This window comes from Streptomyces sp. C (genome assembly GCF_000158895.1).
GTDB lineage: Bacteria > Actinomycetota > Actinomycetes > Streptomycetales > Streptomycetaceae > Streptomyces > Streptomyces racemochromogenes.
Map to the genome: position 1 here is coordinate 1 of NZ_GG657750.1, position 55,549 is coordinate 55,549.

61 protein-coding genes and 5 pseudogenes (1 of these 66 cut by a window edge) are annotated in these 55,549 nt (G+C 70.0%); 32 read left to right on the top strand and 34 right to left on the bottom strand.

The window, feature by feature from the left end; genetic code table 11:
* Positions 1–1,897, top strand: a 1,897-nt coding sequence (locus SSNG_RS00005; RefSeq protein WP_042800294.1) for a helicase associated domain-containing protein, incomplete at its 5' end; no start/stop codon positions are given.
* A gap of 301 nt (positions 1,898–2,198) precedes the next feature.
* Here SSNG_RS00005 and SSNG_RS00010 read toward each other — a convergent pair.
* From SSNG_RS00010 to SSNG_RS00030, 5 genes are all read right to left on the bottom strand, one after another.
* Positions 2,199–2,789: a hypothetical protein gene (locus SSNG_RS00010; protein WP_007261700.1), complete on the bottom strand. Its 591-nt coding sequence runs from the start codon at positions 2,787–2,789 to the stop codon at positions 2,199–2,201.
* A gap of 87 nt (positions 2,790–2,876) precedes the next feature.
* Positions 2,877–3,920, bottom strand: a complete 1,044-nt coding sequence (locus tag SSNG_RS00015; protein WP_129593260.1) for a hypothetical protein — start codon at positions 3,918–3,920, stop codon at positions 2,877–2,879.
* A gap of 129 nt (positions 3,921–4,049) precedes the next feature.
* A complete protein-coding gene (locus tag SSNG_RS00020) occupies positions 4,050–4,790 on the bottom strand; it encodes an ATP-binding cassette domain-containing protein (protein ID WP_007261702.1) in 741 nt (246 codons plus the stop codon).
* A gap of 121 nt (positions 4,791–4,911) precedes the next feature.
* Positions 4,912–5,262 carry a hypothetical protein gene (locus tag SSNG_RS00025; protein ID WP_206731265.1) on the bottom strand — a complete coding sequence of 117 codons (351 nt, stop codon included), beginning with the start codon at positions 5,260–5,262 and terminating at the stop codon, positions 4,912–4,914.
* 149 nt (positions 5,263–5,411) lie between these two features.
* Positions 5,412–5,828, bottom strand: coding sequence for a hypothetical protein (locus SSNG_RS00030; RefSeq protein ID WP_128636804.1), 417 nt, complete (start codon positions 5,826–5,828; stop codon positions 5,412–5,414).
* A 564-nt stretch (positions 5,829–6,392) separates the two neighbouring features.
* Here SSNG_RS00030 and SSNG_RS43230 point away from each other — a divergent pair.
* The 5 genes from SSNG_RS43230 to SSNG_RS00055 all read left to right on the top strand — a co-directional run bounded on the left by SSNG_RS43230 (position 6,393) and on the right by SSNG_RS00055 (position 8,961).
* Positions 6,393–6,569: a DUF6233 domain-containing protein gene (locus SSNG_RS43230; RefSeq protein ID WP_347232489.1), complete on the top strand. Its 177-nt coding sequence runs from the start codon at positions 6,393–6,395 to the stop codon at positions 6,567–6,569.
* Complete coding sequence (locus SSNG_RS00035; RefSeq protein WP_007261706.1) at positions 6,566–6,787, top strand: hypothetical protein; 222 nt, start codon at positions 6,566–6,568, stop codon at positions 6,785–6,787. Before SSNG_RS43230 ends, SSNG_RS00035 begins: the two co-directional genes overlap by 4 nt.
* Positions 6,788–6,922: 135 nt before the next feature.
* Complete coding sequence (locus SSNG_RS00040; RefSeq protein WP_241694943.1) at positions 6,923–7,276, top strand: ferrous iron transport protein A; 354 nt, start codon at positions 6,923–6,925, stop codon at positions 7,274–7,276.
* 922 nt (positions 7,277–8,198) lie between these two features.
* Positions 8,199–8,582, top strand: coding sequence for a DUF6354 family protein (locus SSNG_RS00045; protein WP_007261709.1), 384 nt, complete (start codon positions 8,199–8,201; stop codon positions 8,580–8,582).
* 187 nt (positions 8,583–8,769) lie between these two features.
* Positions 8,770–8,961 (top strand): hypothetical protein, encoded by a 192-nt coding sequence (locus SSNG_RS00055; protein WP_007261711.1) that lies wholly within the window; start codon positions 8,770–8,772, stop codon positions 8,959–8,961.
* 27 nt (positions 8,962–8,988) lie between these two features.
* Here the strand turns inward: SSNG_RS00055 and SSNG_RS43235 are convergent, their stop codons facing one another.
* A complete protein-coding gene (locus tag SSNG_RS43235; RefSeq protein ID WP_241694944.1) occupies positions 8,989–9,288 on the bottom strand; it encodes a hypothetical protein in 300 nt (99 codons plus the stop codon).
* A gap of 224 nt (positions 9,289–9,512) precedes the next feature.
* Here SSNG_RS43235 and SSNG_RS00065 point away from each other — a divergent pair, with 224 nt between their 5' ends.
* The gene (locus SSNG_RS00065; RefSeq protein ID WP_007261713.1) at positions 9,513–10,232 is read left to right on the top strand and encodes a DUF6585 family protein; all 720 of its coding nucleotides are present in this window, start codon (positions 9,513–9,515) and stop codon (positions 10,230–10,232) included.
* A gap of 288 nt (positions 10,233–10,520) precedes the next feature.
* Here the strand turns inward: SSNG_RS00065 and SSNG_RS42855 are convergent, their stop codons facing one another.
* From SSNG_RS42855 to SSNG_RS00085, 4 genes are all read right to left on the bottom strand, one after another.
* Positions 10,521–11,081, bottom strand: a complete 561-nt coding sequence (locus tag SSNG_RS42855; protein WP_206731266.1) for a hypothetical protein — start codon at positions 11,079–11,081, stop codon at positions 10,521–10,523.
* Positions 11,082–11,700: 619 nt separating this feature from the next.
* Positions 11,701–12,195, bottom strand: coding sequence for a hypothetical protein (locus SSNG_RS00075; RefSeq protein ID WP_007261716.1), 495 nt, complete (start codon positions 12,193–12,195; stop codon positions 11,701–11,703).
* 52 nt (positions 12,196–12,247) lie between these two features.
* Positions 12,248–13,489: an IS110 family transposase gene (locus SSNG_RS00080; protein ID WP_007261717.1), complete on the bottom strand. Its 1,242-nt coding sequence runs from the start codon at positions 13,487–13,489 to the stop codon at positions 12,248–12,250.
* Positions 13,490–14,254: 765 nt separating this feature from the next.
* Entirely contained in the window at positions 14,255–14,782 is a 528-nt protein-coding gene (locus SSNG_RS00085) for a YcxB family protein (protein ID WP_042800302.1), read from the bottom strand.
* Positions 14,783–15,376: 594 nt separating this feature from the next.
* On the opposite strand from SSNG_RS00085, the gene SSNG_RS00090 reads away from it, so the two are divergent.
* Together SSNG_RS00090 and SSNG_RS00100 are read left to right on the top strand one after the other, a co-directional pair.
* Positions 15,377–15,685 carry a hypothetical protein gene (locus tag SSNG_RS00090; protein ID WP_129593261.1) on the top strand — a complete coding sequence of 103 codons (309 nt, stop codon included), beginning with the start codon at positions 15,377–15,379 and terminating at the stop codon, positions 15,683–15,685.
* Positions 15,686–17,429: 1,744 nt separating this feature from the next.
* Positions 17,430–17,873: a hypothetical protein gene (locus SSNG_RS00100; protein ID WP_241694945.1), complete on the top strand. Its 444-nt coding sequence runs from the start codon at positions 17,430–17,432 to the stop codon at positions 17,871–17,873.
* A gap of 80 nt (positions 17,874–17,953) precedes the next feature.
* Here SSNG_RS00100 and SSNG_RS00105 read toward each other — a convergent pair whose 3' ends face one another.
* A complete protein-coding gene (locus SSNG_RS00105; RefSeq protein ID WP_165364949.1) occupies positions 17,954–18,280 on the bottom strand; it encodes a hypothetical protein in 327 nt (108 codons plus the stop codon).
* Positions 18,255–18,551 (bottom strand): hypothetical protein, encoded by a 297-nt coding sequence (locus tag SSNG_RS00110; protein ID WP_007261726.1) that lies wholly within the window; start codon positions 18,549–18,551, stop codon positions 18,255–18,257. The genes SSNG_RS00105 and SSNG_RS00110 overlap by 26 nt, the downstream gene beginning before the upstream one ends.
* A gap of 123 nt (positions 18,552–18,674) precedes the next feature.
* Between SSNG_RS00110 and SSNG_RS41570 the strand changes: the two genes are divergently transcribed.
* The 3 genes from SSNG_RS41570 to SSNG_RS00125 all read left to right on the top strand — a co-directional run bounded on the left by SSNG_RS41570 (position 18,675) and on the right by SSNG_RS00125 (position 22,231).
* Positions 18,675–18,836, top strand: a complete 162-nt coding sequence (locus SSNG_RS41570; RefSeq protein WP_165364950.1) for a hypothetical protein — start codon at positions 18,675–18,677, stop codon at positions 18,834–18,836.
* 833 nt (positions 18,837–19,669) lie between these two features.
* Positions 19,670–20,557, top strand: coding sequence for a LysR family transcriptional regulator (locus tag SSNG_RS00120; protein WP_007261727.1), 888 nt, complete (start codon positions 19,670–19,672; stop codon positions 20,555–20,557).
* Positions 20,558–20,644: 87 nt separating this feature from the next.
* The gene (locus SSNG_RS00125) at positions 20,645–22,231 is read left to right on the top strand and encodes an AMP-binding protein (RefSeq protein ID WP_050779488.1); all 1,587 of its coding nucleotides are present in this window, start codon (positions 20,645–20,647) and stop codon (positions 22,229–22,231) included.
* 311 nt (positions 22,232–22,542) lie between these two features.
* Here SSNG_RS00125 and SSNG_RS00130 read toward each other — a convergent pair whose 3' ends face one another.
* The 11 genes from SSNG_RS00130 to SSNG_RS00175 all read right to left on the bottom strand — a co-directional run bounded on the left by SSNG_RS00130 (position 22,543) and on the right by SSNG_RS00175 (position 30,418).
* Positions 22,543–22,938: a GNAT family N-acetyltransferase gene (locus SSNG_RS00130; RefSeq protein ID WP_042800305.1), complete on the bottom strand. Its 396-nt coding sequence runs from the start codon at positions 22,936–22,938 to the stop codon at positions 22,543–22,545.
* A gap of 147 nt (positions 22,939–23,085) precedes the next feature.
* Entirely contained in the window at positions 23,086–23,547 is a 462-nt protein-coding gene (locus SSNG_RS00135; RefSeq protein ID WP_129593262.1) for an FxLYD domain-containing protein, read from the bottom strand.
* Between the two features lie 741 nt (positions 23,548–24,288).
* Positions 24,289–24,606 carry an SCO5918 family protein gene (locus SSNG_RS00140; protein WP_007261732.1) on the bottom strand — a complete coding sequence of 106 codons (318 nt, stop codon included), beginning with the start codon at positions 24,604–24,606 and terminating at the stop codon, positions 24,289–24,291.
* Between the two features lie 49 nt (positions 24,607–24,655).
* Positions 24,656–25,060 (bottom strand): CBS domain-containing protein, encoded by a 405-nt coding sequence (locus tag SSNG_RS00145; RefSeq protein ID WP_007261733.1) that lies wholly within the window; start codon positions 25,058–25,060, stop codon positions 24,656–24,658.
* A 46-nt stretch (positions 25,061–25,106) separates the two neighbouring features.
* Positions 25,107–26,636 carry a DEAD/DEAH box helicase gene (locus tag SSNG_RS00150; protein ID WP_007261734.1) on the bottom strand — a complete coding sequence of 510 codons (1,530 nt, stop codon included), beginning with the start codon at positions 26,634–26,636 and terminating at the stop codon, positions 25,107–25,109.
* A gap of 317 nt (positions 26,637–26,953) precedes the next feature.
* Entirely contained in the window at positions 26,954–27,157 is a 204-nt protein-coding gene (locus SSNG_RS00155) for a cold-shock protein (protein WP_007261735.1), read from the bottom strand.
* Positions 27,158–27,685: 528 nt separating this feature from the next.
* Positions 27,686–27,913 (bottom strand): hypothetical protein, encoded by a 228-nt coding sequence (locus SSNG_RS00160; RefSeq protein WP_007261736.1) that lies wholly within the window; start codon positions 27,911–27,913, stop codon positions 27,686–27,688.
* Between the two features lie 96 nt (positions 27,914–28,009).
* Positions 28,010–28,402 (bottom strand): hypothetical protein, encoded by a 393-nt coding sequence (locus SSNG_RS00165; protein ID WP_007261737.1) that lies wholly within the window; start codon positions 28,400–28,402, stop codon positions 28,010–28,012.
* 331 nt (positions 28,403–28,733) lie between these two features.
* Positions 28,734–28,973 (bottom strand): hypothetical protein, encoded by a 240-nt coding sequence (locus SSNG_RS37610; RefSeq protein ID WP_050779489.1) that lies wholly within the window; start codon positions 28,971–28,973, stop codon positions 28,734–28,736.
* Complete coding sequence (locus SSNG_RS00170; RefSeq protein ID WP_050779490.1) at positions 28,937–30,043, bottom strand: BTAD domain-containing putative transcriptional regulator; 1,107 nt, start codon at positions 30,041–30,043, stop codon at positions 28,937–28,939. Before SSNG_RS00170 ends, SSNG_RS37610 begins: the two co-directional genes overlap by 37 nt.
* Positions 30,044–30,193: 150 nt before the next feature.
* A complete protein-coding gene (locus SSNG_RS00175) occupies positions 30,194–30,418 on the bottom strand; it encodes an LPXTG cell wall anchor domain-containing protein (RefSeq protein ID WP_007261739.1) in 225 nt (74 codons plus the stop codon).
* A 128-nt stretch (positions 30,419–30,546) separates the two neighbouring features.
* Here SSNG_RS00175 and SSNG_RS44670 point away from each other — a divergent pair, with 128 nt between their 5' ends.
* The 9 genes from SSNG_RS44670 to SSNG_RS00215 all read left to right on the top strand — a co-directional run bounded on the left by SSNG_RS44670 (position 30,547) and on the right by SSNG_RS00215 (position 39,886).
* Complete coding sequence (locus SSNG_RS44670) at positions 30,547–30,681, top strand: hypothetical protein (RefSeq protein WP_277752126.1); 135 nt, start codon at positions 30,547–30,549, stop codon at positions 30,679–30,681.
* Positions 30,682–31,907: 1,226 nt separating this feature from the next.
* Positions 31,908–32,426, top strand: a complete 519-nt coding sequence (locus SSNG_RS00180; protein WP_007261741.1) for a DUF2199 domain-containing protein — start codon at positions 31,908–31,910, stop codon at positions 32,424–32,426.
* Positions 32,423–33,088 carry a hypothetical protein gene (locus SSNG_RS00185; RefSeq protein WP_007261743.1) on the top strand — a complete coding sequence of 222 codons (666 nt, stop codon included), beginning with the start codon at positions 32,423–32,425 and terminating at the stop codon, positions 33,086–33,088. Before SSNG_RS00180 ends, SSNG_RS00185 begins: the two co-directional genes overlap by 4 nt.
* 984 nt (positions 33,089–34,072) lie before the next feature.
* On the top strand, positions 34,073–34,558 hold the full coding sequence (locus tag SSNG_RS43240) for a hypothetical protein (protein ID WP_007261744.1): 486 nt from the start codon (positions 34,073–34,075) through the stop codon (positions 34,556–34,558).
* Between the two features lie 322 nt (positions 34,559–34,880).
* The gene (locus SSNG_RS00195) at positions 34,881–35,975 is read left to right on the top strand and encodes a hypothetical protein (RefSeq protein ID WP_241694946.1); all 1,095 of its coding nucleotides are present in this window, start codon (positions 34,881–34,883) and stop codon (positions 35,973–35,975) included.
* A gap of 232 nt (positions 35,976–36,207) precedes the next feature.
* Complete coding sequence (locus tag SSNG_RS41575; RefSeq protein ID WP_007261746.1) at positions 36,208–36,546, top strand: hypothetical protein; 339 nt, start codon at positions 36,208–36,210, stop codon at positions 36,544–36,546.
* Positions 36,547–37,172: 626 nt separating this feature from the next.
* Complete coding sequence (locus SSNG_RS00205; protein ID WP_007261748.1) at positions 37,173–38,423, top strand: Vps62-related protein; 1,251 nt, start codon at positions 37,173–37,175, stop codon at positions 38,421–38,423.
* A 270-nt stretch (positions 38,424–38,693) separates the two neighbouring features.
* Entirely contained in the window at positions 38,694–39,134 is a 441-nt protein-coding gene (locus tag SSNG_RS00210; protein ID WP_129593263.1) for a hypothetical protein, read from the top strand.
* 143 nt (positions 39,135–39,277) lie between these two features.
* Positions 39,278–39,886: a hypothetical protein gene (locus tag SSNG_RS00215; protein WP_007261750.1), complete on the top strand. Its 609-nt coding sequence runs from the start codon at positions 39,278–39,280 to the stop codon at positions 39,884–39,886.
* Between the two features lie 85 nt (positions 39,887–39,971).
* Here SSNG_RS00215 and SSNG_RS43245 read toward each other — a convergent pair whose 3' ends face one another.
* The 3 genes from SSNG_RS43245 to SSNG_RS43255 form a co-directional block, all read right to left on the bottom strand.
* A complete protein-coding gene (locus SSNG_RS43245; RefSeq protein WP_241694947.1) occupies positions 39,972–40,163 on the bottom strand; it encodes a peptidoglycan-binding domain-containing protein in 192 nt (63 codons plus the stop codon).
* 362 nt (positions 40,164–40,525) lie between these two features.
* Positions 40,526–40,840, bottom strand: a complete 315-nt coding sequence (locus SSNG_RS43250; RefSeq protein ID WP_241694948.1) for a hypothetical protein — start codon at positions 40,838–40,840, stop codon at positions 40,526–40,528.
* 612 nt (positions 40,841–41,452) lie between these two features.
* Positions 41,453–41,884, bottom strand: a complete 432-nt coding sequence (locus SSNG_RS43255; RefSeq protein WP_241694949.1) for a hypothetical protein — start codon at positions 41,882–41,884, stop codon at positions 41,453–41,455.
* Between the two features lie 608 nt (positions 41,885–42,492).
* Between SSNG_RS43255 and SSNG_RS00230 the strand changes: the two are divergent.
* The 5 genes and pseudogenes from SSNG_RS00230 to SSNG_RS00255 all read left to right on the top strand — a co-directional run.
* A pseudogene (locus tag SSNG_RS00230) lies at positions 42,493–42,825 on the top strand (type I-E CRISPR-associated protein Cas7/Cse4/CasC); the annotation flags it as partial.
* A 60-nt stretch (positions 42,826–42,885) separates the two neighbouring features.
* On the top strand, positions 42,886–43,635 hold the full coding sequence (gene cas5e / locus SSNG_RS00235) for a type I-E CRISPR-associated protein Cas5/CasD (RefSeq protein ID WP_007261754.1): 750 nt from the start codon (positions 42,886–42,888) through the stop codon (positions 43,633–43,635).
* Positions 43,635–44,168 (top strand): annotated as a pseudogene (locus SSNG_RS00240) (type I-E CRISPR-associated protein Cas6/Cse3/CasE); the annotation flags it as partial. The gene cas5e and the pseudogene SSNG_RS00240, both read left to right, overlap by 1 nt.
* A 976-nt stretch (positions 44,169–45,144) precedes the next feature.
* The gene (locus SSNG_RS00250) at positions 45,145–45,543 is read left to right on the top strand and encodes a hypothetical protein (protein WP_007261756.1); all 399 of its coding nucleotides are present in this window, start codon (positions 45,145–45,147) and stop codon (positions 45,541–45,543) included.
* 356 nt (positions 45,544–45,899) lie between these two features.
* Positions 45,900–46,238 (top strand): hypothetical protein, encoded by a 339-nt coding sequence (locus SSNG_RS00255; RefSeq protein WP_007261757.1) that lies wholly within the window; start codon positions 45,900–45,902, stop codon positions 46,236–46,238.
* A gap of 3 nt (positions 46,239–46,241) precedes the next feature.
* Here the strand turns inward: SSNG_RS00255 and SSNG_RS45150 are convergent, their stop codons facing one another.
* Together SSNG_RS45150 and lexA are read right to left on the bottom strand one after the other, a co-directional pair.
* Positions 46,242–46,418 carry an ATP-binding protein gene (locus SSNG_RS45150; RefSeq protein ID WP_347232490.1) on the bottom strand — a complete coding sequence of 59 codons (177 nt, stop codon included), beginning with the start codon at positions 46,416–46,418 and terminating at the stop codon, positions 46,242–46,244.
* Positions 46,419–46,427: 9 nt separating this feature from the next.
* Positions 46,428–46,875: pseudogene (lexA, locus tag SSNG_RS44675) on the bottom strand (transcriptional repressor LexA); the annotation flags it as partial.
* A 162-nt stretch (positions 46,876–47,037) separates the two neighbouring features.
* On the opposite strand from lexA, the pseudogene SSNG_RS45155 reads away from it, so the two are divergent.
* Positions 47,038–47,329 (top strand): annotated as a pseudogene (locus SSNG_RS45155) (winged helix-turn-helix domain-containing protein); the annotation flags it as partial.
* Positions 47,329–47,879, top strand: a pseudogene (locus tag SSNG_RS43280) (transposase). The pseudogenes SSNG_RS45155 and SSNG_RS43280, both read left to right, overlap by 1 nt.
* 72 nt (positions 47,880–47,951) lie before the next feature.
* Here the strand turns inward: SSNG_RS43280 and SSNG_RS00270 are convergent.
* Positions 47,952–49,025 carry a winged helix-turn-helix domain-containing protein gene (locus SSNG_RS00270; protein WP_007261760.1) on the bottom strand — a complete coding sequence of 358 codons (1,074 nt, stop codon included), beginning with the start codon at positions 49,023–49,025 and terminating at the stop codon, positions 47,952–47,954.
* 12 nt (positions 49,026–49,037) lie between these two features.
* Positions 49,038–49,217, bottom strand: a complete 180-nt coding sequence (locus SSNG_RS41000; RefSeq protein ID WP_129593264.1) for a hypothetical protein — start codon at positions 49,215–49,217, stop codon at positions 49,038–49,040.
* 326 nt (positions 49,218–49,543) lie between these two features.
* Between SSNG_RS41000 and SSNG_RS00275 the strand changes: the two genes are divergently transcribed.
* A complete protein-coding gene (locus tag SSNG_RS00275; protein ID WP_007261762.1) occupies positions 49,544–49,840 on the top strand; it encodes a hypothetical protein in 297 nt (98 codons plus the stop codon).
* Positions 49,841–50,670: 830 nt separating this feature from the next.
* Here SSNG_RS00275 and SSNG_RS42860 read toward each other — a convergent pair.
* The 3 genes from SSNG_RS42860 to SSNG_RS42865 all read right to left on the bottom strand — a co-directional run bounded on the left by SSNG_RS42860 (position 50,671) and on the right by SSNG_RS42865 (position 52,839).
* Positions 50,671–50,961, bottom strand: coding sequence for a hypothetical protein (locus SSNG_RS42860; RefSeq protein WP_206731267.1), 291 nt, complete (start codon positions 50,959–50,961; stop codon positions 50,671–50,673).
* 399 nt (positions 50,962–51,360) lie between these two features.
* Positions 51,361–52,074, bottom strand: a complete 714-nt coding sequence (locus SSNG_RS00285) for a MarR family transcriptional regulator (protein WP_042800316.1) — start codon at positions 52,072–52,074, stop codon at positions 51,361–51,363.
* A 201-nt stretch (positions 52,075–52,275) separates the two neighbouring features.
* Positions 52,276–52,839 carry a hypothetical protein gene (locus SSNG_RS42865; protein WP_206731268.1) on the bottom strand — a complete coding sequence of 188 codons (564 nt, stop codon included), beginning with the start codon at positions 52,837–52,839 and terminating at the stop codon, positions 52,276–52,278.
* 157 nt (positions 52,840–52,996) lie between these two features.
* On the opposite strand from SSNG_RS42865, the gene SSNG_RS42870 reads away from it, so the two are divergent.
* The 3 genes from SSNG_RS42870 to SSNG_RS00300 all read left to right on the top strand — a co-directional run bounded on the left by SSNG_RS42870 (position 52,997) and on the right by SSNG_RS00300 (position 54,856).
* The gene (locus tag SSNG_RS42870; RefSeq protein WP_206731269.1) at positions 52,997–53,290 is read left to right on the top strand and encodes a hypothetical protein; all 294 of its coding nucleotides are present in this window, start codon (positions 52,997–52,999) and stop codon (positions 53,288–53,290) included.
* A gap of 60 nt (positions 53,291–53,350) precedes the next feature.
* A complete protein-coding gene (locus SSNG_RS00295) occupies positions 53,351–54,442 on the top strand; it encodes a serine hydrolase domain-containing protein (RefSeq protein ID WP_007261766.1) in 1,092 nt (363 codons plus the stop codon).
* Between the two features lie 69 nt (positions 54,443–54,511).
* Positions 54,512–54,856, top strand: a complete 345-nt coding sequence (locus SSNG_RS00300) for a hypothetical protein (RefSeq protein ID WP_007261767.1) — start codon at positions 54,512–54,514, stop codon at positions 54,854–54,856.
* 224 nt (positions 54,857–55,080) lie between these two features.
* Here the strand turns inward: SSNG_RS00300 and SSNG_RS00305 are convergent, their stop codons facing one another.
* Positions 55,081–55,549: the 3' portion of a hypothetical protein gene (locus tag SSNG_RS00305; RefSeq protein ID WP_007261768.1), read on the bottom strand. Its footprint extends 134 nt past the window's final position; only the last 469 of its 603 coding nucleotides appear in the window; the start codon falls outside the window, past its right edge; its stop codon occupies positions 55,081–55,083.

Here is a 55,549-nt window from a genome sequence, read left to right on the forward strand (position 1 = left end):
CCTCGCCGGGTTCGAGATCGACGTACTGGAGATCCGCGACCCCTCCCCCGTCCTCGGGGAGTCCGAACAGGCGCAGCGGGGCCGGCGCCTGGCGCTGCTGCAGGCCGCACTCCTGGAACACGCCACGGCGTACAACCTCCGTACGGTCATGACCTTCCACCAGAAGGTCGAGGAAGCCGCCGCGTTCGCCGAGAAGCTGCCCAAGACGGCGGTCGAGCTCTACGTCACCGACGCCTCCGACGCCGACCTGGCGGCCGCGGCCAAGCTGCCGAAGTCCTCGATCGACGCGGAGTTCTACGAGCTGGAGAGCGGTCGCCACGTGCCGCCGGACCGGGTGTGGTCGGCGTGGCTGTGCGGCGACCACCTCGTCACCGAGCGCCGCGAGGTCCTGCGGCAGTTCGCCAACGGCATCGACGCGAACAACCGGCGCGTACACCGGGCGTTCCTCGCCTCCGTCCGCGTCCTCGGCGAAGGCGTAGACATCACCGGCGAGCGCGGGGTGGACGCGATCTGCTTCGCCGACACCCGCGGCTCCCAGGTCGAGATCGTCCAGAACATCGGCCGCGCGCTCCGCCTCAACAAGGACGGGTCCACCAAGGTGGCCCGGATCATCGTGCCCGTCTTCCTGGAGCCCGGCGAGGACCCCACCGACATGGTGGCCTCCGCCAGCTTCCGCCCTCTTGTAGCCGTCCTCCAGGGCCTCCGCTCTCACGACGAGCGCCTCGTCGAACAGCTCGCCTCCCGCGCCCTCACCAGCGGCAAGCGCAAAACCCACCTCCAACGCGACGAGGACGGACGCATCGTCGGCACCGGCGGGGAGAGAGAGGACCAGGAGGACGGCGCCGACACCGCAACCGAATCGGCGCTGCTCCACTTCTCCAGCCCACGCGACGCCGCCACCATCGCCGCGTTCCTGCGCACCCGCGTCTACCGGCCGGAGTCGCTGGTGTGGCTGGAGGGCTACCAGGCACTGCTGCGGTGGCGGGCCGAGAACGGGATCACCGGCCTGCACGCGGTCCCGTACGACACCGAGACCGAGGTCGGCGTCACCAAGGCGTTCCCGCTCGGCCGGTGGGTGCACCAGCAGCGCAAGGCACTGCGCGCCGGTGAACTCGAGGACCGACGCAAAACCCTGCTGGACGCCCCAGAAGCCGGGATGGTCTGGGAGCCCGGCGAGGAAGCGTGGGAGGCCAAACTCGCCGTGCTCCGGTCCTACCGGCGGGCCACCGGGCACCTCGCGCCCCGGCAGGACGCCATGTGGGGCGAGGACGACGAGATGATGCCCATCGGCCAGCACATGGCCAACCTCCGCCGCAAAGGCGACAAGAACGGGCTCGGGAAGAACGAGGACACCGCCACGACCCGGGCCGCACAGCTCACCGCGATCGACAAAGACTGGAACTGCCCCTGGCCCCTGGACTGGCAGCGCCACTACCGCGTGCTCGCGGACCTGGTCGACGCCGACGGGCAGCTGCCCGACATCGCCCCCGGCGTGCTGATGGACGGCGACGACATCGGCAAGTGGCTCCAGCACCAGAAGCAGCCGGCCACCTGGGCGCGACTCCTGCCCGAACAACAGGCACGGCTGACCAAACTCGGCGTACAACCCGACCAGACACCCTCACCCGCCCCCGTAGCCAGCCGCGCAGAGAAGGGGCCCAGCAAGGCACAACAGGCCTTCCAACGGGGCCTGGCAGCCCTCACCCAGTGGATCGAACGGGAAGGCGCCCACCGACCAGTCCCCCGCGCCCACAGCGAACGGATCTCGGTCGAAGGTGAGGCCGAGCCGGTCGTCGTGAAGCTCGGCGTATGGATCACCAACACCAAGCAGCGACGCCACAAACTCACCGCCGACCAACACGCCGCCCTCGCAAAGCTCGGCATCCACTGGGCCTGAGCCCGACCGGCGCTGAGGTGGCGTGTGTGGGACCCCGGATAGAGGTCGTTCCGGGGTCTCGAGCCATGGCCCATCACAGGCCGCGAAGCCGAGGGAAGAAGCCAGTGAGGCACTGCCACGTCTACAGGGTTACGCCCCTTGGGCCAGGCCAATTCGCTCGTCAAGGACGAAAGAGTGACCTGCGGTGCCTGCTGAACTGGGCGCCGGATCCGCTACGAGATCCGAGCCGACCTCCACCTCGGACTGCTCCACCTCGCCTGCAGCATCCTCTGCTTGCGACGACTCGTTCTGAAATGATCGGTCATAGGGTGACGCGCGGGCGCTTGAGGCTGCTGAATGTCGCCCCGGCGATGAGGACCGCCACGCCCGCCAGGAAGGCGGGCGTACTGGCCGCAGGGTGCAGGACGATGGCCCACGGCTGCGCTCCACGACCGCCGCTCTTCCATCCCCCCACGGCGAGAACCAGGGGGATAGCGGTCAGGACCGGTGGTGTGATCCGGGCGCCGGTAAGGGGGACGAGGAGCAGCGCGAGCCCGAGGTAGAAGGCGGTGTTCCGGCCGATTGCCAGGGCCACGGGGGCGGCTCCTGCGAAATGACCGAGGACGGCCATGGCGAGGGTGAGGACTGCGCATCCGCCGGCAAGGAACGTATCCCGGCGGTGGACTGCCCGCACGGCCACGGTTTCCGTGGCGTTCCGGGCACGGCCCGTGAAGGCGAGCCAGATCACGGCGGGTATGACGGTGATCAGCGCGGCGAGAAGGAAGTTTCCGGCACCGCCGACCATCGCAGGAATGGGGATGCGGCTCTGGCCGAACGCCAGGCCGGCGCCGGCCGTCACAACGGTGACGGCCACGAGCGTAGGGACGTTGCGGGATGCGGCCCACCAGTTCACCGGCCCGCTCCTTCAGGGTTCAGGGCCGGTTTCTTGTCGCATCCGGTGAGCGCGGCCCGGTTCGCCTCGTACCAGGCGTGCTGACGGTCAGAAGGCAGCGTGAGGACCTGCTGTGCGAGTTTCGCGTCGTCGGGGGAGACACGGCCCTGGGCGGGCTGCCGGGGGTGCTTGGGTGGCGATGGCCGTCAGCCATGCGGTGAGCGGTCCCCGGGCGGGGAACGCCGGGTACGTGTGGCTGGTGCGGGCGCATTCGGGGACGGGGGGCAGGAGGGTGTTGGCGAGGTTGGCGGTGATGTCCTGCTCTCGGACCTGGCCTTTGCCGCCGAAGCCGGCCTGTCCGGGCTTGAGGTCGCGGCTTTGGGTGAGGGAGGGGACCACGGGAAGCCCGGCGCCTTTCAGTCGGCTGCTGTAGGCGCGAGTGGTCGCCACTATCCGCGTGCGCCCCGGGGTCTCGGGCCACAGGCACACTTCCGGAACTCCGGCGGTGTCGCAGAACAGCGCGTCGGGGTTTCGGTCTGCGACCGGGTTGTAGCCCATGTTCAGGACCATGAGCACCGAGGCCGCGGACGCGGCGACGAGGGTGGCCAGAGGCTTCCACCGATCGGTCTGGGCGATCGCGAGAAGGCTTGCGGTGATGATCCCGCCGCTGAACAGGAGCGGCGCCCACACGGCCATCGGGTCGATCACCGATCCGACCGAGCAGCAGCTGTCGTAGGCGCCCGCGACCAAGTGTCGGGGCCATGGGGTGTCCCAGGATCCGGGGAACGCGGTCAGGCAGAACCCGGCAACCATTGCCAGCGGTGCGGCCGCAAGGTGCGGGAGGCGGCCGCCCAGGAGGTATCCGGCCAGCGTGGCAGCGGCCATCAGCAGCGCGTACACCACGAACATGCCCAGGTGGGAGAGAGACGGAAGCGTTGCCGCGGCCGAGACCGCGACTCCGACCGCGATGAGCATCCCGGCAACGCCCATCACCCATACCGGGACCAGCAACGGCAGCGCGATGGCGAGCCGGCTGCGGGAAGGGGCTTGTCCGAAGACGTTGCCCCGGCGCAGGCGTGCGCTTTCCCACGCTCCGCTCGCCGCGCACGCGGCGGTAGCGAACGGGATCGTGTAGGAGGCGTTGCCGAGCACCGACGGCCCGTACCCGGGGACGGTGCCCGCGGTGATCGGGTCTGACAGGAGCAGCAGGATGTAGCCCGCCAGGAGAACGAGCATCAATCCGGCGGAGGAGGACCGCAGGAGAGTGGTGATGCGCATCGGTCAGATCTCCCGTCCGACGAGCATCAGGTAGGCGGCTTCGGCCTGGTCGCGTCCGCGTGCGGCGGTCGGCGCCAGGGCGTGGAAGTCGGCGGGGCCGCCCTGGAAGCAGATCTTTCCGTGGGCGAGGACCGCCACCTGGGTGTACAGGTCGGCGAGGTCTTCGGTCTGGTGCGTGGAGACGATCACCTGCACGCTGTCGGCCAGGTCTTCAACGAGTTCACGGAACACCAGGCGCTGCGTGGGGTCGAGGCCGGCGGTCGGCTCGTCCATCAGGATCAGCTTGCTGCGGTGGGTCAGTGCCCCGGCGATTCCCATGCGGCGGAGCTGGCCACCGGACACCTGGTGGCTCTTGCGCCCCGCGAGGCGGGTGAGGTCGACTCGGCGCAGCGCGTCCTCTGAGGCTTTCCAGGCCAGGTCCTTCGGCATGCCCTTGAGCCATCCCGCATAGGCCACCTGTTCGCGTACGGTCAGCCCGGGCATGGGGGTGATCTGCTGGGGGATCCACGCCACGCGTTCACGGTAGGCGGCCAGATGGCGGCCCTTTGCGGCGCTTCCCTCGAAGGTGACCGACCCGGACGAGGGAGACAGGTGGGATGCGGCTATGGCCATCAGCGTGGACTTGCCGGCTCCGTTCGGGCCGAGGAGGACCGTGGCCCGTGCGTCAATCCGGAGACTGAATTCGCTGAAAACGGGCGCATTCCGGCCGTAGCGGAAGGAAACGCGATCAAAAATCAGAGACATGAGGAACGCACAATCCGCCTCCCGCTGCCAGCGGGAAGGCCTTGCTCATGGGAGAGTGGACACCAGAGGGTCCCGGTGCTGAATCCACCGGGACCCTCGTACTACGTGTTCAACGTCGGCACTACCAGCCGACCTTCACGTAGCGGACGGAGATGTACGTGCCGCTGGACACGTCCGTCAGCGCGAAGTAGTAGTTGCCCGCATCGTCGGGGTCGCCGTAGTCGACCCACCCGCAGTAGTTTCTCCGGGTTCCCTTGCTCCGGTCCGGGGCGCTGGGGACGTCCTTCCACAGACGCAGATCGGCGTAGTTGAACCCGCCGCCGCCGTCCGCCGTGCAGCCCTCGAAGTAGATGCCCGTGTAGTCCGAGCTGCTGTTGCTGTCATACCAGCGCCGCGACTCGTTACCTGCCCGCCACGAGCCGATGGACGACTCGAATTGGCCTTCCGTCGCCCCGGCGTGTGCCGGAACCACGGACACCGCACCCACTAACGCGGCCCCCGCCATCGCACCGGCCCACGACCTTAAACCGATCTTCACTCGATCCCTCTCATGTCTGGGGCGCCGCCTTGTCTAAGCGCCGCCTGGGAGCCGGCAGGTCCGACTCCGGATTCGATCTGCGGCTACCAGCCGACCTTGACGTAATCGATCTTGATGAAGTCGCCCTGGCCGACGTCCGCCAGCTGGAAGTAGTAGTTGCCCGCATCGTCGGGGTCGCCGTAGTCGACCCACCCGCAGTAGTTGTTCCTGGTGCCCTTGCTCCGGTCCGGGGCGCTGGGGACGTCCTTCCACAGACGCAGCGACGCGTAGTCGTAGCCCCTGAAGTCGTCCGACTGGCACCCCTGGAAGTAGATGCCGGTGTAGTCCGAGCTGCTGTTGCTGTCATACCAGCGGCGCGACTCGGTCGGGGCCGTCCACCATGAGATGTGGGACTCGAACTGGCCCTCGGTAACGCCGGCGTTCGCTGGCGTGATGCCGCCGATCCCCAGGAGCACGACACCGGCCATCAGACCGGCTGCCTTCTTTCGCCGGGTACTCATCGGATCCCCTTCCCTTCTCGTTGACCCTGTGTGAGGGAATGACGGAGGGAGGAAACATTCGCACAAGCGCCTCCCCCCAAGGCGCCTTGAACCATATCCGCAGAACACCCCATTCCATGGCGGGTGTTCGAGTGTGGCTCAATTGCACACCTGCCCCGTACACCCCCTGCAACACGGGCCAGGTGCAAAAACCACAAGCCAGATAGATTGCAGATAGTCACCACATTGTCTCGATCATGAGCCCGCCCCACACGCGCCCCGCTGGCGATGTCCGCACACTCACACTCTCCAGGAGTACCCCGGGCCGTGGCTCGGACGACGAGGCGGGTGGGAGCAGCGCTTGCTGTCCGCGGCGGGGTTGCGGGGCTTTCCTGCCCAACTCCAAGGTCATCATCTACGGCGACGCCGACCACGGCTTCCTCTGGCCGACTGGATCTGCTGCGCTTCCTGGAGCGGGTCCAGGTTCAGGACCTCCAGCGCACCCGAGACTGGATAGCCACCGAAGAGCAGCTGATCGCCGCCAGTGCCGGGACGCGGCCCGCGCCGCCACCTCGGGAGTGACTGATCGAACATGGGATCGGGACCGGTCGGCCCGCGGTCCGGGTCCACACCGGCGGCTGCTGGGAGACCCGCACCCGCTGCAAGCCCGCCACGGTCGACATCGTCCGACGGGCCCTCACCGAGGGCGTCCCCGCCTGCCCGCAATGCCGCCCCGACACCGCCCTGGGAATCCTCGAATGAGCCCCTGCCACGACCCGGACATACGCCTCGGCCCCCGTGTGACCGTGCACCCGCCCGACGCCCAGGGCCGCCGCCGCGCCCACGGCATCGGCGACCTGATGGAGTTCCTCCGCCGCGCCGGCCTTGACCCCGACAACGTCGACCTGGACGACACGCTGCTGATCGAATGGCGCGGCGGCGGGCCCGACGTCTGGACCCTGGGCCCCGGCAAGAAGTAGGCCCGGCCGGCGGGCCCGGCCATGCGCAGCGCCTCCCCCTCCGCCGCAGACGCCGGTACCGGGCCGCGGTCGACCGTGCTGAGCTTGTTCTTTATCTTCTGGCACTTATGACGTGGTGCGGGCAGGGTGGGCGGAGTGACAGACAGTTCCGACTCTGCTTCTGCGGATGTAGATGACCGCCAGGCGATAGAGCACGTTCTCGGTCGCCCCTTGAGTCAGACATGGCCGACGGGTGCATTGGCACCCGGTAGCCGGGTCACGGTCGTTCGTGCCCCGGACTGGGACGGTCCTTGGCAGGTCGAGTTTCCCGGAACGATCGATGCCATGGGTGCACCCGAACCCAACGAACATGCCAAGGCGCTCCGTGGCAAGCTGCTGTACTGGGTCACCTTTGACACGCCGCAGTACGACAACAACGGGGACGGCCCCTATCGCAAGGCCCAGATCTGGGACCGGTACCAGAGGACCGAACCGGAGCCCGAAGCGTAGGGATGCCGCCGCAGGTCACGTTGCCGCGCTCGAATCGCCCGTCGAACTAGGTAGCTCACTATCTCGACGGCCTGGAGGTGCTGCTCCACCAAGTGCGTCACCTCAGGGGCGCCGTGCAACGCCGGGTACTCGGTCAGTGGTCTGCCACGCCACAGGAGCAATGCAGCGCTGGTCGCCGCTCCGACGGCCTCCCAGTCGGACGCCCGTGACGCCTTTTGGGCACGGGCGAAGTGAGTTCCGAAGACCTCCGCGTCCACTTCGCCGGGGTGGACCTCAAGAACATAGGAGCCGCGGTTCCCCTGCAGCCTGTGGCCTGCCGGACCCAGCGCTGATCGCAGCCGCATGACGTGGTTGTGCAGCGAGGCCAGCGCGGTACGCGGCGGACGGGCCCCAAAGGGCGGCAATGAGGTGATCGACCTGGTGGGGCGTATTGGGCCGGAGCAGGAGGGTCGCCAGCAGTACGCCGCCCTTAGAGCCCGGTATCCGCCGCCGCTCGCCGTCCAGGTGAACAGTCAGTTCACCGAGCAGCTCGAACCTCACGTGCACAGAAGTAGATCCCTCGGTGGGACTGGGCGCTGCCGGACATGCGCCGTCCAGGTACCGGTCCTCCGCCCAGGCGTGCGGAGCTCCGGTGGTGTAGTTGCAGTCTTGACCGGCGTGGAAGGGAAGATCAAGTTGAAAAAACGGAGTGAGGGCGGCACGCCCCTCGTTCCTCTTCCAGTCACACAACGCAGTCACGGTGTCGGCATCAGCAGGCCGGTCCGAAGCCGGGGGCCAATCCACGTTCCGCGGTCGCGATCACGATCGTCTGCTCCTTCACCGCGGCCGCCCGCCGGCCACCGTCGACGGCCACAGGGCCGCAGGCCCGGTACGGCATGGACCGCGCCGACCCGGCGGTGGCTGTTGGAAGACTGGGCATAGGGTGCTGCCTGGCAGGACGTGGGCCCTGCGGGCTGGAAGAGGACACATGGCGGGAACGGTCACCGAAGGACAGCTGTACCGGGATCTGGCACCCGACATGAGGGCGCGGGACAGGCGGCTGCGTGTGGTGGAGGTCGGGAACGCTCGGGCCCGGCTCGTCGTGGAACACGACCTCGGCGGCACTGGCGGGAAGACCACCCACGCCAGCCTGGTCCGGCTCGCCTCCCGCGCCTTCGAACTCGTCGAAGACGCCATCGACGAAGACCCGCACTACCTCACCGTCCTGGCAGCCATCTCCGCAGTCCACCACCCCGACACCTCCCCCGCCGACTACACCCGCGCCGCCCTCCGCGCCCTCCGCACCCCGCGGACGCCGTCCTCGTAGCCCCGGCGCACGGGGCCGAGCACGAAGGCCTGGCCCCGCTCCAAGGCGCCGAACCCCAGGCCGGGCAGGCCCGCCTCCGTGCCGGGCAGCACGAGCCGCGGGAGCCCGGGCAGCCCCGCCCCACACGGGCGCTCGTACTGGCGCCGAGTCTGCGCGCCGAGCTGGATCACCGCGGGCTGCTGAAGCAGTGGGAGTCCGTCCCGGCCGACGCCCCGGCCGCCGCTGGACGTACGACCGGCTCCGCCAGCCGTGCGCGGAACTGGCCACGCACACGGTCACCGACACGGCGGGCGCCTCCCTCACCGCCTGCACCGTCCACACCGCCGAGGCCGAACAGCAGATCACCAGGGCCACCGTCACACCCCTCCCCCACGGCTGAACGGGGGCTACAGGCGTCCACGCGCGGCTACGGGGTGTCGCCCCGCCACAGGAACCGGCCGACCCCAACGGGGTGACCGGGGTGACCGCGGTCCCCTTCGTCGGCCGGCTCATAGTCGGACCGCCCGCCGGGCCCGAACGCGCCGTGGTCCGACATCAACGGCGCCCCGTCCACCACCTCTTGCGGGTCCCAGCCCGTGACGTCGAGCAGCTGCCCACCCAGGGGGCCGCCCACCAACTCCACGTAGGCGCGGCCCGGCCGCGGACCGCGCTCCACATCGTCCGGCTCCGGCCCGTACACCCACCGGTCCCACCACGCCACATCCACCCCCACAGGCTTCCACCCCCGGCAGGCGGCCAGGGGGTGGAACACTGAACGGGTCTCCGGAAGGGGTGATCCGCCGGGCCCCTGCACGCACGGACCGGACGCGCACGCGGAAAGGGACACATGTCACTGTCGTGACACCACAATGGGCAAACCATCCCGGCGACTTGGAGAGCTGATCTATCTTCAGATCTCCATTGCCTACATCGTCCCTGGGGGATCACCGCATGGCTACCGACGAGATCGCGCACATACGCCGCGAGCAGCCCTCGCCTGCTGCCGCCCAGCTCGCCGCCCAGCAAGGGCTAGGGAACTGGACGGACACCATCGCCACCTCGCAAGGCTTCAGGAACCGAAAGTGGCGTGACTGGCGCATGTTCCTGTTCAACGGCGGCCTGGTCGTTACCTCCCCCGACGGTTACCTGGCCGCTTATGACTGGCGCACCGTACGCGTCCTGCAGTTCCGTCGTCAGGACGGCTTTTCCTGCCAAGCCTTGATCGACCCGCAGGGCAACGCGCTCAACATCGGCTTCGGCCGCATCCCACTGTTCCAGTCCGCGAAGGCAGCACTCGGCGTCAGCTCATGGACCAACGGGGCACCGTTCCTGTACCCGAACTCGTGGGGCGACGGAATCCAGGACGCCGTGGCCCGCGCCCAGCTGCCCGGTACGCTGAAACGTATCGAGGTCGGCGAAACGGTCACCTTCGGTCCCTACAGCCTCAACAAGGACCGGGTGTGGGACAAAGAATACGGCTGCAGCTGGAGCGAGATCGTGGAGATCTTCTGCCAGGACGGATCGTTCTACCTCAACGGCACCCAACGCCGGTCCCAGGCGCCCCGCTCCGAAGTCATCGAGCGCATCCCCAACCTGCACCTCCTGATGAACGTGTGCATCGAACTGAGCCCCAAAGTCACCACCTTCGGCAAGCTGGGGCAACAACAGTAGCTTCCCGTCAAGACCGAGAAAACAGGGCGGGACGCCCGGGTACCTCATCCCGTAGACCGGACATCACCACAGGTCAGCGACTCCCATCGGTAGCCCCGTACTACGATGCAAGGAGAGCGGTCAGGGTGACCACTTCCACGGTGGGACGACACTCGCCGTCCCGTGGGGCCGCACCGCACCGAGGGGCGGACGGAGGCACAGCGCGAGCGATGCAACCGAAGCCCCGTGTCCTTTCCACCTCTCACGTGCTACTCCTGCCGTTGATGGCCGAGGTGGGCGGGCTGGTCCTCAGAGGCGGGCGGGGAGGTCGGATTCTCCCGCCAGGCCACCAGGCCACCAGGTCATCCGGTGTCGGGCGAGGGCCCTGCTGTCGGGCAGGCCGCTCGATGATGTGCCGCGGGGTTCCTTGCCATTGCTCGTGCCGGACCTTTCCCCGTCGCATGGAGTGTCCGAGTAGCGGCGGAGGGCACGCCGCGCCAGCCGCCAGCGGGCCTTGAGGGCTTCGCGGCTGTCCTCGCCGGCGGCCGCGGCCTCGTCGACCCGGGCGAGCAGGACGCGGTCGGCCTGGTCCAGGACGTCGGCCCACCCGCCGTGCGTCGCCGGGTCCACTCCGGTCAGGGGCGTGAGCCACAGGTCCGCGTGGGACTGGAGCTGCTGCTCGCCGGAGCGGTAGTCGAGCACGGGGCCGCACGGCATGGTGCCGGTGTCCGGGTATTCTGCGGAGCCGGGCCAGCCGTCGAGGTCTGCGGCGTGCCCGGGGCACAGGTAGGCGAGCCAGGCCGCACCGGGACCGTGGTCATGTGCCGGGCCTTCGCGGAGCACGGTCGCCTGGGCCGGGCACTCCACCACCGTGCGCAGGCCGCCGAGTCACGGTGGCCGGAGAGCTCCTGGACGATCGACGGCACGCTGAGCTCCTTCGCGGGTCAGACCTCGATGTAGGCGACGACACCACGGTGCGCAGCGCGGTGACCCAGTACAGGAGCCGGACGCGTTCGAGGTCGTCGGTGTACTGGCGTAGCTGGAGGTCGGCGGTGTCGCTGGGGAGTGCCTCGCCGATGTCGGGGTCGACGGAGACGACGACCAGGGCGCGGTGACCCTAGGTCCGATCGTTCACGAGGAGGGTCGGGTTTTCGGGCCGGTTTACGTGCGCCCCTTTCGGACCCCGTCGGGTAGCGGGCCAGAGGCCGTCCGAGACCGACACCGTCGACGTCCTCCGCTTCACCGCCGGCCACGTAGACGACCTGCCCGCACATCCCGAGGTCGACTGGGCGCAGCTGGCCTGAGCTCTCCGGCCCGGCCCGGATGGACGACACCTCTTCCCCTCGGCTATCGCGTGGGAAAGACACCTCGCAGCTAAACCGTCAAGCCGTGGGGCGTTGGGCCCCCACTTCGAATCTCTCCGAGGGTCTGTCCCTGAGCCCCGCCAGCACGCCGGGGGGCGGCTGACGGTGGCCGCCGGGCAGGTGGATCACCAGAGGCCGAAGAACCGTGTCCACCAGGTGGGTCGTGCTGCGAAGTGCTCCAGCGCGCTCGGGCCGTCGTAGTCGCTCTCCAGCAGTTCTTCGGGGATGCTCACGTAGCCGAGATCAGCCAGCGCCCGCTCCACGGTGGCGAGGTCGGCGAGGTCCAGCGCCCCCTCCTCGTGGGCCTCGTCCGTGCTGAGGAAAGCCCCCGGATTGTCTGCGCAGACCTCGGCAAGGGAACCGAACTTGCTCACGCAGACCACGATCCGCGTCCCGCGGACCGTCGCATCCGCAGGCACGCGGACGCGCCCGTACTCACTGGAGTCCTGGGTGTCCCGCTCCGACTCGCACAGGACCCCAAAGTCTGCTTCGAGCCGGCGCACCAGCCCGCCGAACTTGAGGCCGGTCGCCGTGCGGTCATAGTGCAGCGGCTGTTGCAGCCGCTCCGGGTCGTCAAGCTCGCGCAGGAGGGTCAGCAGTTCTATCTCGCTCTTCGCCATCCGCACATCCTGCCGCCCGTCGGGCGGCAGTGGAGAGACAGGGCCGTCCTGTTCACGCCGTAGCCGTCGCCGCTGCCTGGGGCTCTGAGGGGAACGCGATCGCTTCATCGAACGGGGTCCGTGTCAGAAGGCAGTGGTGAAGCTGGCCGAGCATCCGGTTGAACAGGTGCCGCAGCGCCTGCATGTGCCAGTCCCCTCCTGCCCGGCGACGCCGGTAGTGGGCATCCGCGCCGGATGAACCACTCAGGGAGGCGAAGGCCCACAGGTGACCGACATGGTTGAGCCGGTTGTTCTTCACGAACCGGCGGCCGACATAGCGGCGCTTGCCGGAAGCCCGCGTGATCGGAGCCGAGCCGGCGTACGCCTTCAGCCCTCCAGCTGTGGCGAACCGGGTCCGGTCGTCACCGATCTCACCCAAGATGCGGGCACCAACTTGGGGGCCGACCCCAGGAAAGCTCAGCATGATCGCCGCGTCCGGATGCGCGCGAAAGGCCTCCTCGGTGGCCCGCGCCAGGTCATCGACCGCCTCGCAGGCCACGTCCAGCTGCAGCAGCAGGGCCAGTGCCTGCCTGCCCATGGCGTCCTCAACGAGAGGCAGCTGCCGAGGGGCTTCCTCACGGAAGAGCTGCTGGATCCGCTCGGCGTCCGCCTCAATGCCCCGGCGACGGCCGGCTCGCCGGAGCATGGCGGTCAGCTTCCACATCTGCAGCTTGGCGGCCAGAGCAGGTGTGGGTGCGACGGCCAGAATGCGGCGGGCATCGGGGCGGGTCAGGGTTCCCGGCTTGTCCCTGAACGCCTCGATCATCGCCGGGAAGTACTCCCTGAGCAGGGACCGCAGCTGATTGGCGACCTGCTGCCGGTTCCAGACCGCGTCCTGCTGCGCGCGGGCCAGGACAGCGACGGCCTGGGCCAGGTCGGTATCGGCGGGCAGTGGGCGGTGGACCGGCGCGTCGGTGCGGATGATGTTCGCGAGGACCAGGACGTCGCCCGGGTCCGACTTCTTGCGGCTGACTCCGTGCCGGTCCCGGTAGCGGGAGGCAGCCATCGGGTTGACCGCGTAGATCTTCCGGGGGCCCTGCCGCAGCGTGGCGACCAGCAGGCCGCGGCTGGTCTCGAGGGCCACCGGGATCGGCGTCTCGACGGTGTCGCCGTGCTCGGCCAGGAGGTCCAGCAGCAGCCGGTAGCCGTCCAGGTCGTCGTTGATCCGACACTTGGCCAGCAGTTTGCCGGTGTCGTCGACGAGCGCGACGTCGTGGTGTCCCTCCGCCCAGTCGATTCCGCAGAACACGTCCATGGATCCGCCCCTTCTCCGGTGCTGTTCTCGAAGGCGAGCACGCGGGGCCGCACGGCGCACTAATTCCAGGGCTCCAAGGCCCGCCACCTCATCAGCCGTGCGCGGCGCCGCAAGCCGCACGGGCGCGCGCCGTGTCCAGAGCTCGAAGCTCGTGAGGAGAAAACGCGTCACCGTGCGGCAGCTCATCCTTCGAGGATCCCGAACCCGACGGGCCCGCGGGGGCAGAACGTGCGAGGACCGGCCGGCGCCCAGCGCCACCAGTCTTTACAAAGACCTCGCACGGTCGGAGGTGTCGTAGGGGTCACCACGGCACCGACCGGACCACACACGTCCTGCCCCGGGCTGGACAACGCCGCCCCGGACCCATCAGAGATCCAGGACCTCTAATTACTAACGAATTAGGAGGTGTCGGTCGTGGTACCGGAGGCTGTGGCCGCCCGCGTGGAGAACCGGTGTGGCCGAACTCAGCATTCCCGGGCGCGAGCTCCACCGTGCTGGCTAGCGTGACCAGCGGCGCTCCGCCCCATCGAGAGGACCAGCCTGTGTCTGACCTTGTCCTGCCTGCTCCCGCACAGCTGAGCCCGGTACGTGATGACCACGCCTGGCACTTCGACGCGCACCGTCACCGCCTGCATGTGCGGATGAGGGCTTGGCCGACGACAGACGGCGGTCATCTCGGCATCGCCACCGTGCTGGCTTCCTCGCACGCCTTCGTACTCCGTCCACGGCAGGAGGACCCGACGCGGGAAGTGGGGGACGGCGCCCCTATGCCCGGCGGCCCTTGGGCCGGCCGACCCGGGTCTCCAGCAGCACGCCCATCAGCTCTGCCTCGCCGGCCCCGGCGAGGAGCCGCTTGGGCACGATCAGCAGGCCGGACTTCCAGCCGAGGCGGCCTGTCACGACGTACACCCGCTCCGTCTCGTAGGAGCGGTACATGCTGCGCCACGGCACGCGCATGAGTTCGTCACCGCCGCGGACGATGACGAAGCCAGCGGCGTCGATGGTGGCCTGCTTCTCGCCCTTGGCCTGGTCGGCACGGAACGCGCGGCCGGCGAGCAGCGGGGGCAGGAACAGGCCGAGCACCCCGTAGACCACGGCGAGGGCCAGCAGGCCGCCGTTGACCGGGCCGCCACCGGGAAGGGGCCGCAGGCTCAAGGCCGCCATCAGCACGGCGGCCACCACGATGAGCCACCGCAGGCGCCGGAAGGTCCCCGTGGCCGCGACCGCCTCGTCGAACTCCTCCCGGGTGAGGGACCCGTTGAAGGTGATGGCTGCCTGTCGTATGTCGTCCACGAGTGCGGATCCTACCGATGCGGATGCAGTGAAGGGGCCGTTGCCCGTACCTCCGGCCGGCAGCCCCACGGCGGCGCCACGGTTTCCCGCCGAAGGTCGCGGCGCAGTCCGGCCGCCGACTGTCGCCGCCCTCTTGTGCAGGAGACCTCCTGCCGGGCGGCACGTGCAGGTCGAGTGGCGCGGGCAGGTCCCGGTGCCAGGGGCATGGCGGCGACCCGATCGGGGGGATGTCGGGGAAGCCGTCTTCGTCGGAATCTCCTGGCGGCCCACCAGGACGGCCGGGGGCATTCGGGAGGGTTGCGTCGCGGCGAATGTTCAGGGCACGAGGATGCGGCGGCGCCGTGCCGCCGCCAGGTCGGGCGGCGGCGCGGCGGGCGGATGCCGCGTGGTGAGGGGAGTTCCACGAGAGCGCGACGTGTGGGGCGCGTGCGTACGCGTCGTCGGCCGCCGTGCCGGACCGTACTCGCCCCAGGGGGAGCGAGTACGGACGGCAAGTCAGATGACTGATGCCGCACGGACGACTGCGACGGCACAGTGGAGTTGTTCCGCGGGCAAGGCCGCGGAGCGGTGTCCACGACGAAGGAGATCCTGTTCATGAAGCGCATCACACGGGCCTCGGCCGCCCTCCTGCTGGCGGCGGCCGCGGCCACCGCGGCGCTCACCGCGAGCACCGGGACGGCTTCCGCGGCGGCCAACGTTTCGTACGCCAACGACCTGGTGCGCACCTACGACACGGGCGACAGCGCCGACAACTGGAACGAGTGCAACAAGGCCAAGTACGTGGAGAACGCCCGCCTCGACCGAGTGCATCCCCGGGATTCCCAGGAGTACTACTACTGCGCACCGGGATACTTCGGAAACGGTGTCCAGCGGGTGAACCTCTGGTTCAGGCACCGGGCCTGACGGTCGGCGGCGCCCATGGGCCGGGGCTCTTGCTGTGCCAGAACCCGCCCGCCGGGCCGGTCGCCGTTCCGGACAATTCCGTCCAGGATCACCGGCCTCGCCACCTGACCGTACCGGGAACGGGTGGCCCGGGCCCGACAGCCCGGCCCCCGGCCGGCCGGCTGCCTGGGCGCCGCCTCCTCACGAAGGCCGCCAAGCACATCAGTGCTTCGGCCGAGCTCATGCCGGAGGCCGCGTCCGTCTCCTCGTACGCGACGACGAGCACCGGGACCGGCGCCGGGTGGGCTGGCCGGCCGAGCGGCTCGCGGCCGTGGACGGCGTCCTGCACGTCGACAGCGCGCCCGGCGGACCCGCCACGGTCACGGCCGGGCCGTCGGCGCGTCCGTGACGCCGACCGCCGGTCGCGGGGCCGTCAGCGCGTCCACCCGCTGCGCCGCACGCCCGCGGCGGAGCCCGTCCGGTCCGCGTCGGCGCGCCAGGTGACCAAGTTCCCGATCAAGGTACGCGGTTACCGTCGGGGGCGTGGAGGGCCGTGAACCGGACGGTGGCGGCGCCCGGGCTGCACGGGGCCGGCCGCCAGGCCGCGGGCTTCCAACGCTGCCAGGGCGCGGTCCAAGCCGACCACGACGAGGTTGAGCACGATAGGGCAGACGGAAGCGGCGGCCGCCACGGCGGCCCCGCTCTTCACCCAGATGGCCCCTACCGGTACTCGCCCTCGGGCCGCGTCGCGGCGTGCTCGCCGTACAGCCGCGTGGCGGTCAGCCGGGACCGCTCCGCGCGACCCCGGGGTCGCCGGACAGAGGCGGAGGCAAGGGCGGCTACTTCTTCCAGTACATCCCGAGTCCCAGCTGGTACTGACCGGCACTCCGTGCGAGGCCGGGGCGCGTCGTGCGTCCCCGGCGCTTCCGGTCCCCCGGCGCATCGGGCCCCCTGCATCAGTCCGTCCAGATGGTCAGGGGTCGAAGTGTCGCAACTGGCCGTCATGGGCGGCGATTGCCTTTGCACCCAGCGGACCCGCGACTGAGGGCCACCGAAGAACGGCCGCTGCCGGGGCGCGGCCGGCTCCGCCGCCTCGTGAGTGGTATCGGGTGAGAACCTGATCCGGGCTGCCTGGCCTTGTCCGTCAGCCCGCAGCACCAGGGGCAAGGGGCAGAGGCCGACGACGTCGCCGCGCGCCTGGCCGTCGTTGTCGATCAGCGCCTGCCGGACCGTGAACCGGCGCCGGCCCGTCACCAGGACCCCTTTACGCCGGTCCCCCTGACCGACGTCCACGAGCGGCTGCTGTGCGACGCCCCCAGATGCGACCCCCTTGCCCGCCACCGCCGACGCCGCCGGGGCCGGTGCCGCGTCCGGCTGACGCGTACTCGGAGCGGCCGCCGCCGGTAGCAGACCCAGGCGCGCCTAACTGTTGCTGATCCGCGCATGACATAGAGTCCCGTGGCGCTACTCCGTCCGGGCGCCAGTTTCTTGTGCGTCACCAAATGCACAGCGGAGTGGGACCGGCGTGGCTGACCACGGCTCCTCCTGAAGGCTCACCCGCAAGGCGACGGCATCCCTCGCGGGGGTGAGCAGGCCCACCGCCGGCGGAGGACGCGGCCCGCTCGTCTCCAAAAGCACAATCGACGGCATGACGACGCCAACGACCCCACAGCGCCTCCCTGTTGAATCCGCCCCCCTATGGGCCCGCCGCGCCGCGCACGCGATCGCCCTGTGCGCAGTACCGTCCGGGCTGTGGCGTCTGGCCATGGCTTCTGGGATCTACGTGGGCTACACCGACCAGGTGCTCCGCGATGTCTTCGCCATCCCGGGCTGGGGCATCGTCTACGTCGTCGGTTTGTCCGTCCTCGCCGAACTCGCGGCCCTCTTCCCCCTGCTGCTCGTCAGCGACCGCTGGCGGCCGCTGCGTCCCAGGGCTCTGGCCGCTGTGGCGTGGACGGCCTCGGGGCTGCTGGTTCTGTTCGCTCTGTGGCAGCTCGTGGTGGCCTTCACCGTGGAGAGCGAGAGCTACATGACGAGCGGGACGGCGCAGACGGTATGGGCCGGCGCCTTCGCCCCGCTGGCCGCCATCCCGGTCCTGATGACGGCGGTGACCTGGTCGTACTGGGACCGTAACCGCGCCGCGAGGGGCCTGAACTCCGGTCGGGGGCCGGTGTCGAGGCAGAGGGGCGGAGGGCATGCCGCCGGCTGACGGGGCCGGGTGGGGCCCGCGACCCGGATGTGAACCGGCGAGGACGCGGGCAGGCCCCTGTACGGCTACGGAGGTTGGTTTCAGCCGGCTGCCACGTCCCTACCCGGACCGAAGGGCGGAACATCGTCCACTGCCTGGTCCAGGCGCAACCGCTTGAGGCGGACCGGGTGGCGGCAGACTCCGCCGTGGTCGATCGCCCGGTCTGTACTGATCTCCACCACCAGCTCCGGAGGGACCGGAACCGCGTCGAGGACGTCGCGGTAGCACCGCGCGGCCGCGAACCGCACCCCGGTCCACGGGTGCCCGCGGCCGGCCGCGGCGAGGTGCTCGGCGACCTGGAGGGCCTGGTCCGGGCGCGGCAACGACGGTGCGGCCGGTGGATCAGCTCCTTCTGAACGCTCGACCATAACCCGAACCACGCACCAGCCTCGCAACCGGTGGCGGCCCGGGACCACGTGCACCAAACCGGCCGGTCTGGCGGCCGCCCATGTGGAACTTGGCACCGGCCGACGCCACGAGTTCCTTCACCAGCAGCTCGCTGCTGGCGGCGGCCCGCAGCTGCACCGCCGCCTCGGCCGTGAACACCTTGGGATCCTCCCACAGACGCTCCACCAGCTCCTTCAACGCCTGCACCACGGCGGACAACCGCGGCGGCGAGAGCGTCGCCGCATCGTCCAAGATCGCCGATACCGGGGTGGGGTGGGGACGTGTGCGCGGTGCCGGCGCGCGGGGTGCCTGCCGGTGCCGGAGGTCGTTGGGCAGTACGTGACTGCGTACCCGTTCCCTGTCGATGACCGTGCGTTGATCAGCGCCCGGTGCATGCTCTGCTACGTCCTCGGCCCCGCCGCCGCGGACGGCCTCCTGGACGCCATCGAGAGGGAACCCGGCCGGCCCATGGGAGGGTGGGACGGCAGTGAGGCGCCGCGCAAGTGGATGAACAGAGTGTTCCCCTCCTGGTGGTAACCCCGAAGATCACCCGCGATCGGGCGCCGTCCGGCCACGGGCTGCGGCGCGCTGCGTGCAAGTGGATCCCGCCCTCGGGGCGGTCCTCGCTCACCCGGCCTGCGGCTGTGCCGGGGTCGGCACCAGGGTGTCGCGGTGACGGCGCCGCACGCGTGCCGTGCGCGGCAGCAGTCCGCGCTGGTGCCCGAGGGCAGAACCGCATGCTCCACCACTCCCCCGGACCGGGCGGCCGTGCCCCGCAGCGCGGCGGGCCAGGCCAGCTCCAGCCACAGGCCGCTCGCACCCGGCCGGTCCCGGCCCGCGATCCGCAGTGAGCCACGGACCGCCATCGGCCGCGCAGCCCGGACCGTCAGCCGCTCCACCCCCACGCTCACGCTCGACTCGACCAGTACGGCGAGGGCCTCGGCGTCCTCCGGCGCGGCCCAGCCGGGCAGCCGGTCTTCGCCTGATGCGTCCTCGGCTAGGGCCAGCGCCGGATCCTCCAGCCGGACCGTCCGCGTCCGCGGGCCGGCCCCACGCACCACCAGCATCCGCGAGGGCAGGACGGTGGGCGTCGTAGCTTGCCGACCGCGCGCAGCCAGGCCACCAGCGCGCCCCGGTCGTCGAACGCCGTGCCCGCGCCGCAGCCTTGCGCCAGGTCGGGGAGGCCGGGCAGGGTCCGGCGCCGGCCCGCCGGCGTCGTAGGACTTGCCCTCGCGACCCGGGCGGCCTCCGCCGACGGCACCGCGTCCGCTCCGCGGACGACCGGCGGCAGTATGAGCTGCGGGCCGGGGATTGCGGCCTTCTGCGCGAGCGCCGCCGTCGGACGCGATGGGCTCGTCGAGACTATTGCCATGGATCTCCTTGCACTTCGCTACTTCCAGGCCGTGGCCCGTCATCAGCACATCAGCCGGGCCGCGCAGGAGCTGCGCGTCGCGCAGCCCTCGGTGAGCCGGACGATCAGCCGGATCGAGTCGGAGCTCGGCGTGCACCTCTTCGACCGTCAGGGGCGTCGGATACGGCTCAACGACCGCGGCGCCGCATTCCTGAGGCGGGTCGACAAGGCCCTGGCCGAACTGGAGGACGGGCGGCGGGAGATGGCCGACGCGGCCGCCGGAGGTCCGGGGCGCGTGGCCGTGGCGGCGGAGACCCTGTTGCAGTTGGCAGGGGTGCTGGCTGCCTTCCGTGCGCAGCGTCCGGGTGTGAAGGTGCGGCTGTTCCAGGCTTCGCTGGAGGGGATGCGGCGGCATGTCGTGTCCGGCGAAGTGGATTTCGCGTTGGCTTCCCAGACATTGTCCGGTCCCGGGCTGGCTTCGGTGGAGCTGTCTCGCGAGGAGGTGTTCCTCGCCGTTCCGCTTGGACACCGCCTGGCCGGCCGCGAGGACGTCGCGGTGGTCGAGCTGGCGGCGGAGGAGTTCGTCAGTACGCGTACGGGGCACTGGCAGCGCGCGCTCCTCGACAGGCTGTTCGCCCGGGAGGGGCTGTGCCCGCAGGTGGTCTGCGAGGGTGACGAGGCGGCGGCCACGCCGGAGATGGTCGGTGCGGGCCTCGGGGTCGGGCTGATGCCCGCCGTCGCCCGGCGGGCGATCGGTGAGGACGGCCCGGTGGCCTGGGCGCGCCTGGGCAGCACGGAGAGCCGACGCACACTGACCCTCGTCTGGCGGCAGGGCGCCTACCTGTCACCCGCTGCGCTGGACTTCCGCCGGCTGACGCGGGAACGGCTCATGCCTGCCGCGTCATGAGCACATGGCGAGATCGGTCGTGGAGGTCATGAAGGGGCGGTACTAGCGTCAAGGACGCCAGATGGATTCCGACGAGGGAGAACGGCGATGAGTGGGCAGTACGGCCCTGTGCGGGGCGAATTCGTCAGCTATGTCGATGCCATCCTCGACGTCTTGTCCGCCGAACCGCGGCGGACAGTGATCACCACTGCCGACGGATCGCAGATACGTGCGGCTGACCTCCGTGACCGTGTCCATCGTCTCGCCGCCGAACTGGGCGATCGCGGTGTGGGCCGCGGTACCACGGTGGCCCTGCTCACCGGCAGCACCGCCGAGGGTCTCGTCGCGCGTTACGCCGCCAACCTGGCCGGAGGCACGGTCGTCACCCTCTACGAGGGCACGAGCGCGACGACGATGGCGGCCATCATGGCGAGCGTGGACTGTTCGCTGCTCCTCGTGGACGGTCACCGGCAGGAGACGGGCGCGGAGCTGGCGGGCACGGCGGCGGCGTTTCGTACGTTGTCGTTGGGGCCGAGCACGTACGCCGAGGACGTCCTGGCCGTGGCCGACCTCCGCCCCGCCCGTCCACTGCGGAGCCTGGTCCACCCGGAGGACGACTGGCGCATCGGCCACACGGGTGGCACGACCGGGATACCCAAGGGCATCCGGATGAGCCACGGCGCGCACCGGCGCGGCCTCGATGACCGGCTCGCGGGTGCCGGCGATCCGCCCCGCTTCCTCGCCTGCACCTCGCTGGCCCACCTCGCGGGGCTCCTCGTCGACCGTACGCTGTACCAGCACGGGTCGGTGGTGTTGCAGGACGGCTTCGACCCGGGCGAGGTCCTGGCCGCTGTCGCCCGTGAACGCATCACCCACACCTGGCTGCTGCCGCCGCTGCTGTACCAGCTCCTCGACCATCCCGGCCTCGCGGGCACCGATCTGCGCAGCCTGAGCCGGGTCACCTACGGAGGCACCGCTGCCTCGCCCGACAGGCTGCGCGAGGCGGCCGCGGTCCTGGGACCCGTCCTGTACGGCTGGTACGGCCAGGCCGAGGCGCAGCTCATCACCGAAGCGGGCCCCGGGGAACAGGAGCTGACCGGTCGCGACGGGCACCTGACGGTCGGCCGGGCGATGCCCGGTGTGGAGATCGCCATCCGGAGGCCGGACGGCACCGTCCTGCCGGCGGGCGAGCCCGGGGAGGTGCAGGCGCGCTCGCACCACGTGATGCGCGGCTACTGTAAGCAGCCGGAGCTGACCGCGGAGGTGCTGAAGGACGGCTGGCTGCACACCGGCGACGTCGGCTACCTCGACGAGGACGGGCGCCTCTACATCGTCGACCGGATCAAGGAAATGATCGTGGTCGTCGGGGGCCACGTCTATCCGGCCGATCTGGAGGAGCTGCTGCTGCGTCATCCGGCCGTCGCCCGGTGCACGGTCTTCGGCAGCAGTGACGAGCACGCACTGGAACAGGTGCACGCGGCTGTGGTGCCCGTGGCCGGGCACCGGCCCTCGCTGGAGGAGCTGCGAGACTTCGTCACCGTACACAAGGGGGCTCTCTACGCTCCGCACGCCGTGCACTTCGTACCGGAGATCCCTCTGACGGCCGTGGGCAAGCCGGACCGGCGCATGCTGCGGTCCCGGTTTGCCCGCCCCTCGGCGGCCGGGGCGCCGCAGGCCGAGGCCTCACTTTCCTGAGCCCGCCCCGCAGAACGACTCTGCGAAGACCCCGCCGGCCGACTCCGCTCCCCGTCGGGCCTGGGGCCTGAGCCACGCGCTGTCAGCACGCCCGTTCGGTCAGCCCGGGCCTGTCACAGGCGTGTGGATCCCTCACTCTCACCCGCTCCGGCGCCGCGCGTCCGGTTGCAGGATGCGAGCTCGAAACGGAAGGCTGACTTCGAGGTCGAGATCGCCATCACGAGCGTCTTCACGAGTTCGGGTGCCCTGGAAGGGGGTCTTGATACCGCTCTTGGCCGCGCGTGTGGCGCCCCGAGGCGTGACCTGCGTTGTCATAGGGCAATCAGACCGGCTGCGGTCTCCTTGAAGCCGCAGGCGTCGAGGTAGAACGGGCGCAGGTGCTCGTCGAAGTCGACGTGCAGCCATTCGCACTTCGCGGCACGCGCCTCGCGTGCTGCCGCAGCGACCAGCGCGGCGCCGACTCCTTGTGCCTGGTGATGTCGGGCGACCACCGTGTCCAGGATGAACGCGTGGGCTCCACCGTCCCAGATGACGTTGACGAAGCCCATCAGGGTGCCTTCTTCCCAAGCGCATACCCAGCCCAGGCTGTGGCGCTCCAGCCGTGTCTGCCAGTCGGTCTGAGCGGCCGGGTGCGCGAAGCCATCGGCGTGCAGCGCGTTGAGGGCGGCGTTGTCGAAGGCGCCTCGCCACTGGTAGGTGATCGTCACGTCTCGATCGTAGGGTCCGCGCCGCGTCGCGTGTGACCGGATCATGAAGCGAGGAGAGACAGGGTTCCCCCGTATGCACGGCGGCGGCGCGCGGGCGGGCGCCACGGTGGACCGGCGTCGGCCGTCGCTGCCCGCCGCCCCAGGGGTTCATGAGGCGTAGCGGGTGACGTCGGTGATGCGGCAGGTGATCTTCACGGTGATCGGGTCAAGCCCGCGAGCGGTGGTTCTGGCGCGCTGGCCGGGGGCCAGGTCGGGCACGCTGGTGATGGCGTTTCCCAGGCGGGTGCCGGTGGAGTCGACGAACTCGACCTGCACCAGGTAAGTGCTGTTCTTGCTGGACCTGTTGGTGACCAACAGGTCGGCTTCGGCCCAGTCGGTCGTGTCGTTCACGGTGCACCGTGTGATTTCCACATCGTCCCTCGGTCCGGGCACGGCGTCCTGGGGCCGGGCCGCCGGTGATCCGGTCGGGCTCGGGCTGTCGTTGCGGTCGGTCACCGTCTGGCGCGGCCGCTTCGAGGGCGAGTCGGCCGGCCCGGGCCCTTGGCCTCGCTCCTCGGCCGCGAACAGCGCGACCAGCCCCACCAGCAGGACGACGACGGTGCCGATCACAGCGAGAACCACCACCAGCACCCGGCCACCGCGCCGTCGCGGGGGCGGGCCCCCTCCGGGGCCGGCAGACCAGGACCGCATGGGGCCCGGCGGCGGGCCGCCAGAACGCGGCCCCCAGCCCGGCGGCTGCCCACCCGGCGGCGAAGACGGATTCGACACCACGACCCCCTGACAGGCCGCGCACGGGGCCGGTCACCCGGCTGGAACACCTCCAGCATCATCCGCCGCCCACCACCGCGCACCTCACCGTCCTGCGGGAAGGACGCCGCCGCCGGTTCCGATGGGGGTCGCTTTACCCGCCTGCGCAGTCGCGGCCGGCTGGTCGCCGGAAAATCACACACGTGGAAGGCCGTGCCAGCCGGTGCATTCGGCGCCACCCGGCGCGCCCCGGTCCGGCCAACAGGACGGGGAGCGCGCCCTCGATCTGCTGGCGGCGGGTCGCCACCGGCCGATCAGCCGCCGGTCGATGCCGGCGATCTCCCTGGCCGGGCGGCGGCCCGGCGCTAAAGGGGAGCGGTCGGGCGGGCACGCTTCGCCGGCTGGACAGCAGCCGAGCGCCCTTGATCCCGCGCTCGGCCGAACGTGCGCGGGACCCGGAGATCACGCGACAGCTCCGGGCACCAGCCGCCCACCCACCCCACGAATGCCCAGTGCAACGAGGCGCTCTTGCGCGGCAGGCCGAGCAGGTCGACCGCTTCGGCCTCGCGTTCCTGCGTGCCGTCCGTGCGCCGGGCGCACTGGTCAGGCGGTCGCGGGGATGCCGAGCATGGCGGAGGCCTGCTGGAGGGGGCTGAGGGCGCGCGCGGGCCCGGGCGCGGCGGCCCGGGGCAGGTCGCGGCAGGTGAAGCCGAGCGCGGCCATGGCCCGCAGGACCTCGCCGGCGGTGAAGTCGCGGCGGTCCTGACGGGTGATGACTTGGCCGACCTGCTTGACGGGGTAGGTGCGGCGGCCGATGATCACGGACTCGCCGATGACCTGCTCGGGCTTGACGCCCTTCATGGATTCCAGGACGCCCGCCTTGGTGAGGTCGAACGGGAAGCGGGCGATGACGCAGCGCATGGTGCCTCACAGGGAGAAGAGGGGAACGGTCCGACCACGGTCAGGTGGTTCAGCGGGCGAGGGCGAGGACGCCCAGAGCGCTGTCTTGCTCGTCGATGACGGGCAGGGCGTCGAGCCGGCCGTAGCGCATCGCTTGTTCGGCTTCGGCCACCGGGGTCGTGGGTGAGGCGAACGGCCCGCGGCCGCCCAGGATCTCGCGCAGCCGGACCCGGTCCGTGTACGCGTCGCTGTCACGGATGGCGGTCAGCTGGGCCTGAGTGACCAGCCCGGTGCACACGCCGTCGTTGTCGCAGACGAGCAGATGTCCCGTAGGGGCGCTGTTCATGACGGACAGGGCCACTTCGACCGTCATGTCGTCGCAGACCTGCAGGCCGGCGGCCTTCATGGCGTCATGCACCGTCCGGTGCGCGGGCTCGGTGCCCTCCGGGCGGGGCTGCATCTGGACCAGCGTCAAAAGGTGCCTCCTGCAGAGATGGGTCAGTTTCCGGATCACGTTGGTCTCAGGCCGCCGTGTCCAAGGCGGACTGCCGCGCACTCGCGCGCCGGGCGGCCGAAGCCTGCCCGCGGCGGCCACGGGAGGCCGTGGTGCGCTTGGGGCGCTCGGACACCGGCGCGGTGATGGTGACCGGAGTGCCGGAAGGTGCCTGGGCTCCGGTGATCCGGGCCAGAGCCGCGTCGCCCGAGCGGACCTGGGTGGTCTGCGCAGTGATGCCCGCGGCCGTCATCAGGCGGGCCATCTCGCGGTGTTGGTTGGGGGTGACCAGGGTGACGACGCTGCCGGACTCCCCGGCGCGGGCGGTACGCCCACCGCGGTGGAGGTAGTCCTGGTGGTCGGTCGGCGGGTCCACGTTCACGACGAGGTCGAGGTTGTCGACGTGGATGCCGCGGGCGGCGACGTTCGTGGCGACCAGGACGGTGACATGGCCGGTCTTGAACTGGGCCAGGGTCCGGGTGCGCTGCGGCTGGGACTTGCCTCCGTGCAGGGCGGCGGCGCGGACCCCGCTGTCGAGAAGGTCCTGCGTCAGCCGGTCCACGGCGTGCTTGGTGTCGAGGAACATGATCACTCGGCCGTCACGGGCGGCGATCTCCGTCGTCATGCGCTGCTTGTCGGCGCCCTGGACGTGCAGGACGTGGTGCTCCCTCGTGGTCACCGCGCCCTGCGAGGGGTCCACCGAGTGCACGACCGGGTCCGCCAGATGCCGGCGCACGAGAAGGTCGACGTTGCGGTCCAGGGTCGCGGAGAACAGCATCCGCTGGCCCTCGGGACGGACCTGGTCGAGCAGAGCGGTGACCTGGGGCATGAACCCCATGTCGGCCATCTGGTCGGCCTCGTCCAGGACAGTGATCGCGACCTGGTTCAACCGGCAGTCACCACGCTCGATGAGGTCCTTCAGCCGGCCGGGCGTGGCCACTACGACCTCCGCGCCCGCGCGCAGTGCGCCGGCCTGCCTGCCGATCGACATGCCGCCGACGGCCGTGGTCAGACGCAGCTTCACGGAGCGGGCGTACGGGGTGAGTGCATCGGTCACCTGCTGGGGCAGCTCACGAGTGGGAACGAGGACGAGCGCGAGCGGCCGGCGGGGCTCGGCACGCTGCCCGGCGGTGCGGGCCAGCAGGGCCAGCAGGGCCAGGCCGAACGCGAGGGTCTTGCCGGAGCCGGTACGGCCGCGGCCGAGGACGTCGCGGCCCGCGAGAGTGTTGGGGAGGGTGGCGCCCTGGATCGGGAAGGGCACGGTCATGCCCTGCGTGCCGAGGGTGGCCAGCAACTGGGCCGGCATGTCGAGGGCGGCGAAGGCCTCGGCGGCGGGCAGCGCGGGAGTGGTCGTCTTCGGCGGTGCGAACTCACCCTGGACCGCGGCGGGCCGGCGGCCGTAGCCGCCCGAACGGCTCGGACCTCCGGAACGGCTCGAGGCCGACGAGCCGAAACGGCTGCCCCGACCCGAGCCGGCGGCGGTGCCACTGCCGAAAGCGGGGCCGCCGGTGCGGCTGCGGGCGCGGGAGGAGCGCTCATTCGTACGTGCGGGGTTCATGCGGAACCTTCCTTGATACGGCACGTATCAAGGAATTCCCTCAGCGTAAGAGCGGCGCAGGAAATTGCGAGAACGGGCGTAATGAATCGAAGCGGAGCTGACGGACAGGAAATCTGTGCATGCTCAGACGCTGAAAAAAGGGGGCGCCATAATGGCGCGGCAACCAAAAACAGTCCACGCGGGTGCGGCTCCGAGAGAGCCGGCCGGCCGAGTGTCTCCATGCTCACTAACGCGGGGGAAGGCACCGCGGTAAATGCATGCAGCTGGGGCCCGCACCCCAAGGGATGCGGGCCCCAGCTGCGGAACGCGTGTCAGCGTCAGGCGGGAACGATGTTCTCGGCCGTCGGGCCCTTCTGGCCCTGCGCGATGTCGAAGTTCACCTTCTGGCCCTCGTTCAGCTCGCGGAAGCCCTGGGCGGCGATGTTCGAGTAGTGGGCGAACACGTCAGGGCCGCCACCGTCCTGCTCGATGAAGCCGAAGCCCTTTTCCGCGTTGAACCACTTCACGGTACCAGCAGCCATGTCATATCTCCTTTGGGGCAATACATCGGCGTCTGCACTATGCGGACTCCGTGTCGCCGCGATGATGCCCCGCCCGGTAGATGACCGGGAAATACGAAGCGCTTTCAGCGGGAGGATTTCCCGACTGGAGGCGCCTGAAGTTCTTGGGTACCAAAACTGCAACCGAGATCGACAGTAGCACGCCGCAGCGGCTTGTGTGCGTCATTACTTTCCGCCGACTGCGTTGCGCCAGAAACTCTCCCCGCGAGATCCGGCAAATTCTCAGGCCGCGGTGACAGATATTGGCTCGCCCCGATCCCTGCGGCTTGCCCTGGCCCCCTTGGGCTTGCTCGCGTGGCGTTGCCGGGGCGGGTAGCCTGGCGTTGTCAACGCTCCCACGGAATGGAGCACGCTCTGCTGAACGGTTTGGACAGCGGCCCCCTCGCCACCATGCCCGCTGTCCCTGCTCAGGGGGTGCTTCGCCGATCCAGTGGAACGCGCCACGCGGATCGGCTTCGGCAGGGCTGTACAGCGGACGCCCGCCCAGACCTACAGGCCCCGCCCGGTGATCAGGAGAGCGCCCTCGGCCGCTCCCCGTCCGTCCAGGACGAAGGCGCCCTCGCGAGGCGCCCCCGCGAAGCGCGGGCCGTCGGCGCCGGCCAGGCGGCCAGGCGGCCAGGCGGCCAGCGTCGACACGCTGGTGCGCGGCCCCGGGGGCAGTTGGCCGACCGACAGCAGACGCTGCTCCAGGCCGTCACACCCCACCACCACGCTCACTTGGACGCCGCCCCCGTCGAGCTGGGCGGTGAGCTGGAGCTCCCAGCTACCCGTAACGGGGGCTCAGGGGCGCGGCCATCCCAGAAAGCTGCGCGGTCAGCGGCGCCGACCGCCGCCGATGCGGCGGTCGTCGGCCAGAGCGGTCAGCGGGCCGAACTCGCAGGCAAGCTGGCTCCACGTCAGAACCTCGCCACAGCGAGCCGGGAACTCCTTCGGGTTGAACTCGGGCATGGTCCAGGTGCCAGTGCCCCGGTCCCGCAGCCACAGGTCCCCATCACCGTCGACCACAGTCGGCGGGACCGGAACGGGCTCGGCCTGATCGAGGGGCTCCCAGGTGACCCGGCCCGGGTGGGAAACGCGGCGCAGCTCGGTGGTGGCCACCCGCGCGGCCAAGTCACGGGCGGACTCTTCGGCGTCCTTGACCGACGCGAGTCGGAACGCGTCGTCAAGCACGGGCAGGGCTGGATTCTTGCTGCGCTTTGAACTCATACGCTGGCTACCTCCGGTGGGGGGCGTCACATCCGTTATGGCACCCCGTAGAGCAACACGGTATCCGAGGCGGGGAGCCGGGGCCGGGTTCCGACCACTGTCCAGGTGGAGGCGCCGGCACACCGGGCGGTGGGGCCAGGCCGTTTCTCTCGGATCATCTGATCGTTGGTTGATGTGTGTCGTTGACTGACGCGCAGTGGGCGCGGATCAGCCCATCCGATCGGCCATCGGCCTGCTCGGCCGGGGCCGCGAACTGCTGCCGGCCGCGCCCCACACCGCGACGACCGCGGAAACCGCCGAGGCGGCCGTCGCAGGACGCTCACCCTGCCGCCTACCCCGTTGCCAGCATCAGGTCGCGGTCGGCCTGTGGTTCGCGCTGGGCGCACTCGGCCGCGTAGATCCCGATGAAGCCGTGGAAGCGGTAGTAGTGCGGGGAGACCCTTTCCATCAGGTGGGCGTGGACGAGGACGTCGAGGAGGCAGCGGGCCGTCGGCCCGGACGTGCCGGTCAGGGTGGCGGCCTGGTGCACGCTGATCAGGCTCGTGGAGAGCAGGGCCAGGGAGTGGAGCATCCGGGCCGCCTCGGTGGGGAGCGCCTGGTAGGAGGCCTCGAACGCGGCGCGCAGGCCCGCGTCCTCGTCCCCGTCGGCCGTTTCGGCGTAGCGCCCCTCGCCGCGGCGGGATAGGCGTCCCGTGCCTCGATGAACCGTTCGACGGCGCTGCGCAGGGCCAGGGGCAGCCTTTCGCAGATACGGGCCAGGCGCACGATCATCGTCCGGTCCACCCGAAGTCGGTTCTCGCCCAGGAAGGTGAGGAGTTCCACCGACTCGGCCTCGGACAGCGGTCCGAGGCGGAACTGGTGGGCTCCGTCGCGGATGGCGAGTCCGGTGAGCCGCTGTCGGCTGGTGACGATCACGGAGGAGGCGCCGCGGGGGATCAGAGGGCGGACCTGCTCGGCGGTGAACGCGTCGTCGAGGACCACGAGCATCCGCTGGCCGTGCAGCAGGCTTCGGTAGAGGTTGACGCGGCCGACCAGGTCGCGGGGCAGGCGAGCGTCGTCGATGCCGAGGCTGCACAGGAGCTGGGCCAGGGCGTCGGACGCCGTGAGCGGTTCGCCCTGCACTCCCGTGCCGCGGAGGTCGACGAAGAGCTGCCCGTCGGGGAAGCTGTCGGCGAGCCGGTGGGCCAGCCGCAGGGCGAGCGCCGTCTTGCCCATCCCCGCAGGACCGCCCACGACGGCCACTGCGGTGTCGGCACCAGCCCGGGCCTCGTCCCCTCCCAGTAACCTCTCCAGTTCGTCCAGTTCGTCCAGTTCGGCCTTGCGGCCGACGAACCCGCGTGCCACGGGCGGAAGCTGGGCGGGGCGGGGCAGGTGGGGCGGGGCCGCTTCGGGGAGGTCGGCGGCCGGGGCCTGGGTGGGCGGCTGCTCGCGGCAGGCGGTGACCGCGCGGCCGGCCAGGATGTCCTGGTGGAGGTTGCTCAGCTCGGTGCCGGGTTCGATGCCCAGCTCCCGGTTGAGCAGCCGGCGGGTCTCGGTGTACACGGCGAGGGCGTGGGCCTGCCGGTCGCAGCGGTACAGGGCCAGCATCAGCAGCCAGCGGAGCTTCTCGTGCAGGGGCTCCTCGGCGACCGCGGCGGACATCACTCCGCGACCTCGTCCGTACGGCCGGAGACAGTGATCAGGGCGCGGGGGCGGGCACAACCCATAGCCCCTCTGCAGCGGCCGGACCGCTACTCGCTCCGTCCCGGCGTGAATGCCGGGACGGAGCGTAGTGACGGTCCGGGGTAGGGCTCAGTGGGTGCTTGCGCGCCGACGCCGGCGGAGTACGACGGCTGCGCCCGCGAGGGCGAGTGCCGCGCTGGAACCGCCGGCAAGGAGCAGGGCGGAGGACGAGGCGTCGTCCTCCGTGCGCGGGAGGCTGTAGCCGGTGGAGTAGCCGGTGGTGTCGTACTCCGAGCCGGGCAGCTTGTCGGCGTAGCGGGCCTTGACCAGCTCCTGGTAGTCGGTGAGTGACACCGACGCCTGGCCGCCGAGTCCCTGCCGGGCCTGGTCGTTGAGGGGCTCGACAGTGGTGAGCTTGAGCTGGTACCAGCCGCGGATTTGCGGCTCGGGCCGACGCCGATCCGGCGCCGCTGGTGGACGCCATGGCCGGCGCCCTGTGGATGCGGATCCTGGTGCGCCGGGGCGCGGTCGCCGACACCTACACCCGCGACCTCGTCGCCATCCTGATGGACGGGGTCACCGCGGCGGCCCGGCAGGCCGGCGCACCTGCTCGGTGACGCCGCGCAGGTGCGCCAGGACCTCGGCGCAGCGCCGGATTCGTCGGGTGATCCGCGAGGCACCTCCGGCAGAAGTCAGTTCGACCCTGTTCCCGTCCCTGATCACCGACACCCGGCCGCGCGTGAACGGGTGTCGCACTTCGCGGTCCCCCGAAGCGGTACTCCCGGCCGCGGAGTACCTTCGAAAGCACGGGGTGCGGCCCTGGCCACCTGGGCCGCGACGGGGGCCGCACCTCGACAGCGTCATGTCGGGCGCGACTGCGGCCGGAGCCGGGCGCCGAGACCGCCTGCGAACGCCTCGCTCACCCACCGTAGTCCCGCCCAAGCTCCGACGCACGTTCCTGACCGACGTGGCGGGCACCGCCACAGCCCCCGTGCTCGCCTCCGACCCCCTCGCGCACGGCTTCACCGCACGGCCGGCCGGCTGGCCCTCCACGGACGAGTGGGGAGCGAAGCAGCGTGTCCTCGCCGGCCGGGTCGTCGGCCAGGGCGAGCCACGGGTCATCAGCTACCCCCACCGATATCGGAGGCTGACTGGCCCGGACTCTCCAGCAAGGTGCCTGGTATTCGGGGCGCTCTTCGACCACGAGGCGTCCGGCCGCGGGAACCACGCCCAGCTCAGCGCCGAGTGTGCCGCGCACTGCCGGGCCGAGCCGCCTGGGAGGGAGGAAGACGTCATGCTCCCCGGTGACGACCCGGCGGGGAACCGACCGCACGGGCAGGCTGGCAGCGCCGGGCGCCCCGCTGGAGCGCGCGTGCCGGGCGACCAGGGTCATCCAGTTCACCAATTCCTCGCGGGGTGGATGGCCGGGCGCGAACATTGCCCGCAGCCGGCCCGCAGTACGGCCGGGCCCGAGCGCCTCGGCGGCCTGCGCGAGCATCGGTTCCACCGGCGGCCGCAGCACCGTCCCGATCACCCTGCGACGAGCCGCCGAGTCCTACGGCCAGCCTCGGCCCCGCTGCGAGCGGCGGCCCGACGAACATGAGCAGACAGGTCTGCACAGGTGAGGTGGCCTGCCTCAACTCGACTCGAAAGTCGCACATTTACCCTAACGGGAATGACGTCCTACATATCCCTTAGGGAGCCCACCGTGATGTGACCGAGCGTGATAGTTGGCCCTTGGGCACGCCGGTTGGGCCGCCGAGCGTGATATCTGGCCCGCAGGCGGCGGCTGGGCGGGGGACCGCCTGCGGTGATCCGGAGGTCTTCACTAGGCTCCAGCACCATGACCAGCGATTTCGGCTTCACCTGCTCGTGCTGCGGAGCCCGCCACCCGGTGCTGCCCATGAACTACACGGCCGAAGCTCCGGCCGTATGGGATCCGGCCTTCGCCCACGCCGATGACTGTCAGCTGTCCGCGGACCAGTGCGTGGTTCGCGGACAGCACTACTTCGTCAAGGGCCTGATCGAGATACCGGTCATCGGCGGTGACGAGGTGTTCTCCTGGGGCGTCTGGGTCTCCCTCAGCCGCGACAGCTTCTCCAGAGCTGCGGACCTGTGGGACACCCCCGGACTGAGTCTGAGAAGCCGTACTTCGGCTGGCTCACCACCGACCTGCCGATCTACCCGGCCACTCAACCTGAAGACCTACATCCACACCCGCCCGGTCGGTGAGCGCCCCTTCGTCGAGCTTGAGCCCACCGACCACCCCCTCGCCGTCGAGCAGCGCACAGGAATCACCCTGGACCGCGTGCGGGAGATCGCGACGGCCGTGCTCCACGCAGACAACGACGCGCAGCGGTGACGGCCGACAGCCCGGTATCGCCCACCCCGGTCGGGCCAACCGGCCTGAGCTCCAGGGCCCGGCGGTTCGTCGAGGTGGCGGGCATCCGCGTCCCGGGCAAGGACATCCGGCGACACCGCGGCGCGTGGATCGGGCACGGGATCCCCGCTGCCGTGGTCGACCGGGCCAGCGCCTTCCAGGACCGCTGGGGCGGCCTCGCCCTGCCGCCGGCCCCGTTCTACGAGGGCGGCCCCCGTATCCTGGATGCCAATTGCCCCGAGTGGATGCCCGGCCAGGGCTGGTCGTTCGAAGCGGGTGACTGCCGGGTCTCCATGGCTTATGGATTCATGATCGGTCCCGACGGGTCGTTCGGCATCGACGCCTACCACTGGACACCCCTGCACACCGACGCGGATGGCTGGGTGGAATCCCTGGCGCTCGCCGACCACGCCCGCCGCTGGGCCAGAACTGTCACAAGGATCAAGGGCAAGGCGGTCGAGGCTCTGGACCTCGGCTGCTTTGAGCCGGTGCCCGAAGTACGGGGAGTGACCGACAACTGGTGGCGGGGCGTGGACTCCCTCATCGCCGTGTACCGGGGTGAGGCCGTTGGCCTTGAGGCCCCGCAATGCCTCGAAGCCCACATCTACGGCGGCCTCGACGAGTGGGGCCTCCACGGCGGCTGACCCATAGGGCTGGATCTGAGCATCTACGTGGCCCAGAGGGCCCCCTATCGCTCTCCAGCGCCTCGGACGTCTTGAAACACCACTCCGAGATCTGGCCCATCGGGTTCCCCGCAAGTGCATCGGCGTCCCTTCGCCGTCACCAAAGCCACCCTCCTTTCCGGTGAAGGGGAGCAGGGATCCGTCGGCTCCGTCCGGCGCCTGATCAGGGTTGGGACGGAGGCCCGCCGACGGACGGTCGGCGGGCCGGCAGTAGGGCGTTGCAGGTCAGCCGCGGAGACGGTGCATGACGTGCAGGACGCCGTGGGGGGAGAAGGCCGCGGGTTCTGTGTTGGCGATGGTTGCGGCGTGCGGCGCCCCTGGCTGCCGGGTGGCTTCGCGTGGTCCGGATCGCCCATGATCGAACCTCTGTGCATTCGATGGCGGTGGGATGGGACGGGTGTGGTGTGGGGGCTGGCGGACCGATCCGACGTTCGCGGTGTGCCGGGCTCTGGTAGCCGGGGCGGATCTGGCCTCGTTCGCGGGAGGCCCGTTCGACATCCGGGCTGTGGTGGCGGCCATCGAGCCCGGGAGCTCTGACGGGGCCGTCCTCGACGCCCTTCCCTGGGGAAACTTCCCTGACGGGGAGAGGGCCCGGGCGGCTGTGCGCCTGCTGCGCGCTGGAGACGGGTGCGCACGTAACGCGATGCGCGTGCTGCTTGGCATGTGCGCCGACGACAGCCGGGCCGCGGTCGCTCTTGCCGTACCGGCCCTGATCGAGATCGCGGCCGACCCCCACCACCCACACCGCGCCGCCCTCGGCGGTCTCGCCGCCCCGGCCCGCGCCCGCTACTTCGGTGTCGCTTCCCGCGACGAACTCCTTCTCCACCGCTCCGGCTCCCACCACGAGGCCCTCGACGACTACGACGACTACGGCGTCGAGGTCACCGGCTACCCGGCAGGCTGGTCGGTGGCCGCCGCCCGGGCCGCGATCACCGCGGGGGCTCCTTGCTCCTGCCTCTCCTCGAAGACTCCGACCCCGCCATGCGCATCGACGCCTCCTACGCTCTCGCCACTGCGGCCGACGCCGACCATAGGGTGCGAGACGCGTTCGCCACCCGGTTCGCCGAGGAGCAGGACCCCATGCCCCTGGCCGCATTGGTCCTCGCCACCGCAGAGACAACACGTGCCCACCCGCACCGGCCGGCCACCGCGTGGATCCGCGACCTGTGGCAGGAACCGGCACAGACCCCCGAAGTCCGCCTTGCCGCCGCGATCGGCTGGCTCTGCCTCACCGACGAACCCGCCCCCGGCACCCTGCACACCGCCGTCGACGTCCTGGCCACCGAAGAACGCGCCCGCACCATGGACGCCCTGCCCTGGATGGCCGCCGTTGGTGGCAACGAGCCGGGGCTCCTGCGCTGCGTCCGTCGCATGCTCCACCCGGATGAGCCCGACCCGGACAGCGACGACCCCTGGGCCTCCCAGCCCTGATCGACGAGTGGCCGACGCCTCGGTCGCCCGCACGTCTGCTCGCGTTCTGTGCATCGAAGTGGTCCGGCGGGGCCAACTACCGCACCCAGTCGACGTGTCCGACAGCCAGGCCGGTTCGTCGGGGAGGGCCCGGCGCGCCAGCCCCCGCCTATCGCGACCAGCTCGGCGGGTACTACGGCCTTTCGTTCCCTGAGTGAGAGAGAAGGTGTGACCGAACCGCCGCCCTGGATGTCAGTGCCGGCTGTTTACATGAGCCCATGGACACCGTGCACGCGACCGCCGCCCTCCTCCCGGACCCCGCTGAGCTCTGCGCGCGCTGGCCGTGCTGGACCAGGCGATCTGCCGCGACCCGCGGTTCTGCCGCTACTCCTTCTACACCACCTGGGGGCCTGGGACGGAGGCGGCCCTGATGGACAACGGCTCGGGTGACGACTTCTCCGTCCTCTTCACCCCGGCCGGTGTGCTCGTCCGCGGCTTCGACCACGAGTCTCAGATGAGCCCGTACGCCACGGACGACGAACAGGTCTGGCCCGGTGTCGTCGACGAGGTGCCCGCCGCGTTGCGCCCGCTCCTGGACGACCCGGCCTTCGTCGACGAGGGCCTCGGCGCCCCGCGGGTCACCGCCTGCCTGTGGTGGGAGACCGGCGGCAGTGCCTGGCGCACCGGCTCGGGCATCGAGTTCCCCTCGAGCAGCCCGGACCCGGACGGCTCCGGGCACCTCTTCCGCCTCCTCACCGACCGCTCCCCCGAGGCCGTCCAGGCGCACTTCGAGGAGGACTACGGGCGGCCCGTCCTCCTCGACACCGTCCGCCACGTCCTCGCGGGCCACCCCCTGACCCCCGAAGCCGCCCACGGCCTCAACCCGGCCGCCCTCTCCGAGGAGGCCCTGCTCCGCCGGATCGCCGCCGACCCCGAGGTCGAGGCTTACCTCGCCTGCGACGGCGAGTTCGACCTCACGCGGACCGACCCCATCGAGTCGATCGCCCTGCCGGCCGGTCTCCCGGTGGAGCCCGTGGCCGGCTGCAACGCGGGAGGCACCCACTACCTCTGCGGCCCGGCCGGCTCCGACCGCGTCCGCCCCGTCCTCTACACCGACTCCGAGGGCCAGGCGTCCCTCATCGCGGAGTCCCTCGCCGAGGCCCTGACCCTGGCCATCGTCCTCCCCTCCTGGCACGACGCCCTGGCCGGCTTCCGTCCGCCCGCCCTCAACGCCGACTACCTTGAGGACAACCCGGACCACCCCGAGGTCCGCGACCGCCTCCTCGCCGCCCTCCGCCTCCCCCCGGCCACCGAGCCCGAGGTCCTGGCCCGCCTCCTCACCACGGCCGCCCGCACCGTCCCGGACGGCTTCCTCCCTTCGGTCGAGGGCGAGAAGGACGCGGCCTTCGAACCGATGCTCCGTCTGCCGGCCGAGTAGGACAGCCTCGCCGCCGCGCGCCGCCTTCCGGACCCGGCGTACCGCTACGGCGAAGCCGTGACCGCACTGTCCGGCTGGATACGCCCGCCCCGCGCGGAGGGCTGTTCGCGGAGGACGTGGACCACCTCCGCGAGGTTCGAGGCGCATGCCGGATCTTCGGCAGGGGACTTTGGGGTGATCGACCTCAAGGTCGTGGAGGGATGGGTCGTCACCTGGCACCGAGCCCGGCACCGTGACCGGAGCCGACTGCCGCACGTACGACAACACCGTGGCCAATGCGGGAACGTCGACGTCCTGCTCGGGCGCCTTCACTCCGGACGACGGCGGCTCGTCGTTCGAGGTCCCCGTCGAGGGCGACATCGATGCACAACCGGTCCGCGCGTGGCTGGTGGACGGTACGTCCGGCACCGCGTACGTCTCACCGACGCTGTGGGCGGGGGTGGTCCCGGTGGGGCTGTCCCTGCTCCTGGCCGGCTTCCCGGCGGCAGTGACGGTAGAGCACGTGCGCCGCGTCCACGCACAACGCCCGGGAGAGCCGCTGCACGGATCAGACACAGAGTCGAGTGCGTGATCGACGACGATGAGCACAACGGGGACGGCGAGCACGTCACCCGGCCCGCTCCTCGGCGGCCGCCCCTGGCGCAGCGCTTCATCAGGATCTGGGCGTCCGTGACCACCGTGCCGTGGAGGGGGCCGGTGGGGGTGTCGCCCACCCTCCCGCCGGCTCTTCGGCGGCGGTGCCGCGCAGGCCGGCCTGCCGGGCCGGGGTCACCCTCAGGCCGCCCGTGCCCGACCGGTACCGGTCGGTCAACCGCGCTTCGCCATCACCGCCAGCGCCGCCGTACCGGGCGCTGCAGCCGGAGCAGGGACGCTTAAGGCTCCCCAGCCGACAGTTCGGACAGCCGGTCGGCGTCCTCGCCGGTGGACCAGCGCGACCACTCGTCCCCCAATCGCACAGACGTATGGATCGCCAACCAGAAGCAGCGCCGCGACCGGCATGTTCGACCCGGGAGCCCCTGCGGGGCGGCAAGAGGAACTGCCGCCGTATCCGGGCTTGCGCCGTGAACGTGCTCCCGAGAGCCAGGTGGTGCGCTCCGCCGGTGGAGTGAAGGCGGTTCCTGCGCGGGGAAGGCCCGTGGCCGAATTGGATCAAGGAATTCCGTCACGCACGGATGAATCCGCCACAAGGGAGCAGCCTTGACCAAATCGATGGTTTTCGGTGAGCTGGAGCTTGCCTTCACCGACCAGTACAGCTGGCGATGGGATGACGAGGACACGGGCGGCAAGTACTGGGTGAGCTTCTGGCACCCCAAGCCCCCACAGGGCTTCCACGCGCTCGGGACGGTCGCGCTGCCGGCGTGGGGGTCGGAGAACCTGAACCCCAAGACCCCCAACACCAAGGTCAAGGAGCACGTCGTCTCGCTGTGCGTGAAGGACGGGCCGGCCAAGGCGAGTGAGGGCAAGAAGCCGCCGCTGGCGCATCCGGAGGACTACACCGTCGTGTGGAAGGACGTGGGCAGCGGCGGCAAGCACTACGGCGCGTGCTGGCGTCCGGTCGCGCCCGGCGGCTACGTGGCGATGGGCTGTGTCATGTCGGAGAACAGCTACGACAAGCCCGCGCTGACGGAAGTGATGTGTGTGCGGGAGGACCTCACGCACCTGGCGGACCTGAAGTGGGTCTACGAGGACAAGGGCACCGGGGCGAAGGACTACTTCAGCGTGTGGGCGAACCAGGTGCCGCCCGCCTACCGGGACGGACGAGACGGCGGCCACCGGGCGCTGGTCGCGCCGAACACCTTCACCGCGGCATCGAGCTGGGACGAGCCCTCGAAGGGGGCGCCGGAGCGGCGGGTGCTGTGCATCGAGATGCCGGTGGAGGAGAAGTCGCATCCGGACGGGTTCCCGAAGCTGACGGGCACGACCCGGCCGGCCGACCGCACGCCGGAGACGACGGTCAACGCGGTGTGGGTGCCGTTCATGGCCGTGAAGGACGACGACAAGTCGGCGTCGTGGAAGCTCACGAACTCCCCGTTCTACCGGATCGAACGCCGCGCGTCGTGGTTCATGCACCGTTTCATCAACAACACGACCAGCACCGCGCAGTCGGTCTCGGAAACCGTGACGGTCGGCGTGGAAAGGGAAAGGAGCGACACCTTCAGCGCTGAAGTGGGCATCTCCGTCAGCTCACAGGTAGGCGTAAGCTCCGGAATCGCGAGCGCCTCGGTCACCACCACCTACAGCCTGGCACTGGGCTACTCGAGCAGCACCGCCACCAAGAACCTCGAGCACAAGGCCGTCACCCACACCCTGACGGCGCCCCCGAACAAGGCGGCAGCCATGTGGGTCGGCGATCACACCATCCAGGTCACCCGCCAGGACGGCACCCACGTCGGCACCCCCCTCACCTTCCACGGAGACAGCGCGCACTTCGACGAGTTCCCCGACTGACCAACCATCCCCGCGCCGGTCAAGGCCCCCGCAGCAACGCGAGGGCCTTGCCCCCGCCCCGGCCGGCATCAAGCCCCCACACGAGTACATGAACGGATGCCACCCCTGCTGTGGGGTGACACCGGGGCAGCCGCGGTCAGCCGGCGCTCCCCCGCTTCGCCCCCTGCCGCGGTCGGCGCCGGCTCGGCACGGGAACGGACACAGCCACGCACTGACCACTCGTGACCGGACCGGGGCGGCCGTCTGCTCACGGCTGTTGTGACTGAGGACGTGCTGCTGGCCGAGGAGCGCCTGGTCTGGGGCGCCATCGTGCAGGCGAACACCGATCTGTTCACGCGCGGCTGGCATGACCTTCCGGCTGCCGTGATCTACAGCCCGGACACGTCGGTGTTCGACGGCAGCCCGGACCTGCTCCTCGACATCGCGCGGAAGCTGTACCGGTTGAAGGGAACCCGGCAGCAGGATCCGGAACTCGCCGCGTTCTCGCGCATGCTCGCCAGCGAGATGGATCGGGAAATGCGGCTGGAAGTCCCCCGGCGTCTCAGCGGAAGCACCGCCGTTTACTGCACCGACATCGTCGTGGCCCGCAGGCACCTCCACGGCCGGGCACTGAGCGAGTCGGTCTTCCCTCTGCTCATCGCTCCCGAGCACACCGCGACGACGATGATGCTGCCGAGCCGTTTCTGGCCGGCGTCGAGCGCTGACCGTTGAAGCTGTCCCTCGGGCCACCTACCGTGCTCAGTCACACCGGGTGTGACTGAGCACGGTAGGTGGCGAGGGCGCCCTGCTTGGCGGGCCGAGTGTGGGTGTCGGGGCTGGCATGATCGCCGGGTGACAGATCTTTGCTCCCTCGCATGCCGGGGATCGATGCGGCTGTGCTGCCGGGGTGGGTGCTGATGGCCCGGTGGTTCCGCCGGCGGTCAAAGCCCGACGAGGAACTGGCCGAGCTGGTGGTCGAGGCGGAGCTGGGCGACGACGTGGCGATGGGGAACCTGGCGACGGCCCTGTATGCGAAGGGTGACCGCGTCGGCGCCCTGCGCTGGTGGGGCCGGGCGTGGGCGGCCGGGAACGTGGTTGCCGGCTTCAACCTGGGCATGCTGTACGCGGTGGCTGGTGACGCGAACCACGCGCAGGTGATCTGGGAGAAGGCCGCAGCGCTCGGTGATCCGGACGCCATGCTGGGCCTCGTCAGGCAGGCGCTCGATCGTGGGGATACGGCTGGTGTCGATCGCTGGGCACCGGTGATCCTCGCGCAGGACGAGGCGTTCCCTATCACTGCGTTGGGCGTGGCTTTCCGGGACCACGGCGATCTGGCGCGGGCTGTGCAGGCGTTCCTGCGTTCCGAGGATCTGGGCGACGGGTACGCGATGGAGTACCGGGCCCGGATCCTGGCTGCCCAGGGTCTGGACGAGGAGGCTGACGCGCTGCGAGCAGGGGCGGCGACGGCGGAGCGGATGCTCTGAGGTGGGGGCCGACCTCGGCCGTGCACACGCCCGGCGCCACACAGCCCGTCGGCAGGGAGGGCTCAGCCGGAGGAGGAGATCGCCCTCAGCGGTCCAACGGCTCCCCACGCAGCCGGTCCCACGTCTTCGCACTCACGATGCCGTCGGCCTTCAGCCCATGGCCCCTCTGGAGACGCTTCACCGCCGACTCGGTTCCCGCTCCGAAGTAGCCGTCCACACCCTTGGGCCCCACCGCGTAGCCATGATGCTGGATCAGCAGCGCCTGAATCTCCTTCACCTTCGCCCCTGCATCACCGCGATCGGTGTACGCCGACCCCGAGTAGTAGCCGCAGTACGTCCCCTCCAGCGACGACTTGCACACCCCACAACCCCAGCAAGCACGGCGGCCGCAGCCACCGTCATCCCCACGCGATTCAGCACGTCGGCACTCCTTCCATTCCGGCGGGCCCGGCCCGCCACTTGGGATATTTCACAACGAAGCCATCCCCGCCCCGGCCGCAGAGGCGGTAGACCGAGGGGGCGCACAGGAGCACACGCCGCATCACCCCGGGGTCTGAAACGCGCCGGGCAGAGCGGCCGACGTCGTGAGCGCGCGACCCACGCGACCCTGAGCCCGAGAGTGCACCCTCTGCCGGACGGTCAGACCCGTAGGACGGTGAACAGCACGGGCGTGTGGATGCCGAGGTGAGCGGCGGAGTCGGCCACGGTCGCGGCGAGCCAGCCGACAGCGTCACAGGACCATTCCGCCAACTCACCGGAGAGTGTCATTCCATGCAGGGGCGGACCGTTCCAGAAGCTGTCTTCGAACGGCGGCGCCGGAAATTCTCCCAGGGGAAGGGTCTCGTCGAGCTCGCCGGCGAACATCTTCTGCTCCGCAGCGACGACGTGGCGGGCGAGCTGCGGCGCCACCACGGGGATCGACGGGTCGACGCCGCCGTCGATGCGGACCTTCACCGGCACCCGTGCCCGGGGGCTGCACTCCCCCGAACCAGTCCGAGGTCCGCATCGACGGCACCCGTGCGTACGGCGGGCGTGCCGAGGCTTCGATGCCCTGAACCGGCAGAAGGATCTGGACCGCGGTGAGGCGCACGGCGCCGACCCGTTCTGTCGTGTCCTGCGCGCAGTGGAGGAACGGCTGGACGGGGAGTGGCCGGTCGTCGGCCAAGGCGCTCGCCTCGACCTGGAACCACGAGATCAGGTTCGGCTGCGGAGGGGCCAGGGGGTGGCTCCAACCCGCGTCGTTCATGGCCCACAGCCCCGGCGCGGCGTGCGTGCGCCTATCGGCGGCACTGCCTTCCTCAGTACCCGCCCTGTCGTCGAGCCAGCCCATCGCGAGCGATCGCTGATGGAACAACTGATACGCATCGTGTTCCGACGCGGGATCCCGCCACGCGTGCGGGACGAGCTCTCCGTAGAGTGCGGCGAACATGGTTCCCGCAGTGCGACGAGCAGAGGGCGCCACACCCGGCTGCGTGACGGCATCCTGCTCCGACATCTGATCCGACATGTCGCTCTCCCTCTGGATGGACTCGACGACCTGCCACTGGAGGGGGCCGGCAGAGCCTCTCAGTACACTCGGCAGTTCACTTCAGCCTGGTTCATAGGCTTCTCTCCTGTGTCGATCTCGTCGATCACATCAACGTCCACGTGGTTGCGCCACGAGGTGCGCTGGGTGTCACGGCAGTCACGCCGGGCCACTGTGCGTTGAACGCTCCCGCCACCCGGCTTGAGCGTCTTGGTGTCCGAGCATGCCTGCTGGCGCCAGGTGTTGTCCGTGTACCACTCGTACAGGCAGTTGAACACCTTGGCGCGGTCGCTGTTGCAGTTGCCCTTCTCCCACCACCCGTGACCGGAGGCTGCCACTCCAGTGCTCGACCGGCACCGCAGTGTCTGCCGGCACGTCACCGCCTCGGTCGGATGCAGCTGTCGTACCAGCCGATGCGCCGCCGACCAGCAGAGAAGCAAGTGCGGCGATGAGGGTGAGTCGAAGCCTGCCATTGCTCATGAGGGTCCTTTCAGATGCCGGAGGTCGCACCGGCTGGGTCATGACCGGCCGCGCCCCAAGAGAGTTTCGATCTATTGGCGCGGCTCGCCCAGGGAAGGGAGGAGATTTGCCCCTATGGGATGAACCAGGGTGCGCTCGAAGGCCGACACGGCTCCGGTGCAACGCGGAGCGGCGCCGCGGACTGCACAGGGTCGTGGGTGTGCGGCACCCTGGTGCCGCAGCTTGTGGGTGTGGAATCCGCCCAGGCGCCACCTCCCGCCTCTGCGGCCGCTCCTGGAGCGGAAGAGAAATCGTTCCGGGGTCTCTGGAACGACCGGTCATAGGGTGACGCGCGGGCGCTTGAGGCTGCTGAACGTCACCCCGGTGATGAGGACCGCCACGCCCGCCAGGAAGGCGGGCGTACTGGCCGCAGGGTGCAGGACGATGGCCGACGGCTGCGCTCCACGACCGCCACTCTTCCATCCCCCGATGGCGAGAACCAGGGGGACAGCGGTCAGGATCGGTGGTGTGATCCGGGCGCCGGCGAGGGGGACGAGGAGCAGCGCAAGACGTCGACCTCCTCGCGAAGAACCTCGACGCCGGTCTCACGGACGCAGAACGCACGGGCGAGCCGGTCCGCAGGGCTGTCGAGGCGTTCATCGAGGGGTTCGCCCTGTCGATGCCCACCGGCAAGGCCAACACCTTCGGCAACCACACCCTCCCGGACGTAGTGATCGTCAAGCTCCGCTCGTCCCGGCCCGTCAGCTTCGTGGGCGCCTTCGAGAAGCCCGTCATCCAGCATGAGACCGGTGAAGGACACGTCCGGGCAGCCTGGAAGGCCCTGGCGGAGCACATCCCCGCCATCGAGAAGACCTTCGGCGCCACTGCCGACGCCACGTGGATCCTGCGCGTCGGGGAGCCACCGACGACCTGGCCCCCTGGGCACCTCCGTTGACCTGCGGCAGCTGATCACCGAAGTGGGCCAGGCCATCGCCGACCGCCTACGGAAGCAGGCATGAACAGCGTCCTGATCCTGCGCCTCGCCGGCCCCCTGCAATCGTGGGGGGCCTCGGCCCGATTCGCCCGGCGCACCACCGAGACCGCCCCGACAAAGAGCGGGGTGATCGGACTCCTCGCTGCGGCCCTCGGACGCGACCGCACCGCCGACCTCACCGACCTCGCCGCCCTGCACTTCGCCGTCCGCACCGGCCAGCCGGGCACCCGCCTACGTGACTTCCAGACCGCGCACCACGCAGACCCCGGCAAGGCGATGCCAGTCTCAGAGCGCTTCTACCTCGCTGACGCAGTCTTCGTCGCCGCACTCGCCGGCAACGACACCCTCATCCGCACTCTGCACACCGCCCTACAAGCTCCCGTCTATCTCCCCTACCTCGGCCGGCGCTCATGCCCGCCCCAAGGCCCACTCGACCTCGGCGTGATGGACACCAACGATCCGGTCCAGGCCCTCACAACGCAGGAGTGGCAGGCTTCCGACTGGTACCGCCAACAACGCCGCCGCGACCGTACCGTCACCCTGACCATCCTTGCCGAAGACACGGCTCACTCCCCTGCCCGCGACATGCTCAGGGACCAGCCGATCAGCTTCGACCCACGCCACCGCCGCTACGCCCTGCGCAGCATGACCTCCACCCAGACCGACGTCCCCAACCCCCGCCCCAACCCAGCGGCCCGCAACCGACACACTCCCCTGCCCGTCCCTCGGCACGAACCCGAGGCCCTACTGTCCCCCATGGACGGTCCCTGATGCACCTGACCCGCTTCCGGATCAACACCGCCCGCCAGGGTTCCCGCCACCTCCTGGCCTCACCCCAACGCCTCCACGCCGCAGTCATGTCCTCCTTCTAGACCCTTCCCAGCGACACGGGCCGGCCGCGGACCCTGTGGCGACTCGACCGCAACGCCAAGGCAGAAGTGCTGCTCTACATCGTCAGCCAGGAACGCCCGGACCTCACCCACCTCGTAGAGCAGGCCGGCTGGCCCAGCACCGCCGCCTGGCAGACCTACGACTACGGAGCCTTCCTCAGCGGACTCCGCGCCGGCGACACATGGGCTTTCCGCTCGACCGCCAATCCTGTGCATCAGATCCGACGCAAGGACGGCGAACCCACCAAGCGCACTGCGCACGTAACCCCCCGGCACCAAATGGGATGGCTGCTCGGGCGACAGGAAACAGTCGGCTTCCGCATCCTGACCACGCCCCCCGAGCGACGGCGGCTGCCGCAGGGCGACGAGTACCAGCTGGCAGTACGCGACGAACACAGGCTCAACTTCGAGAAGGCCCCCCCGTGAACTCACCCGTGTCGCGGAACGCATCTCCTTCATCTACCTGGAGCGGTTCAACCCTGTGACAGCCACGCAGTCCACGTGCTATCGGCAAACGGCACCCATGTGGTCACCCCATGACAGCCATCACCGAACGAGAAACCACGCTCTACCAGGCCAGAAAGCTGTCACTCACCGATGCCGCACAACCCCCGCCACCACACCCCCAACTCACAGCCACGCACCCACCCGGCAGCACCGACCACGACTTCGGGGCGACCGGAAGAATCCGGGATCCGCCGGGGCCTGCTGTCCAGGAGCCCCGGCGGCGGGCATGGTGGTGGAGCGCGAACGGGCCGCCGCCAGGGAGACGCGGACCCGAGAGGCGGGCACGGCCAGCGCCGAGGGCGGTGTCGTCAGGGAGCGCAGGGTCGCGTCCACGAGGCACCCAACCGTGGTGGAGCCCGAGGCCTCCTTCCAGTTGATATCGGTCCCGAGGCGGGCCAGGTGCTGCGACCTCTCACTTTCACGTCAGTCCGCGCCCCTGGGCATCTCTCACTTAAATGGCTCTGACCTGCAAGGAAAGGCCGATCAGTGGTTCATCCCGCCAGGCGGGTGTGACGGCCGACCTTTCTTCACCGGTGCCCGTCAGGCGGGAAGCGGCCCCGTGCCGGACGGGAATGTCATCGCTCTCCGTCCGGTCCTCCCCCCGGCGCACCGGTGAGTCGCCACTCCACTCACCACGGACTGGGGCGAACTCACCGGTGCCTCACCAACCAAGCCCCCGCGAACGCGATCGAGCACAACCCAGCACGCCGTCGAGGTCTCCGGCAACCTCGTCGCTTCGTGCGGGGTGGTTCCCGTCCGTGATTCGAAGCGCCGGAGAGGCCCGGTGCCGGAGGGGGTGGGGCGCTTGGCTAGGGTGAACACGCGTACGGGAGTTGACTGACCGACAGCTTCCCGGCATGTCATCGAAGGAGCGTCACCAGCTGTGAAGAAGATCAAGGCCGCCATCCTCGCGTTCGCCGCCGTGGCCGGACTCGCCGTCGCCGCCGCGCCGGCCCAGGCCGCCCCGTGCAGTACCGGGGGCGCCCAGTACATCTGCGAGTACGGCGTCACCAACCACACGCTTCCGGGGGACCAGCGGGAACAGTTCCTGGTCGGCACCGATTACGCAGTGTGGACCCGCTGGACCACCAATGGGCAGTGGTCCGGCTGGTACTCCCTCGGGGGAACCGTCTGGAGCAAGATCAGCATCAGGGAGCGGACCGACATCGCCCCCCACGCCATCTTGATCTACGCCAAGGGCTCCAACACCCAGACCTGGGGTCTGCTCCGCACCGCTCCCGGCGCAGACTGGAGTGCATGGGACTGCCTCAGCTGCGGCTGAGTCCTTCCCCGTCGCGGATCTCGACTGCGTTCGACCATTGAGAAGGGCCCCGGGCGGGATGCGTTCCGCCCGGGGCCATCCGTCGTGGCTTCCGGGCACAGCAGCGCCGCGCCGGATGTGTTGTGTGGTGTCCTGGGACTGGCCGCTGACGCTGCTCCACCAGCATCTCCCCAGCCTCGGCCACCGGGCGCCGTACGGCTTCGACGCCGGACACATCAGTCCAGGTCTGAAGCCACTCGCGGGCCTTGGCCAGGTCTGTCAATGCTCCGTGAAAACTGACCCCCACAGAGTCCGGGAAAGTTGACCCCGTTCCTGTAGCACGGCCTTGTGGGAGCCGCTCGGGGTAGTGTTCGGCCGTGAGCCTTGAACAGCTGCGCGGCCACTTCTACTGGCTGACGTCGATCGTGATTCGGACCGATCTGGAACCGAGCGAGGCTGTCATCGTGCTGAGCTCGGAGAGTGCGAGTGCGAGGCTTCGCCTTGTGGGCATCGTGCATGCGAGGGCCGACCTGCCCGGCCCTGATGTGGACTTCGTGGACGAGGTCGTCGTGCGGGAACTGCCCCATCTCGGCCCGTGGCCAGTCGAGGCCCGCCATCTTCTGCAGCACCACAACAACCGCTGCACGCTGCAGTGGTTGACCATCATCGGTCCCAGCGAAGTGGAGATCCTTGCTGAGGAGTTCATCGACGACTAGCGTTCAGTCCGGGCCAGCGCGGTCCTTCGCCAGGAGTTCGCGTCGCTGGCGGGTGCGATAGGAGTCGCCGGTCAGGGTGAGGACCTCGGCGTGGTGGACCAGTCGGTCGATCATTGCGGCGACGACGTCGTCGGAGAGGGTCTCTCCCCACCGCCCGAAGGGCAGGTTCGAGGTCACCATGCCCGAGCCCTCGCGGCGCAGGCGCTTGACGGTGGCTTCGCCGTCCAGCATGGCGGCGACGATGTCGCCGTGGTCCGCGCTATCGGCCTTCCTCACGGTGACGATGTCGCCGTCGCAGATGGAGGCCTCGATCACGCTGTCGCCGACCACCGTCAACGCGAACAGCTGGCCTGCCTTCGCCGGCCAGGTGCCGCGGCGTCGGCAGGACGTCTTCGACGAGCTCCTCGGCGAGGATCGGCGTCCGGGCCGCGATGCGGCCGACGAGCGGGACCTGGACGGCCTCCGGCGTCATGCCGGCCGGGGCGTCTGGGATGTCGGCGTGCTGGTCACTGCGGACGCGTTATGCGCGGGGACGGTGCGGGTCCCGGTAGAGTAAGCCTTCGCGCTCCAGGGCCATCAACTGGTGTGCGACGGAGGAGGTGCTGCGCAGGCGGACGCCTTCGCCGATCTCCCGCATCGAGGGCGGGTAGCCCTTGCGGGCGACGGTCTGCTCGATGAAGGCGACTCTACCGACCCTGGAGCTGTCCGGGCTGGCCCTGACCTCTGCAAAGGCGCCCCGTTGCTGTCCGCGACGTGACGAGCCCAGCAATGAGCATGTGGGCGTGGCCGGTCAGGGGTCGCCGTGCTCGAGGAGGAGTTGGCCAAAGGTCCGATCGGGCCAGCCCAGCGGTGGACGCTCGCCAGGGTCAAGACCCTGATCGGCTGGCGGTTCCACAAGTCCATGACGTTTGTCGGGGATCTCCCAGATGCTGCGGCGGCACGGCTGGAGTCACCAGGTTCCGGCCCGTCGGGCCGTCGAGCGTGACGAGCAGAAGGTGACAGGCTGGGTGAAAGACGTGTGGCCGCACGTGGAACCACCGCGGCGGTGCTCGAAGCCTGGATCGTCTTCGATGACGAAGCCGGATTCTCGATCACGCCGCCGACCTCCCGCACCTGGAGCCGACGCGGAAACCACACCGGTCATCCGGGTCCGCGGCCGTTCCCAGCGCCGCTTCTCCATCGCAGCCCTGTGCTGCTACAAACCCGGCGAACGCTCCCGCCTCGTCTACCGGCCCAAACGCCACACCGATCACAAGAGCGGAGGCCACAAGAGCTTCGCCTGGACCGAGTACCGCGACCTGCTCATCGCCGCCCACCAGCAGCTCGGTGGACCGGTCGTCCTCAGCTGGGACAACTTGAACTTCCACGAGGACCGTCGGATGCGGGCCTTCATCGACGCACACGACTGGCTCACCGTCGACCACCTGCCGGCCTACGCACCCGGCCTAAACCCCGGTGGAAGGCATATGGTCGCTCCTCCGCCGCACCAGCCGGGCCAACACCGCCTTCACCGACCCAGACCACCTCATCCGCCGGCTACGGCACAGCCTCCGCCAGATCCAATACCGCAGCGACATCATCGACGGATGCCGCACCGCAACCGGACTCACACTGACGACACCACGCCCACAACCTCCGTAACAACCGCATTGCTCCTCGTACCCCGCGAACCCGCAGGTGCCGATACGGCGCTGGTGGCTGGGGGTCCGTGCTTCACGTGCTGGCCGGAGCCAAACCGTTGGTGTTCAGCAGGGCGAGGCCGAGATGGGTCAGCGTGTGAAGGGCAGCTTTCCGCTCGCGGGTGAGGACGGTCAGTCCGGCGCTGCGCAGCGTGGTGGCGTGTTCGCTGGCGCTGGCCGGTGATATCCCCGCCCGCTGGGCCAGCTGCGTCGTGGTGCACGCGGGATGGTCGGCGATCACACACAGCACGACCGCCCGGGTACGGCCGAGAAGCGCGGCCAGGGCCGGTGGCACCGGAGCATCGACCCGGCGTGCATTGGCGGAGAGATCCCACAGACCGACCGCGTCGACCGGATTGCTCAGAGCCGGATACACCATGACCACGGCGCCTGCCTGGCCGGCGAACAGTTGCGGCACCGGCCCGCAGAACACCGACGGAGCCAGAACCAGCGGGCGCCCCGCCAGGTGGAAGTCGGTGGCCGGGTGGACGAGCGGCCGGTAGTCCGCGATCTCCAGCACGGGGGGATTCCACACGGCCATCGGGCACAGGCTTTCCAGCAGCGCCGTCACCCCACCCCGCACCATGAGGCGCCCTCGGCGCGCCACCTCCCCGTCCAGGTGGTGGTGGATGCGCCCCCAGTACGGAGCCACTGCCACCCGGTGGCAGTGGTGCAGTGCGGCGGCAAGCCGTTGCACGGCCCCCCGGTCGGCCGCCATCACCCCGGACAGCCACTGCGCCCGCCGCCTGCTCGCCCCAAGTACGGCGAACTCCGCACGCAGACGGCCTTGTGGCGAACTGACCAACCGCTCCAGGCCCTCACCCATACTCTCCGCAGTGCCCACCAGGGTGAACAGGTCCACCAGCCCACCGTCCGGCGAGCTGAGGAATCTCGCGGCGTCCGGCCCATCTCCTGTAACGAGTGGGCTCGTGCGCGCGCGCCAGCCATGGAACAGCGCCTTGCCGTCCCGCCGCTGGAGGTTCCACAAGCTCAGTGTTGTCTCCGCGAGCGGACCCAGCAGATCGATCTTCACGCGCGCCAGGTCCTCCGTGGTGAAGTGCAATCGCAGCACACCGACCTCCTCATTCGCCTGGGCCGAATGCTTCACGTTGCGCTCGTTTCAGGGCAGACCGAAACGAGTCGATTTGCCTGTGTTCCTGGGCGATTTCTGTTCGCCGGAGCGCCACTTCCCGCCGACGGTCGGCGTACGGCGCATGGCGAACAACGCATCCGATCGCTGCAGCACGACAACGGCGAGCGTTGGCTCCTCCGTCGGTTCCGGCTCGCCGGTGAACGTCACGTGGAGCAAGTCCTCGGCCGTGCAACACACGTAGCACACAGCCTCTTCGCTATCTGGTGAACGGTTCAGGCGCCCGTGTCAGCACCCTCGGTTCGGCTACGGCCGAATCGAATAGCGCGGACCCGCTCTCGAATCCGATGGTAGGGACCGGCAGCCCCGAGTGGTGCGGCGGTGGGCGCGGAAGCGGCTAACCCGCCACAACGGCCCGCCTAAACAATCAGGCAGCCGCTCAACTCGGTGATGCAAACACCAGGGGAGCCGGCCAGCACCTCACACGGTGAGACGCAATCACACGGGTCAACGCAACCTACATAAAGGAGTTCAGCATGCGCATCATTCGCAATGTCCTCGGAAGCGTGGGGGCCGCCGCCGCGCTCGCACTCGCGATCACCGCAACCCCCGCCGCTGCCGCCGCTCCGGCAGCCACGGCGTCGGTCGTGGCGCCCACGGCAGCAGAGCCCAGCGCGCTCGCGCTCTACTGGTCGCCGACGAACCAATACTTCACCTATAAGTCCACCTGCGACGACCGCGGCGCGTGGTACTGGGACAACTACGCCAACGTCTACAGCTGGGACTGCCGCCCGACCAGCGACGGCTACAGGCTGTGGCTCCAGAAGGGCTGAACAAGCAGTGGCGAACTGCTGATTCGCCACTAGTGGCCTGTCACGCAGCCTCGTCCGGATCCTGTCCGGGGTCGTGCCGCAGCGCGGGAACGGGGATCGCACCGGTGGCCGCAGAGCTCGGGAAGGCTTCCTGACAGGAGACGGTGGTCTGCAGTGCGGGGCGGTCCTTCCAGATTGGGAGGGACCGCCCCCAACCATCCTGGCTGTTGCGCTATGAGTGAGAGGGCTCTCCAGATGCCGGAAGACCGGGCAATGGGGCGCGTATTGCGGTCATCCCACCTGCCGGGCTCGAAAAGGCCTCCCCATGCCCCAATGACCCCAATACGGAAGCGTGAGGCCACCGAATCGAGACGAGCGGCTACTGGGAACCACAAGGGGCGTCGGCCTCTCGGTCACGGCTCGAAGAAGTCCCGGGCATGCGACAGACCCTCCCAGGGGGACGAGGGTGAGCACGTAGCCACGTACCGGGCTGTGCACTTTCACGGCTCTGGCAAGATTTTCGTAACCGAAGATCATCCCGGGTCGAGGGTTGAAAGCTGACGCCGCTGAGTCACAGTGACCACCAGCAGTAGTGATTCCCTGGGCGACAGCGTGCCGGTCTTCGCGGAGGGCTCCGGCGAGGCCGGCGAGAGGGGCCAGTCCGCTGTGTGCGAGGTCGTCCAGCCAGTCCTGGAGGGGTGTCCGCGTCGTGGTTGTCGAGCATGGCCGCGAACCGGCGGACCAGATCGTGCGCCTGCCTGAGTTCCGGGCACTGGTTGAGGAGCCAGGGCAGGCGGTCGCTGATGTGGAGGTTGCGCCGGTGCGGGTGGGTGATGATCCAGCGGGTCGCTTCACGCGGGGAGGGTGGTCGCTCGCGTGGCTCGTCCAGGGGCAGGCCCCGCCCGGAGGGGTGCGACGGCCATCTTCACGCGCTGGTAGTGGCCGAGGTATCCCTTGGCCTGGAGTTCCTCGTGCAGGACCTCCGCGCTGTGCTGTCCCTCGTCCCAGCGTTGCTGCAGGTAGTCGAGGTAGGGATCCAGAGCGGAGGGCTTGCGGGGCGGGCGGCGCATCACCTCCTGCCAGGTTCGAGCCCGGGCGTATTTGCCGACCCTGCGGCAGTCCAGGCCGAGCTCGCGGGCCACGGAGCTGTGACTCCGGCCGGTGCGGGTCAGGGCCTGAACGGCTCGAAAAGCCGGCGGGCGTGCCGTGCGGCCCGACTGTCCTCCGTGTTGTTGCCGGCGGTCACCCCGGCCGGTGCGGGATCGCTTTCGCTGGCCGGGGGTAGTGCTGCGGGTAGGCAGGCGCGGGGGGGCGGAGGCGATGTCCTGGACGCGGCGGGAGAGGCCCTGCCAGAGATGAAAGCGGTCGCTGACCTGCACCGTTTCCGATGACCTGAACGCGACGTCGCGTTCACAACCCCAGCAACACTCCCCTTGCACGGAAGAGTTGTTTTCTCAGCTCACAACCCCATGATCGTTGTACCAAGCCTGAATTCAACCACCGATCATCCCTACGCCGTTGCGACAGACGAAGACTGAACGCTACGGGGCGCCGCCGCGCCGCCATTCCTCCGCCGCCTGGACCATGGCCCGGCCGACGTGCTCGAAGAAGTCGCCGATGTCCTGCATGCGCGCGCCGGAGGGGGTGGACGTTCCGAGGGTCCGGGCGCTGCGGCGGGCGAAGTCGGCCAGCATGGTGTTCTGCCGGGCGCTGGCCATCCAGCCGCGGAACCAGGCGTCGGCGTCGATGACGTAGCGGTCGCGCCGTCGGCCCGGGTCGCGTTCGCGCCGGATGAGCTCCTGCTGTTCGAGTTCGCCGACGGCCTTGGAGACGGACGCCGGGCTGACCTGGAGGTGCCGGGCGAGTTCGGTGGCGGTCAGGCTCCCGCCGTCGGTGAGGTACAGGCATGTCAGCACCCGGGCCGTCATCCGCGGCAGCCCGGTGGCGACCATCATCGCGGTGAACTGCTCCTCCACTTGGCGCACGGCCTCGGGATCGCGCCCGTGCGCGTCCTCGGCGCCCCGGGCCGCCGGGGCCCGGTCGGGGGCCTGCGCGCGGCGCCTGGCGCGTCCGGCGGTCGCCCGGTGTGCCACGTCGGCCCGGTAGGCGCCCGCGCCGCCGTTGCGGGCCACCTCCCGGGTGACGGTGGAGACGGGCCGCTCCAGCCGGGAGGCGATCTCGGAGTAGGTGCGGCCCGCCGCCAACCCCTGGGCGATCTCCTGCCGTTCCTCGTGCGTCAGCCGGCCGCCGGGCACGGGCCACCTCCGTCGTCTTGTCGGGTCGGGTCGGGTCGGGTCGGGTCCCAGTATTGCTTTCGGAGACAGTCCATTGCAAACAGTCGGCCTCGCGTTTGCGTTAGCCCTCAGGCTCATTGCAAAACATCACCTGCTCTGACCTGCGAACTAACGAACCAGGTCGGGCATTCAATTGACGGATGACTGAAAGCTAATTAGCTTTCAGTCATCCGCGAAAACAAGGAGCCCGTGATGACGCCCTTCCTCACTCCATTGCGCACATGGCACCGCCCCCTGGTGGTCTGTGCCGCGCTCATGCTCGGTCTGGTCATCCTCTCCGGCGTGGGGCTCGCGGCCGACGGCCGGACGCTGCTGGACGAGCCGGTGTGGGTCAAGCCGCTCAAGTTCGGCTTCGCCTTCGCCCTCTACGCCGGCACGCTGGCGTGGCTGTTGACGAAGCTCCGCAGGGGCCGGCGGGCCGGCCGGTGGTTCGGCACCGCCTTCGCCGTGGCCGCCACGGCGGAGGTCGGCGCCATCACCGTCCAGGCGGCGCGCGGCACCTTCAGCCACTTCAACGCCGACCAAAGCGACCCGGTCACCCGCGCCCTGGTCCCCGTACTCACCTTCGGCGTGATGGTGATCGTCATCGCGCAACTGGTACTGGCGGTCGTCGTACTCCTCCAGCGCGGCGGCGGTGCCGCACTGAACCGGGCCGTCCGCGCCGGGCTGGGGCTGGCCACCTTCGGGATGCTCGTGCCGGTCTTCTGGATGACCACCGAGATCCACCCCCGTACGGTGACCGACGCGGGCGGCCGCTCCGTGCCCATGTACCAGGGCCACGGCATCGGCGACCCCGACGGCCACGGGATGCCGCTGACCGGCTGGAGCACGACCGGCGGCGACTTCCGGGTCCCGCACTTCTTTCGCCCTGCACGGCATCCAGGTGCTCCTGCTGGTCGCCGCCGTGCTGGCCGCCCTGGCCGCGAAGCACGTCTGGCTCCGCGACGAGAAGGTGCGCGCCCGCCTGGTCGGCACTGCCGTCCTCGGCTACGGCGGGCTGGTCGCGGTGGTGACCTGGCAGGCCTGGCGCGGCCAGTCCCCGGCCCACCCGGACGCGGCCACCCTCCTCGCCCTCGCCGCGGTGCTGCTGCTCCCGGCCGCGGCCGGCACGGCCGTGGCCGTCAGCGCCAGGCGCCGCACGACACCCGTCGTCCCGACCGCTGCCCTCGCCGCCTGACGCTCCGTCCACAGCCACTCCCCCGTCCGCCCCGCCCGGCTCCCCGGAAGGAAACCCGACATGAACTCCGTGCCCTCCCCCGCGATAACCACCCCGCAGGACGCCCTCGACCAGGCCGTGGCCCGCTTCGGTGCTCCCGGCATCGCCGCCGAGGTCCGTGACGGCCGCGGTACCTGGTTCGGCTCGGCCGGCTTCTCCGACACCGCGGCCGGACTGCGGCGGCAGCCGTCCGAACGGTTCCGGATCGGCAGCACCACCAAGGCGTTCACCGCAGCCGTGGTCCTCCTGCTGGCGGCCGAGGGGCGGCTGGGCCTCGACGACACGGTCGAGCGGTGGCTCCCCGGCCTGGTGGCGGGCAACGGCCACGACGGCCGCACGGTCACCCTCCGACAGCTGCTCGACCACACCAGCGGCATCTTCAACTACGGCAACGACCCCGAGTTCTTCGCCAAGGGCGTCGGCGAGGCCTGGTTCCGGCACCGCCACGATTCCCACGCCCCCGAAGAGCTCGTCCGGATCGGGCTGGCCACCCCGCCGCTCTTCGCCCCGGGCGAGGCCTTCCTCTACTCCAACACCAACTACTTCCTGGCCGCGCTGATCGCCGAGAAAGCCACGGGCAGGACGTTCGCCCAGGAACTCGACCGGCTCGTCGTCCGCCCTCTGGGACTGGCCGGCACCTCCTTGCCCGGTGCGCGGGCGCACATCGACGGGCCGCACCCGCTGCACTACTCCACCCTCTTCTCCGGCGACACTGCGGCCGCGGTGCACGACGCGACCGTGATGGACCAGTCGTTCGCCTGGGCGGCCGGCGGCATCGTCTCCACCCTCGGCGACCTCCAGTGCTTCTTCCGGGCCCTGCTCGCAGCGGACCTGCTGCCCGCCGCCGAGCAGCGGGAGATGTTCACCACCGTCGCGACCGCCGGCCCCGTCCCGTGGATCCCGGGCACCCGCTACGGCCTGGGGGTGCTCTCGCAGGACCTGCCCTGTGGAATCACCGTCTGGGGCAACGCGGGTGCGACGTACGGCTCGTGGACGTACGCCGTGGGCTCGCGCGACGGCGGCCGGCTGCTCACCGCGCAGGTCAACGGCGACTGGAGCGGGCTGGGCGTCTTCGACGGGGTACTCGACGCGGTGTTCCGCCGGGCCGGGTGACCGGCGGAGTTCTCTTCGATCCCTGCCGGCACCTGGAGGTTCACGACCAACACGGGCATCGAAGGGATCTTGACCATCACCGGCGACGGACAGTGGTCGGAGACCCGGTTGGGACTCTCGGGCCGGTGGGAGTACGACGTCTCCCGCCTCACGGTCACCATGGACGGCGTCGACAGCGAGGGCGCGGAGCCGAACCGCATCCCGTCGGTTCCGGAGCGCGCCAAGGAGGCCCTGTCCCGGGAGTACTCCATGCAGGGCGGCTGGGCTGTCGGCCTCGGCGAGAAGGTGAAGGCTCGCAGGGACAAGGACGACGTGGTCCTGGAGTTCGCAGACTTCACGGACGGGAGCAAGGGCTCACCCGAGCACGTCGAGTCCTTGGTCTTCACCCTCAACCGCCTGAAAGAGGCACCCTGACCCTGGCCTACCGCAGCTCGCCGCCTACCCCGCGGTGAGCTGCCGACAATACCGACGACGGCCTTCTGCCGGCACGCCGTCGGCGTGCCGGCAGCGGTCTTCAGCAGCGTCCGCACCCGGTTCCACCCAGCCGGAGAGCGGGCTCCGCGCCGGCGGCTTGAAGTCAAACGGCCACTGCCTCTCAAGATCCATTTTCGCTACACGGCCTAAGAGTTGTCCCGTAACTACTGATCGGGGTGGACGCCTCGGATATGTGCGACAACGTCTGGTTGGCCGAGGCCGGCACGGTTGATCCGGCCTCGGCCTCGGATCACGCCGTCTGCGGCCAGTCTTTTCCGCAGTGCGTCGGGTGCCAGGGGGGTCTCGAAGCCCTCGCAGAGGCCTCGCCCTGTATCTGCGTACTCGTAGCGGACCGCGTACATCCTTCCCTCGTGATGCCATTCGCAGCGAACCAGAGGTCGCGCGAGGACCGCTTCGAACCACGCTGCCACTCTGTTCCCCAGCTCCGTAGGGCTGCCCGCGGCTCGGAAGGCGAACTCACTGGCGGCCTGCCGGATAGTGAAGTCCTGGTTGTGGAGTTCGCCCCCGCGGACGACGGACCCGTCGAAGTGGGCGCCCACCGTCAGAACTCCCTGGTTGCGTTGCGGGTCACCGATGTCCAGATAGACGATCAGCTGGCCGTCGAAGGTGCGG

What these genes read in the sequence shown, in the direction of transcription:
- SSNG_RS00020 (WP_007261702.1), bottom strand. Translation starts at nt 4,790, where the DNA reads ATGTCTCTGATTTTTGATCGCGTTTCCTTCCGCTACGGCCGGAATGCG.
- SSNG_RS00075 (WP_007261716.1), bottom strand. Translation starts at nt 12,195, where the DNA reads ATGGCGAAGAGCGAGATAGAACTGCTGACCCTCCTGCGCGAGCTTGAC.
- SSNG_RS43255 (WP_241694949.1), bottom strand. Translation starts at nt 41,884, where the DNA reads ATGGCAGGCTTCGACTCACCCTCATCGCCGCACTTGCTTCTCTGCTGG.
- SSNG_RS00080 (WP_007261717.1), bottom strand. Translation starts at nt 13,489, where the DNA reads ATGGACGTGTTCTGCGGAATCGACTGGGCGGAGGGACACCACGACGTC.
- SSNG_RS00215 (WP_007261750.1), top strand. Translation starts at nt 39,278, where the DNA reads ATGCCGGGGATCGATGCGGCTGTGCTGCCGGGGTGGGTGCTGATGGCC.
- SSNG_RS45150 (WP_347232490.1), bottom strand. Translation starts at nt 46,418, where the DNA reads ATGGTGACCTCGAACCTGCCCTTCGGGCGGTGGGGAGAGACCCTCTCC.
- cas5e (WP_007261754.1), top strand. Translation starts at nt 42,886, where the DNA reads ATGAACAGCGTCCTGATCCTGCGCCTCGCCGGCCCCCTGCAATCGTGG.
- SSNG_RS00140 (WP_007261732.1), bottom strand. Translation starts at nt 24,606, where the DNA reads ATGCGCTGCGTCATCGCCCGCTTCCCGTTCGACCTCACCAAGGCGGGC.
- SSNG_RS00090 (WP_129593261.1), top strand. Translation starts at nt 15,377, where the DNA reads ATGAAGCGCATCACACGGGCCTCGGCCGCCCTCCTGCTGGCGGCGGCC.
- SSNG_RS37610 (WP_050779489.1), bottom strand. Translation starts at nt 28,973, where the DNA reads ATGCTCCACTCCCTGGCCCTGCTCTCCACGAGCCTGATCAGCGTGCAC.
- SSNG_RS00105 (WP_165364949.1), bottom strand. Translation starts at nt 18,280, where the DNA reads ATGGTCGAGCGTTCAGAAGGAGCTGATCCACCGGCCGCACCGTCGTTG.
- SSNG_RS00035 (WP_007261706.1), top strand. Translation starts at nt 6,566, where the DNA reads ATGAGCCCCTGCCACGACCCGGACATACGCCTCGGCCCCCGTGTGACC.
- SSNG_RS00170 (WP_050779490.1), bottom strand. Translation starts at nt 30,043, where the DNA reads ATGTCCGCCGCGGTCGCCGAGGAGCCCCTGCACGAGAAGCTCCGCTGG.
- SSNG_RS00155 (WP_007261735.1), bottom strand. Translation starts at nt 27,157, where the DNA reads ATGGCTGCTGGTACCGTGAAGTGGTTCAACGCGGAAAAGGGCTTCGGC.
- SSNG_RS00030 (WP_128636804.1), bottom strand. Translation starts at nt 5,828, where the DNA reads ATGAGTACCCGGCGAAAGAAGGCAGCCGGTCTGATGGCCGGTGTCGTG.
- SSNG_RS44670 (WP_277752126.1), top strand. Translation starts at nt 30,547, where the DNA reads ATGGCCGGCGCCCTGTGGATGCGGATCCTGGTGCGCCGGGGCGCGGTC.
- SSNG_RS00295 (WP_007261766.1), top strand. Translation starts at nt 53,351, where the DNA reads ATGAACTCCGTGCCCTCCCCCGCGATAACCACCCCGCAGGACGCCCTC.
- SSNG_RS00100 (WP_241694945.1), top strand. Translation starts at nt 17,430, where the DNA reads ATGGCTTCTGGGATCTACGTGGGCTACACCGACCAGGTGCTCCGCGAT.
- SSNG_RS00150 (WP_007261734.1), bottom strand. Translation starts at nt 26,636, where the DNA reads ATGAACCCCGCACGTACGAATGAGCGCTCCTCCCGCGCCCGCAGCCGC.
- SSNG_RS00275 (WP_007261762.1), top strand. Translation starts at nt 49,544, where the DNA reads ATGCGCATCATTCGCAATGTCCTCGGAAGCGTGGGGGCCGCCGCCGCG.
- SSNG_RS00120 (WP_007261727.1), top strand. Translation starts at nt 19,670, where the DNA reads ATGGATCTCCTTGCACTTCGCTACTTCCAGGCCGTGGCCCGTCATCAG.
- SSNG_RS00125 (WP_050779488.1), top strand. Translation starts at nt 20,645, where the DNA reads ATGAGTGGGCAGTACGGCCCTGTGCGGGGCGAATTCGTCAGCTATGTC.
- SSNG_RS00165 (WP_007261737.1), bottom strand. Translation starts at nt 28,402, where the DNA reads ATGAGTTCAAAGCGCAGCAAGAATCCAGCCCTGCCCGTGCTTGACGAC.
- SSNG_RS00180 (WP_007261741.1), top strand. Translation starts at nt 31,908, where the DNA reads ATGACCAGCGATTTCGGCTTCACCTGCTCGTGCTGCGGAGCCCGCCAC.
- SSNG_RS00065 (WP_007261713.1), top strand. Translation starts at nt 9,513, where the DNA reads ATGGCTACCGACGAGATCGCGCACATACGCCGCGAGCAGCCCTCGCCT.